Genomic DNA, 57,671 nt, shown 5'->3' on the forward strand with positions numbered 1-57,671 from the left:
GAAACTATTTAGGTGACTTGGCACATCTCGGAAAATGCGGTCGACGATTGGTCCAGATATCGTTCCAAAAAATTGCCTTACGGCAACCGTACCCCGCGATTGCTATTTAAGTAACGTATTCAGAAGACGTTCAGGCGGGATGGCGGTAATATCCGAAGAGTGATTTAAGCATTTGCCATTCGCCATGCATTGATTACAGCGGAAATTTCGCTTGATTTCCTGACGCGCCAGACATGTATATTATCGACAACAGCAAGTTGGCTAGCAATGTTTTCTTGAAACTTGGTTTGATGTCTCAGGCTACGGATTGCAAAACGGTATTGTTCCCATGGCCAATCTATATTGCCTGCAGGAAGCTCTGGACGAGCCCGTCCGAAGTTTAGCAACGGTCTGATGGCCAAACGGCACGCTCGCACCCATCTGGGTGGGTCTAGCCAGACAAGACTGTCAGCATATGGTATTGCGTAAGGCAATAAACTTGGACCACCCTCCAATATCCATGCGTCACTTTGCAATGCCTGAATCAGTTTGACCTCAATTTGTGATTTTGAACGTTGTTCCCAGTTTTTGATGAGCTTAATGTTGTCAAAGGAGATAATTGGCACATCGGGACGAACTGCCGACAATTTTGCCGCGAGGTAACTTTTTCCCGCGCCATTTGGGCCCGTTACGATCAATCTCTGCAATGTCACGATCCCAGCTATGAGAAGAACAATTAAATGGCGATTGACGACAAACACATACAGAATACATGAATTCGAAAACGCTGTAATTGTCGCTAATTGAATTTATCCATTGCGTCAGACAACAGACGCGGTTGAGTTGTGCGTGCTCGACTGTCTGCGTCCACTATAACTTCTTCAGGGAACCACCTCGCAAACGCGCAGATCAGATTACGCAGTGTCAAGAATTGGACGTAGCTTAAACCCAGAGTGGCCGCTTCACCGACAGGGTTTCCAGCCCCTTCTAGTCACTTAAAACTTGCGAGGATCGTTTCCTTTAAATATATCGCGGTTGATTTCGCATATGGTGAAAGTGCTACGGCTAAATCGATCCTACGAGGCTGGAATGAATAATCGTTACGGAAAACTGGCTTCCTGGGTCTATAATCTGGATAAACCGGTCGGGCGTTCATTCGGCGACGTGGAATATTATCAGCGACGGCTCGCTGGGTCCGAAGGTCCGATCCTCGAACCTGCTGTCGGCAACGGTCGTGTTTATGTGCCGCTGCTTGAGTCCGGGTTTTCGATAGAGGGGTTCGATGCGTCTGACGAGATGCTTGGTTACTGCCAGGACGAATGCAGGAAGAGAAACCTTTACGCAAGCGTGACACGACAGACTTTCGAAGAGTTTTCTTATAGCAAAAGCTTTATTGCCGTCATCATTCCGGCGGGGTCGTTTCAGCTGGTCACGGATCTGACATCGGCGACCGGCGTGCTAAGGCGCTTCTATGATTGCCTGGTCCCAGGGGCAAAATTAATCATAGATCTCGATCCCATAGGCGGTTTTCTTGGGCCGACCGGTTCGGTCCGAAGTTGGAAAACCCAGGACGGAGATCTGCTAACACTCACAGATCATCGGGTTGAAACCGACTATATCGCGCAAACCACACTGACCCATCTGCGCTATGAACTCTGGCGAGATGGAAATCTTGTGAAATCCGAACTCGATTTGTTTAAGTTGCGGTGGTGGGGAGTCGAAGAGTTCTTGATGGCGCTGCAGCGCACGGGCTTTGTCGATATAGTGGTGTCAGGCAACTACCAGCATGGAAGAGCACCGCATAGGGACGACGAGATTATCAGTTTTGAGGCGCTGCGTCCCAATTAGATCGAAGTGGGTTTTTCAGCTGCCCTGGAACGTCATTATATGCAATGCGCTTTCAAGTCTGCCGCGGCCACCGACCAGTTAAAGGTCCGCTTACGAAGACTCGAACCCTAAACCCGCTCATCCGCTTCCCACCCCATCATGTTAGTTAGCAGCAAAAAAGCGGAACGACCGGCTCTGGAACGCGTGAGAATGCTACGCTAATGTCTGGAAAAAAGCGCAAAGCGGACGCACAACATATTCTCCACAAACAGGGCGGTGAGTATCAGGGGCGACTTCTATTACTCATTAATATCTGATATAGTGAGCGATAGAAATGGATGTTATCGCTCATGCCCTGGAACTGGACACAGCCTGATTGGCCGCATTTTCGCTATGACGCGTCTGCACTCGCGGCACTGGAACAGCGATTTCTGCTCTCCTCCGGCGAAGTCATCGGCGCTGTGCGTCACATCGATCCCGACGACCGCGACCGGTTGCGCATCGAACTCTTGAGCGACGAAGCGATCAAGACGAGCGCGATCGAAGGCGAAACATTGGACCGCTTGAGCGTCCAGTCATCACTGCGGCGACAACTCGGCCTGGACACGGACCGGCGTTCGGTGCAACCGCGTGAACACGGGATCGCGGAAATGACGGTCGACGTTTATGGCACCTATGCCCTGCCGCTTGATGACGCCACTCTGTTTCGGTGGCATACGATGTTGATGACAGGCAGTCGGCATCTGGAAAGTATAGGTGCTTATCGCAGCCATTCCGACGCTATGCAGATCGTCTCTGGCCAGTTGGACCGTCCGACGATTCATTTCGAGGCGCCGCCATCAGCGCAGGTACCAGAGGAAATGCATCAGTTCATATCGTGGTTCAACGCAAGTGCTCTGACAGGCAGTACGCCCCTCCCCGCGCTTACCCGCGCCGGGCTCAGCCATTTGTGGTTCGAAAGCATTCACCCGTTCGAAGACGGCAATGGACGACTTGGTCGCGCACTGGCCGAGAAAGCGCTCGGCCAATCGCTGGGGCAACCGAGCCTGATCATGCTCAGTTTCACCATCGAACAGCAACGGAAGGCTTATTACGATCAGTTGGAAACCCATCAGCGGACCCTCGACGTCACCGAATGGTTGGTATGGTTTTCCCAAACCGTGCTGACTGCTCAACAAACTACGCTGGATCGCGTCGGCTTTTACATCGCCAAGGCACATTTCTACGACCGGTTCAGGGGAGCGTTCAATCCCCGACAGGAGAAAGTCATTGCGCGTCTGTTCGAAGCGGGACCGGATGGCTTTATCGGTGGCCTCAGTGCCGAGAACTATCTGGCCATAACAAAGACCTCACGCGCTACCGCCACCCGCGATTTGCAGGATCTGGTCGACAAGGGCGCGTTGATACGCAGCGGTCAGCTTCGATTCACCCGATACGCACTGAACTGGCGAGCACCTCATTGACGACAAGATACTGGAAACGGTGTTGCCAAGCTGTTTGTGATTGGTTGCACGGGCGCGCGGCGGTTGCCTTTTCAAGCCGTCATTTCTGCGGCGTAGTCGGACCAAAGGCAGAAGGCATCTGCCCTGGCGTGTCGCCAGGAGTGGGATGGGAGGTGGTAGCTGCGGGGACGAAAGACGGTATTTATCTGATCGTGGGCTGACAGGAAGCGCTGTGCTTGGCGGGGCGATTTGAACCGCCCCATGATCTTCTCTATCTTCCTGGTGGATCAGTTGCAAAAATTTCGGTGAGGCAAAGCGTGGCGAACCGTTGGACGCAACTATGCTGCAAGCGCTGTGAATTGTTGTTTGAGTGAAAGCGGTGCGGTTGATCCGAAATTGCCTTGCAGCTTTCGCATCATATGAACGAGCATGACACCGGCGAGCGTGATGCTGGCAGCGGCTTCAGCCTTGAAGCCGAGCATGGATCGTATCCGTCGTTTGACACGGCGATGATCCTGCTCGATGGTGTTGTTCATGTATTTGCTCGAGCAGATGGTGATGAGCTTGCCACCATGTCGCAACCGGTTCTCTGCATCACATTGCATGATGGCCATCCGATTGGTCTGGCTGCCGTCAATTGTGATCTTCTCTGGCCTGCCATGTTGGGCCAGCCCCTTGCGGATAAAGCGTTTGCCAGCTTTCAGGTCGCGATTTCTGCTGAACATAAACCCGACTGTATCGCCGTTGCTGTCGATGGCTCGGTACGGATAAAGCCCCTCACCTTTGACCTTCACATAGGTCTCATCCAGATTCCATTTGCGTGTGACTGGACGCTTCCTTCGATGGAAACACTCAAGCAGCATGGGGCTGAAATGCAGAACCCAGCGGTGCACCGTGGAATGGTCCACCGCGATGCTGCGCCCGGCCATCATTTCTTTCAGATTGCGAAGGCTCAGATTGTAAGTCAGGTACCATCGAATACACAAAAGGATGACGGACTTATCGAAATGGCGGCCTTTGAACATCGAACAATCCAGCTTTTTAGAAGCTGGAAACCCTATATCAATTCCCATTGACGAAACATTTGCAACAGATTCGCCTATTCGCCAAAGACCGCTCATCTTCCCAGCCCAGATTGCCTCATTGTAAATTTCCCTCTTGGGCTTGTGTTTGACGGTCGATGTCTCGACCAACTGGTCTTGTGAGGGTAGTGGTTTGCTCACGACGTGCCTGCGCAGCGATTTGGCATATGGAGTAAAACTTGATAAGAACCGCCGTTGCCGGTTTTAATCTCCCAGGGCTCCGCCGGCAGATTGCCCGCGAAGGACTCCACGTGGAATCCTTTATCCTTTAAGATGAATTTGATGAGCACACATCGACTTCACGTTCCTGAGGAGCATAACGGCGGTTCCGGCAACGGTATCAAAACCGTTTCCTCGATTAACTGCTCGATGATATAGAGCGCTTCGCCATCGGCAACAATCAATTCGACATTTCGTTGGTTGAGGCTTTTCTCGAGCAAGTTTAGGCTCTGCTCCAATCACCAACGGACAACGCCGCCGGGTGCACGCAATTTTGGATTGGTTTCATGTACGAAAAGGGCCGTGACCGTGCCCCCCCAGCTTCGACGCGGCATGAAGGGCAGGATTGTCAGCACGGCGCAGATCGTTGCGCAACCAGACAAGCGCTTTCGCGGTCATTCAATGATCCTTGGTTTATGTGTTGGAGAACGTATTTTCGGACGCGCAGATGCCACTATATTCATGTCGAGCGCCTTGATCTTCCCTTGCCTTTTCGCGGCCCGAGAAAAAATGCATTGACGCGATGTTGCAGGGCGCGGAATTTTTCACCGCGCGATTTCAGCATGTGCTCTTCAAGCGGGGGAATGCCGGAGACATGCACCAGCAACCAGTACATCTGGATCGGAGCAAGCAGCGACAGCCAGCTCCATGACGATGCGGTGATTGCCATCAGCGGCCACGCACACCAGAACAGCCATTCAAAGAAGTAGTTTGGATGTCTGGAATAGGCCCAAACGCCGGTTTCACAAATTTCAGTTTTGGCTTCCGAGGTTTTGCGAAACTGCGAAAGCTGCGCGTCAGATAGCGCTTCCCCCGTCAGTGCTATGGCGACGATTGCGATCCCGACCATATCCCAGAAATATGGAAAACCGGGGCGACTTACAGCTGCGATGTAGACTACCAGAACGAGTATGAAGGCTGCGAGAGCCTGTATCTGCAAAAACCAGAAGAGGCGAACGGATGCGTTTTCGCCCCATTCTTTTATCAGCCTTGCATAACGGGGGTCTTCACCATGGCCCATGCTGCGCTTGGCGATGTGAAAGCCAAGGCGAAGAGACCACGCCAGAATGAGGATCAGTATCACTGAACGCCGTTGCCAGGTCGCATCTGCAAGCATGACGGCTATGATTGAGCCCGCCCCAACCGAAAACGACCAGATGGCATCGATCCAGCCGTTTTTGCCGGTCTTTCGTTCAAGCGCCCAGGCAAATGCCATGATGGCAGACAGGCTGATGGCAACAATTAAAAGCAGACCGGGTTGCATGGCGGACCTTTAATGGGGAGTTTGCTTTTCCTTATGCAATACGTTCTTTTTGACTGGTTGGTTTCTTAAGCGGCGCAAAAAATTAAAAAAGTTTGGTCGCCGACTGAACCAAACTTCTTCTCAAAACGTAAAACGATGAAAATGCGGCACACACGCAGCTCAACCCGCGGTGAAGAGAGGGACTATGGATATCACGAACAGTCCGGGCAGCCCTAAGCATCTCAGCATCGCGATTATCGGTAGCGGGATTTCCGGATTGTCTGCTGCATGGCTGCTTTCGCAACGCCACGACGTGACTTTATTTGAAGCATCGGACCGCATCGGCGGCCATAGCAACACTGTAGAATTTGAGAGCAGTCACGGTCCTGTGGCCGTCGATACCGGTTTCATTGTCTATAATGAAGTGACCTATCCCAATCTGACCGCCCTGTTTCGCGCGCTTGAAGTTCCAACCGCCGCGTCGAACATGTCGTTTGCCGTTTCAGTCGGAAATGGCGCTTACGAATATTCCGGCGGTACCGGCCTCGGCCTCTTTGCCCAGCGCTCCAATCTGGTCAGCCCGCGCTTCTGGTCGATGATCCGCGATCTCTTGCGATTTTATCGCAATGCACCCAAAGACCTGAGTATCATGGGCGGTATTTCGCTTGATGATTATCTTGCACGCAATGGTTATGGCCGGGCTTTTCGTGAAGATCATCTTTATCCGATGGCGGCAGCGATCTGGTCCACCCCTGCCATGGAAGTGGGGCAATATCCGGCTGCCAGCTTCGTCCGCTTCTGCTGTAATCACGGTCTTCTTGCTCTTCGTGACAGACCAATCTGGCGTACGGTAACCGGCGGCAGCCGAGAATATCTAAGGCGGATCACCAAGCCCTACGCGGACCGGATCAGGCTCTCAACACCGATCAAATCCGTGCGACGTGCCGAGCATTCTGTCGAGTTGATCGACGGAAACAGCGTTTCCCATGTGTTCGACGATGTTGTGATTGCCACGCATGCCGATCAGGCTTTGCGGATGTTGGCCGATCCGAGCGGGGATGAAAGCCGCATTCTTGGCGCGTTTCAATATTCACGAAATGAAGCGGTGCTGCACAACGATATTTCACTGATGCCCAAACGTCGCGCGGCGTGGTCCAGTTGGAATTACCTTACCAACGCAGCCACTGGCCCGACGCAACCATCCATTACTTACTGGATGAACCGCCTGCAACCGCTGGGCAACGCGCCTGAGACTTTTGTTACGCTCAATCCTTGTCGTGCACCGCGCGAGGAACTGGTGATCCGTCGCGAGATCTATGAACATCCGATTTTCGACATGGCAACGGATCGTGCGCAGAAAGAAATCTGGTCCTTGCAAGGGCAGCGCCGGACATGGTTTTGCGGCGCGCATTTCGGCTCCGGCTTTCATGAGGACGGCCTTCAGGCCGGTCTCGCCGTGGCAGAAGATCTGGGCGGTATGCGCCGCCCATGGCTGGTCGAGCAGGAAAGTGGGCGCATCGTTCGCCAGAGTTTGCCTCTCCGGGAAAGGGCACTGGCATGACCGAGAGCTTCCAGTCGGCACTGTTTCCCGGTCATGTGACCCATGCGCGTTTACGACCGAAGGTTCACAAACTGGCCTATAAAATCTACTCGCTCCTGCTCGACCTTGATGAACTGGAAGCCCTCGATCGCAAATTGAAGCTGTTTTCACTTGACCGTTTCAATCTGTTTTCTTTCTACAGGAAAGACAGAGGCGATGGATCGGCTCTGCCGCTGCGTGAGCAGGTGGAACGTGCCATGGAGGCAGCCGGAATACTGCCTGATGGCGGTGCGATCCGCCTGCTCACTATGCCGCGTATTGCGGGCTGGGCATTTAACCCGCTCAGTGTTTTCTTCTGCTATAATTGTGGTGGTGAGCTTGTGGCAATCCTTTGGGAAGTTGATAACACTTTCCGCCAGCGCCACGGCTATATGATCCCGGTCCATAACTGCGTTAACGGACGCATCGTACAAAGCTGCGACAAGGCATTTTACGTCTCGCCCTTCATGGACATGAAGCTGCGATATGAGTTTGAAGTCACGCCTCCCGCAGACTGGCTTTCCATCCGCATCAACAGTTTTGACGATGAAGGCCTGCTTTTGACTGCCCGCCATCTGGCGCGCCGGGTTGAATTGAGCGACGCCGCCTTGCTACGCGCCTTTCTTACAATTCCGTTTCTCACCTTGAAAGTGATTGGCGGCATTCACTGGGAGGCGCTGAAAATATGGTTGAAGGGCATCGGTTTACGCAGAAGACCTGCAGGGCCAGAGATTTCCATCACATCTGTTCGTAACGAGACCGCCCAGCAGAGGAACAAGGCCGCATGAGCCAGCTCGACGAGTATCATCAACTATCGGCATCAAGCCGGACTGAACGACCAGCTTTCAGCCCTTCGACTATCGTGTTGAAACGGCTGCTGAAGCAGGTCCAGCATGGGCGATTGGTGCTTTCACTGCCCGGCGGTGAGGTCATTGCTGTTAATGGTCTATTGCCCGGACCGGAAGCCAAAATTGCAATTGTCAAATGGAACAGCCTGCGTCGCCTGCTGACGGGCGGGGATATTGGCTTTGCGCAATCCTATATCGAAGGCGAATGGACATCACCCCATCTCACATCGGTCATCCGCTTTGCGGCGCGCAATCGCGTTACGCTGACATCCACATTACGCGGATCTGGCTGGATGCGGGTGCTGAACCGTATCAGCCACCTGCTCAATGCAAACACGCGCCGCGGCAGCCGGCGCAACATCGAAGCCCACTACGATCTCGGCAATGATTTCTATGCCCGATGGCTCGACCCTTCGATGCTTTATTCATCTGCGATCTGGAATGAGACGACCCATAGCCTTGAAAGTGCGCAGAAGCAGAAGTTGCAGTGTATTGCTGAAAAACTGGCGCTTGAGGGCGGCGAAAGAATTCTTGAAATCGGTTGTGGCTGGGGTGCCCTGGCGGGCTATCTCGCAAACTGTCACAATGCCAATGTGACGGGAATAACCCTGTCGCCATCGCAGCTCGCTTGGGCAAAAGCCGCAGTTGAAAACGGAGGGCTCAGCGATGCCGTTGACCTTCGCTTGCAAGATTACCGCGATGTTCAGGGCCAGTTTGACCGCATTGTATCAATCGAAATGTTTGAGGCCGTTGGCGAAGCCTATTGGCCGGAATATTTCACAACCCTGAAACGCTGTCTCAAGCCCGGCGGCAGAGCAGTCCTGCAGGTCATTTCAATAGAAGAAGCGCGCTACGAAAATTATCGCCGCAAGGCCGATTTCATCCAGAAATTCATCTTTCCGGGGGGCTTTCTGCCGTCAGATAAAGTGCTTGAGCGCGACCTTACGAAGGCCGGTTTGGTTTTAAAGGAGACCGAGCATTTCGGCCATTCATACGCGCTTACGCTTGCCGAATGGCGTCAGCGCTTTATCGCCAACTGGCCTGAAATCGCGAAGCTTGGCTTTGACGTTAAATTCCGACGGCTTTGGGAATACTACCTTTGCTATTGCGAAGGTGGGTTTGAGGAAGGTGCAATCAATGTTGGGCTCTACACGATTGAACATGCTTAGGCTTCACCCCCCCACTAACGGAGGAAGCGTCGATGAAATGGATACTGACGATTGGCATAATGACAGTGTCGTTTCCCTTCACAGCGCAGGCGGCTGAGATCAACGGCAACTGGGTGCGCGGGGATGGGAATGCGCGAGTGAAAATTGCTGAATGCGGCGAGGATATCTGCGCCACCAATACCTGGATCAAGCCCGGAACACCAAAAGAGAAAACCGGCGACCGGCTGGTGATGAGCATCAACGAAACTGCGAACGGACAATATTCTGGCACAGCTTTCGATCCGCAACGTAACCTCACCTACAAGATCAGCGTGAAAGTTGACGGCGATACCATGACGAGCAATGGCTGCGTTCTGGCTGGCCTCCTGTGTCGCAATGTGGGCTGGACCCGAATCAAGTAAGAGCGAGTTATCGATGAAAGATTATCTCATAGCCTATGTGGTGACAGCGGTTGCATTTCTGGCAATCGACTCCGTGTGGTTATCCAACATGGCGAACGTGTTTTACCGCCCTGTCATGGGCGACATGCTTGCGCCAGGTTTTCGTCTCGCGCCAGCAGTCGTTTTCTATGTGATTTTCGTGTTTGGACTGGTTTTCTTTGCGGTCAAGCCCGGACTTCTGGCCGGTAGTGGTACAGTCACGCTCGTTCACGGTGCGCTTCTCGGATTCGTCGCTTATGCGACTTATGATCTGACCAATCAGGCCACTTTGAAAAACTGGTCTTGGACCCTGACAATCGCAGACGTGGTCTGGGGCACTGTCCTGTCTGCCGCGTCAGCCTATATTGGCTATTGGGTTACGTCGCGGAGCAGCGGCTAGGTTGGAGTAAGCATATGCAAAGATGGGGTCTTTTGGCCGTCTTCGTCTTCGTCATCATTGTTGTAGGAATGGCAATCGGTATCGGTTTCCCGCCGGGCGAATGGTATGCAGCGCTTCAAAAGCCTTGGTTTACCCCGCCTAACGCAGCCTTTGGCCCCATCTGGACGATACTTTATATCTTCATTGCCATTGCAGGCTGGCACACATGGATAAGCGATCGTGGGTGGAAGCGGCGCGGACTGTGGTTTGGCCAGATGGTATTGAACTTCATCTGGACGCCTATTTTCTTCGGCGCTCACATGACCGTGCTGGGGCTTGTCGTAATCATCGGCGTCTGGTTTTGCGTGCTTTTGTTTATCATTCGCGCGTGGCAACCAGATCGCATCTCGGCGCTGCTATTCGTGCCATACCTCATATGGCTATCGCTGGCGACAGCGTTGAATGCGGCAATTGTCGTGTTGAACTAATGAAAAAGGCGGCAAATATGCCGCCTTTTCTTTAGATGCCGATCAATGGCTGCACGAGCCGCATAAGCCAGCTCTGGAATTTGAGCGGTGCGTCAGTCACCGCAAGACAGATGCAATCGCCATCCGGTGAGGCAATCGGCTGATGCACGAGATCAGCATCCGCTTCCTCAATATCACCGCGCGCAAAAAGCCCGGTTCCATCATAGAAACTACCGCTCAACACCAATGTCAGTTCGCGACCGCCATGCCCATGTTCTGGCACCGGCTTCCCCGCTGGAATTCGCAAAAGGCGAACCTGCGTTTCGCTGTCGCCTGTCTCGATTGGCACCTGATAGGCACCCCGGCCAAGCGATTTCCATTTCAGGTCCGGCAAATCGCCACCGACATAGGATCGCAGCGGTTCCGGTATCACGGCAGGCTGCTTTATCTCGAAGCGCGGTGCCGAATGTTCCATTGATTGCTGTGTCTTCTGCAACCTGTCCTTGAAACTATCCCATGTGGATGCTTCGAGTTTCTGTGGCTCAACCGCGTCAAGAAGCTGCCCGCCAATCTGTTCAAACTGCTTGAGCCTTGAACGGCAGGCCGGGCAGAGCGCAATATGAGTGGCGACCGCGATACTCCAACCCTCGGCCAACGTGCCTGCAGCATAGCTTGAAAGGAGTTCGTCGCTCAGATGATGCTTGATATCCATCAGTGCGCTCCCGAATTATCGAGCGCAGCGCGCAATTTGTTGAATGCCAGCCGCAGGCGGGATTTAACCGTGCCAAGCGGGAGGTTCAGCTTCTTTGCGATGGCGCTATGCGTGCTTTCCTCGAAATAAGCGAGTTCAAGCAAGGTGGATTGCTCCTTCGGCAAGTCAGCCATTGCCGCGCGCAACTGGCTGGCGGATTGCCGTTCGGCAATCCTCAAGTCAGCGGGCTGTTCCGCATCGGGCACAAAGGCCGGATCGGTTGGGTCGAACTCCGGGCGCCGGGCGCGTCGCACTGCATCGATGCGCTGGTTTCGTGCGATGGTGAAAATCCAGGTCGACAAGGCTCCTTTGGCAACATCGAACTGATCTGCCTTGTTCCAGACTGCAATCATGGTCTCTTGCATTAATTCTTCCGCTGTTTGCGTATCAGCAGACAGTTTGGCCATATAAGTCTTCACCCGGGGTGCGAAATGCTTGAAAATCACCTCGAAAGCGTCCACGTCGCGTCGGGAACTGACCGCCAGCATCAATTCCTCCATTGAGGGCTGATCTTCAGGTGCGGTCTGTCCATTCATCCGTATTAAACCCCATCCGCTCAGATGTAGCGAAGCCAGAACCTGTAAATTATGCTGAGCTTCCATGTGCCACTGTTGCGAGAGGAACGAAACTTTTGTGTTCATCAGGATTATACGCAAACAGATTTAATCTGGATCACACCAGATTTCAAATGTAGGGCGTCATCGCAAGCAGCACTCTCGAACTCTGACCTTTTAGCAATAAATCACGCATCAGCTCAGTGAATTCATAGCAGCTCAGCAAGCTCCTATTTTGCTCGCGATCTTATGGCTCACCAAACGCTTTCTCGTAATTGATCTCAAACGTGCGAAAGCTGTCAATCGCGGCTTCGAAGCACCGTTCTTCATCTTTTTTGTCGAGCGACATGGTTTGAAGCAAAGCAACCGTCTTCTTCCAACCGGCCAGGTTTCCGACCTGCTTTGCCAGGTGTCGCGCACCGTACCCGGCGCCGAGACCAAGCAATCGCGCCTTGTGGATGAGCACTGTTGCCCCCAAAGCGGAACCTTCAAGCACGTATAGCGTACCAATCGCTGAAGGCAGATCAACAGGCGCCCCTGCGTCGAACTGCAATTCCGACTTCTTCGGTTCTTCCCCGTCCGACAGATCCGCATAATCCATTTGAAGTTCAGATTGAATTTTATGATTGTCCCAATCTGAGAATACTCGTCTCAGGTCACTGACATCCAGCAATGTTTCCAACGCCACTCTGCTACGCCAGGTGGCTTCCAGATATTTCCTGTAGGCGTCCAACGAAATGAACATGCCATAAAACGAAACAAGCCTGTCAATCCGTTCGTGGTAGGGAGCGGTAGCCGCCTTCAAATCCCAACGACGTTGCAGGACGGTGCGTTGATTCATTAGCAAAATTTTCCATAATTTGTTACACGGGCCAAGACTAAATATTATCTTTATGAATAAATTCCATGCATTACTGCATCGTAATGCTCTTCGATTTCCTGTGTGCACTTGCACGATTTGCGCTTCAAAGCGCTCTTGTCCTTAATGATAAATAACCCGCGCCTGGTGACAATGATGCCCTCATTGCGCAATTGACCGACAATGCGCGTTACAAATGTCCTGCCAACTCCAAGCATTTCCGACAACTGATCGTGCGTCATTTCAAACTGATCTGTGCCAGTTCGTTCTGCCGCTGACAGCAGCCATTTGGCGGTTCGCTGTGTTATCGTATGGGTCGCGTTACACGCAGCTGTTTGAAATACCTGTGCCATCAGGCAATCGGAATAGCGCGCAAACCAGTGCCGAAGCGAGATGGAATCCAGCTTCAACTGTTCGAGTGCAGCCGTTTTGATCCTGATAAAACTTCCCGAGTTACGAACGATGGCAGTGGCATAGGCGGGTAAACTGCCGTTCGACACAATACCTCCTACAGCCCCTTCCCTCCCGATCAACGCAATCTCGACAGCGCTGTTGTCTTCGTCGACCCAGCGCTGAAAACTCGCCAACGCGGATCCGCACGGAAACCAAGTGTGAACAACATCGTCTCCGGCCTTCTGCAAAACAGCCTCCGCCTCAAGTTCGTAGAAGACCGTATGGGGCAGCAGCTTTTGTCGGTCTTCCTCATTGAGCATCATCAGAAGCAAATTGCCCGACATCTCGTGGGTCGATGTTAAATTCATACAGTCGAGTTCCTCTTTTCGCGGCCGTTGTGTCCAATAGTGGACGGACGATCCTTTCGGTCTATGTTACTTTTAGACGCAATTAACCTAACCCATTGAAAAGACGGGTTTGTTTTCATGCTCCATCGTTGATAATACCATCTCAACGGATATTTTCGTTTGTCAGCGGTCACAACGTCTAGCCGTTTTCAGCTCTCAGATAGTTTAGCAATCCTGCAAAAGGTGCGCTCACGAACGGTTAAGTCCGGAAAGTTCTGCCGCAATGGATATGTCCGAACCTGTTAATCTCACCAATTGTGATCTCGAACCAATCCACATTCCTGGTTCGATCCAACCGCACGGCGCAATGCTCGTTATGGATCAGTCTGGCCAAAATTTCCTTTTTGCTTCTGCTAATATTCCATGCATAACGGGCTATCGAGGGGATTTGATCCCTGGCACCGACATTTCTTTGATTGTTGGCGAGAAAAATGCGCATGATTTCCGTAACGCCGCGGCCAAAGCGAGAGAGCCGGGCTTATCCTCAGTGGTACTTGGGCTTCGCTTTCCAGGCAAATCCACGCTTTTTGACGCTGTGATCCACACGCATCTGGGAAAGACTTTTGTCGAAATAGAGCCCTGCGCGGATCGAGGGCAAAGTGCCCGGCAGGCACTTGATCTCACGCGTAGCGTCATCCATCGCATTGGTCGCGAGGAAACAGTAGAGAGGGTCGCTGCAACGGGCGCGCGCCTCGTCAAGGCCATGCTGGGTTACGACCGTGTGATGATCTATCAATTTCTCCATAACGGAGCAGGTCGCGTCATTGCGGAGGCAAAATCACCCGCGCTTGGCAGCTTCATGGGACAGCATTTTCCTGCATCGGATATACCCCTCCAGGCTCGACGTCTCTATCTTGTCAATACAATCAGGATGATTTCCGACACATCCTATCAGCCCGTTGCACTTTGTCCCTCACTTGCAGCAGACGAACCTGCTGTCGACATGTCCTTTGCGCAGTTGCGCAGTGTTTCCCCGATCCACTGCCAATACCTGCAGAATATGGGTGTCTCCGCGTCATTGTCGATTTCGATTGTTGTTGATGGTGAACTATGGGGCCTGATTTCCTGTCATCACGACAGTCAGAAAGTCACCCCTCTTCCTCTGCGCATAGGAGCTGAACTGTTCGGGCAGTATTTTTCGCTACATATAGCCGATTGTGACAGACGAAAAACACTGCAGATCACAGCAGACGCACGAACCAAGCTCGACACTATTGTGTCGCAACTGAGTATCGGTGATGAAATTCGCGACAGTCTGGGGGAACAACTCAGCCGGTTTCCCGAATTGGTTGCAGGCAACGGGGCTGCATTGTTGATGAACGGGCAGTGGCTTCAACGTGGCGATACGCTCAACGAACATCAAACGCGCCAACTACTCAAAGTTGCAGGCGATGAATCTCCACGCGAGCTTTGGGCAAGCCAGGAAATCAGAACCCACTTGGCCGACTACGCCGGAAGCGTTGCAGGCATGCTCGCAATTCCACTTTCCATGGCGTTCAGTGATTATCTTGTACTGTTCCGCAATGAGGAGGCCCACGCCATCGAATGGGCGGGAGAGCCGGTGAAGACTACTGTCGAAACACCTTTCGGTACCCGATTAACGCCCAGAGGCAGCTTCTATACCTGGCGGGAAGAAGTTCGTGGGCGTTCAACGCCCTGGACCACTACAGATCTCTCAGTAGCGCAGTCGATTGGCACTTACTTACGCGACGTCATCCTTCGGCAAAATGAACTGTCTGAACAGGAAAGAGCGAAAACTGAACAGCGACGTCGGGTTTTGAACGCCGAACTCAATCATCGCGTTAAGAACATTCTTTCTCTGGTCAAGTCGATTGCGCTTCAGACGGGAGCCAACGCTGCGAATGTTGCTGACTACGCTCAAACGCTTGAAGGGCGATTACGCGCACTCGCATCAGCTCACGACCAGTCTTTGGACGGCGAAAACGGCGGTTCGCTAGCAAGTTTGCTCAAAACCGAAGTCAATCTTTATATTGACACACCCGGTCGCATAACTCTGGAAGGTCCACCGGTCCATCTCGATCAAAGAGCATTTGGCGTTATCGCCATGGTCTTCCACGAAATGATGACAAATGCTGCGAAATATGGCGCGCTTTCGGTTCCGAATGGACGCCTGAAAATCAGGTGGAAACTGGTAGCATCCGGTGATTGCGAAGTATTCTGGAACGAAGCCAATGGGCCATCCGTTACGTGGCCGTCACGAACGGGATTCGGTAGCAAGCTGATAAGAAATTCTTTCGAATACGACCTCCGGGGAAAAGTCAAAATCGAATACCACCGGGATGGGCTTCAGGCGCAGTTTTCTGTTCCATCTGTATATGTGACGCAATTAAACGACGAGTTGATCACGGCAGATATTCCAAAAGACATTGTCGAGAAAACCCACATCAATGGAATGAAGATTCTGGTTGTCGAAGATCAGAGCCTGATTGCCCTTGATATGGAAAACACCTTACGAAAATTGGGCGCCGAGCATATTCATCTTGCCTCGAGTGCGCCTGAGGCATTCGAGATGATTGAACGTTCCAAACCCAATCTTGCAATTCTCGATTTTAATCTGGGAGACCGTACTTCGGAAAATATCGCCGAATTGCTTCTAAAGCTGAAAATCCCTTTTCTTTTTACGACAGGCTATAGCGACAGGGTGCTCATCCCCGAAAAGCTTCGCGACGTAACCATCGTGCGCAAGCCCATAAGCAATTCAGCAGTCGCAGCGGCCATCAACTCCGTTCTTGGATAGAATATCCTAGCGGTTTTGCGGGTTGAAAGCGTCTGAGGGGTTCACGTCTGATTGCCAATTCTTCCATTAGATTGCCAGTCAGAAGTGTGAGAATGCCGAGCCTCCTCATAACAACTTACGATAGCCACGCATGTAAATCAGAGTGACAACCCAAGTGTTGAAATTAGCACCATTTGGTGATAAATTAACTCAACTGCAGGAGGTAGTTTTATGCGTTCAACCATTAATCTTGATGATAATCTCTTGGAAAAAGCCAGATCCCTGACGGGCACAAAGGAGACAGCCGCTTTGGTCCGCCAAGCGTTAGAAGCACTCGTGCGCGTCGAGACTGGTAAACGGCTTATCGCTCTTGGAGGTACCATGCCGGACGCTGAAGCCGCCCCCCGCCGTCGGAGCTCAGTGAATAAGTGATACTAGCAGATACTTCCATTTGGATTGATCATTTCCGCCGAGGTGATAACGATCTTGTAAAAATTATTGGTAACGATCTTCTGCTTTGCCATCCGGCAGTTATTGGCGAGCTTGCTTTGGGCAGCCTACGCGACAGGACCGCTGTGTTAACTTTTCTCCGCGCACAGCGTGAGACTATCGTAGCAACCCACGACGAGGTTATGACTCTCATTGAGAGGCATAGCGTTTTTAGCATGGGTATTGGCTACACGGATGCTCACTTGCTCGCTTCTGTCCTACTTGATCAGCGCACATCCCTTTGGACTCGAGACAAGCGGCTCAAGCTAGCGGCCCTCAAAGCTGGCGCTGCTCTTTATGAGCCCTTTCACAGTTAAAAAGAGTATAACGCCATCCGCATGATCGGCCGTTTTGATGATCTCGAACGGGTGACACGGTCTTGAATGGGCCGGAAGCAGAAAGTCCGGTACGGCCAAAAAATGTGCTGAAGTGGGCATAATGAGCTGTCGGCACAACCACCTGATTGCCAGTCAAGAGCACATCATACGCGCATCGGATAGAAACCCGCGACCATTTACTTTTTGATCAAAGCGACAGCGAAGTTTGGATTGCCGCTACGGGCGGCGAATCTCAGAATTCGCTGATCAGTCCTTCGTATGCTTTGTTAATCTCTCTCACATCCCGTCGATATTCATCGATGATCCAGTCGCAAATGTCGCGAATGAACCATTCATCCGTTTTGATCGAAGTCACTAGATTACAGCTTCGGCCAGTCGAAACCACAACAGGATGCGATGGAACGAGCGAGCCGTTGGCCAGCAAGGTTGACACCACACTTAACCAGCCGATAGCGTTGCCTTGTCCCATCAGCGCGGCCTGTACAACGACATTGTAATCCGAGAATTGAAGTTCCCGGGCTATCTCTGTCAGTGCATCAACGGAATACAAATCTGCCCATCTGAACTGTGACCCGCTAAGAGTAATCACCTGATTCAAACCCGACTGGGACTGTTTCGAATTGAAATCGAAGGCCGGAGATCGCACAGGCAGCAGAATCTCTGGCATAAGTGGAAAAATTCGATACCGGTCATCCACTTTCGGATCGAACCGCATCGCGATATCCGCGTCGTTAACCGGACAATCGAGCGGCCCGATGATCAGTTGCCACTGAATGTCTACATCAGGAAACAGCGCTTGGAATTGGTTCATCCGCGGCATAAACCAATGCGTAGCGAAAGCCCCTGAGACTGATATTCGCAGCGTGCGTCGCTTCGTTTGCGCATTTTGTCTTAGTCCAGCCAAAACACGTTCAATGTTTGAAAAGCTCTTCGAGACTTCCGCAAAAAGATCACCTCCTTGTTCCGTCAGTTCTGCTCCCATCGGCGTTCGTTTGAAAAGCTGCATTCCGAGATGAAGCTCCAGACGCCCGATGGTGCGGCTGACTGCGGGACTTGTAACCCCAAGTTCCCGTGCCGCGTTTGCAAATGTTCCGCATCGGACTGCCGCTTCGAAGGCGACGAGTGCGTTGAGCGAGGGAAGGAGCCGTCGAATATGTGACATTACAAAATGTAACCCCAGAGGTGATTATTTTTGGAATTGATGGATTTGTCTCAAGTATCCCAATGTAGCCAGACAACTGGCTTGTGCCCGGAATAGGAGAAACAATTTTCATGGCCTTCGAAAATTTTAAAGTTCTGACTTTTGATATCGTCGGAACCTGCATCGACTTCGAGAAGGGTATTCTGGATGGTTTTCGCGCCGCAGGCGGAGCGGCCGCGAAGACGCTGAGTGATGATCAGATTTTCCAGCCCTATCTGAAAGCAAGGGAGAAATTTCCGGGCCGCGCAAGCGAGGTCATGCGCGAAGTTTATCTCTACGCTGCGAAAGAACTTGGGCTGTCGGACGACAGCGCCGCGGGTGACAAATTTCATAGCCACTTCTTTGAATTTCCCGCATTCGAGGATTCCGCTGAAGCGCTCAGACGATTGCGTAGGCATTTTAGACTTGTTGCGATGACCAATTATGATCGTGTCGGTTTCAGCGCCAATTCGAACAAGCTCGGCAACCCGTTTCACGACAGCGTCACTGCTGACGATGCAAGGTATCCAAAACCGGATCCACGCTTCTTTTCCTACAATCTTGGGCGCCAATCGGCATTTGGTTTCAAGCAGGATGAAATCCTGCATGTTGCCCAGAGCCAGTACCACGATATAGGCGTCGCTAAAGAGCTTGGATACAAAGTCTGCTGGATCGAGCGCCGAAAGGGTCTCAAGGGTTTCGGTGGAACGCCTGTTCCGGAAGTAGTGACGACGCCGGACTTCCATTTCTCGACCCTGCGAGAACTCGCCGATGCTGTCGAAAGCGAGAGAAAATAACTTGTAAATAAGCCCAGGTATTTTCCAGATGCGAGAACTCGGCCTACCCCGATCTTTGTGGCGTGAGACTGCAACACCACCTCTGAACTGCAAGACATTGCAGGACGACATTGCCGCTGATTTGGTCATCATCGGAGGTGGGTATACAGGCTTGTCGGCCGCCGTAAGAGCAATTGAACTTGGTTTGAAACCTGTTGTTCTCGAAGCAGAAGAAGTCGGCTTCGGCGCATCAGGAAGAAATGGCGGCGTGGTATCAACGAAGTATCGTGTATCACTAAGCGTCATGGCGCAAACTCACGGCAGGCAAGTCGCTCAACGCATGAACGCGCTCGGTCACAAAGCCATGGATTGCGTTGAAAGCTATGTCGAGCGATTTCAGATCCGAGAAGCGAATCTGGCGAAAACCGGGAACATTCGCTGTGCGCATAACGAGGCCGCCTTCGCGGCGCTCGTGGAAGAAGCGAAGACAATCAGGGACATATTCGGCGATACGAGCATCACAGTGCTTGATGCGAATGAGGTTGCGGCAGAGACCGGAAGTACGCGCTTCTATGGAGGAGTTTTGAACTCCCATGCTGGCACTATACATCCTCTTAGTTACTGCCGGGGTTTGGCCAACGCCGTTCTTTTGGCCGGAGGCCTCATTTACGAAAATAGTCCCGCTCTTCGCATCGCGGAAGAAGGCCCGGCAAAACTCGTTTGTACAAAATTCGGATCGATCAGGTGCAAACAGATTCTGATCGCAACGAATGCCTATTCCGACATCACGCCTGTCACCGGCAATGTGCGTAAGACCATCATACCGTTCAGGAGTGCGATCATCTCGACGGAAGCGTTGCCCAGTTCTGTTTTTGATGAAATTCTTTGCAACAATCGGAGCTACAGCGAGACGCGAAGAATGATGCGATGGTTCCGACGTAGCGGAGACTGCTTGCTTTTTGGCGGTAGGGGCGCATTCGGCAGAAATGACTCCATGGCCGCCTATGCGACCCTTGAAAGAGCAATGTCTGATATCTTCCCGCAGTTGAAAGACTACGGGATCGTCAATCGCTGGTCGGGGCTTGTTGCCATGACGATGGACAGTCTTCCACAAATCGGGTTGATCGATAAGAATATTGGCTTTTCGCTCGGCTACAATGGAACGGGAATCGCGATGTCGAGCCTTCTGGGACGCTACGCGATTGATCTTTTGCAAGGCGAAAAGCCTGATCTGGCGCTGATGCGGCGCCAGAAACCGGTAGATATTCCATTTTTCTCGATGAGAGCGCCAGCCGTCCGTACAGTAGCCGCATGGTATCAACTGCTGGATAAATTCGGACGCTGAATACGCTCCCAAAATTCTCAAAGCGAGCTGCATATTCTTATTGCGTCCAACATCGCGGAGTGAATGTTCCGACTGGCAAGAGCATCTCCTATCCGGTGAAGCTCAAATCCAAGTCTTTCGCGGATAGGCTGAGGCGTGGCGTCAACCATAGCGCGCAAGTCGGTAACACCGTCATTTGAAGAACTGGATCGAAGCGCTTCAAAAACTTCGTTGGACGGAACACTTCCTTGCTCCACAACAACATGATCGACCACAATTGTTTCTGTTTCTCGCGTAATATCGTTCACAAGCGTTGCGATCAGTCGGTTGTCCTGGCGGTGGACTTCCGTCAAACGTGTTTCGGTTTTGGGATAAAGGCCAAATTTCAGAAATAGCTTTTTCCAGCGTAAACGTTCGGCATAAGTCAATTCTTCACAGATTTGGGCGTCTATGGTGACGAATTGGACCTTGGCCCCAAAGCCAACGGCCTTCTCGGCCGCCAGCGGAGCCGGATGTCGCCCGGTGCCATCAACGACGAGAACTTCACCCGATAGCTTGGACTGACCAGCCAGGATATCCCACGTCGAAACGCATAGATCACCGCCGTGCAGAAGATCAATTTGCGGCATGCCGCCCGTTGCCAGCAAGACAACATCAGGATTCAGCGCCAGGATTTCATTTTCATCAAGATAAGCATTCGTTTGGAGGGACACGCCGAGACGATTAAGTTCAGCCACGCGCCACTCAACGATGCCGATGAGGTCACCACGCCACGAACCCTTCGCGCCAAGAAGAAGCTGACCGCCGAAATCGGATGCCGCTTCAAACAACGAAACCTCATGACCCCGTTCCGCGCATATTCTGGCGGCCTCAAGGCCTGCGGCCCCCCCGCCAACCACGACGACCTTACGTTTGGCGCTTTCGGTTTTAGTAAAGACCTGAGGCAGGACTGTTTCTCTTCCCGTTGCCGGATTATGAAGACACGCGGGACGATGCGGCGACTGGCAATGTGTAGCGCCCACGCATGGCCGGATTTCGCTTTCTCGTCCCGACGCTATTTTACTTGCAAGGTATGGATCAGCGATCTGCGCTCTGGTCATGCCCGCCATATCCATTTTGCCTTCGCGGATAGCGTATCGGGCGGAAGCAGCATCGGAAATACGTGCGGCATGGAATACCGGAATATCGAGCTCCTGGCGGAAACGTCCGACCGGCTCGACCCAAGGTGCAAGCGGCGATCCCATTCCAGGCATAGCGTCTTCCGCGAGACCACGGGTCGTGTCCATCATGCCATAAATCGCATTGAAAAAATCGATCCCGCCAATATTGCGAAGTGCTTGTGCAACCTTCAGAGATTCCTCGAAACCCATGCCGCCATCGGGTCCTTCATCCACTGCCATGCGGATACCAACGACGAAATCATCACCCACGGCCTTTCTGATAGCTTCATGCACCATCAGCGGAAACCGCATTCTGTTTTCGAGCGATCCGCCAAAGCGATCGGTTCTGCGGTTGGAAATCGGAGACAGGAACTGCCCTATCATGTGACCACCAGCATGCGTTTCGATGCCGTCCAGCCCTCCCTCCTTGCATCGCAGCGCCGCAGCAGCAAATGCCTTCACAACGCGATTAATATCATGGTCGTCCATCTCTCTGGGTATGCTGCGATGAAGCGTCTCACGGAGGGGCGACGGCGCAATCATCGCCAGCCTATCGCCGCCATAACTTTCGCCGCGTCGGCCAAGATGTGTTATCTGACACATGAGCGCTGCACCGTGGCGGTGCATACGCTCGGCAAACTGCTGAAAATGTGGGATGATGTCATCTGTTCCAACATTCAGTTGCCGAAAGACATTCGGAGAATCGATATCGATATTGGAGGATCCACCGAACATCGACAGGGCTATTCCACCCTTGGCCTTTTCTTCATGATACCGTTGATAGGCTTCAAGCGGCAGCCCGCTGACCTCCAGACCACACGCGTGGCTGGTGCTCATGATGCGATTGCGAAGTTCAAGATGCTTGATTTTCAGCGGCTGCAGCAGTGGGTCATTTTTGACACCGTTGGAGGCTTGCTGGTACATCGCTTTTCCCTTTGGTTTATAGAAACCCGTTCACACCTGGCGCTCGGCCTAGCATGTTCCTGATGCTACTGATGATTGTCGTGTCGTACTTCGGCTAGAATATCTGACTTAAGAACTGTTGGGTCCGAGGATCCTTGGCTGAGGTAAAGAACTCTTTCGGTGGAGCATGCTCGACGATCACACCTCGATCCGTGAAGTAGATGTGATCGGCCACTTCGCGTGCGAAGCCCATTTCATGGGTAACCAGAATGCAGGTCATCCCGTCGGACGCGAGTTCCTTTATCGTCGCCAATACTTCCTTGACGGTTTCAGGATCGAGCGCTGCGGTAACTTCATCGAAAAGCATAACGTCAGGACGCATGGCCAGGCTTCGCGCGATGGCGACGCGCTGCTGCTGACCACCTGACAGCTGGCCGGGATACTGATTTTCCTTGCCAGTAAGTTTGACTTTTGCAATCAGAGCATGCGCCCGTTCCTCAACTTCCTGTTTTGGTTCACGCAGGACCTTGATCGGCGCCATCATGACGTTCTGCAAAACCGTCTTATGCGGAAACAGATTGTACTGCTGAAAGACTATTCCGACCTTTCGCCGCAATGCGAGCTTGTCGAGCTTGGGATCATTCACCTCCTGCCCGGCGACGATTATCGAGCCCTTCTGCACTGGGCTTAGACCATTGATACAACGTATGAGAGTCGATTTGCCCGAACCCGACGGACCGATGATGCAGATCACCTCACCTTTGCGAACATCAAGACTGATCCCTTTGATAACTTCCAGATCGCCATACGCCTTGTGCACGTCCTTTAGAGAAACCAGAGGGGGTGCATCGATATTTTCTTTATGCAGCATATCTTTTCTCCAGTTTCCTTGTCAGAAGCGCGATTGGATAGATGTACGCGAAGAACAGACAGAGAAGGAACAGATAGAACGGAAAGAGAAATTCCGGCCGTCCGCCCGACGCTTCCATTGCAGCCTGTGCGTTGGCAACAGACTCTCTGACGCTGAAAATAGAGGCCATCGGAGTGGAGAGCGTAAGTAGCGCGTACCAGTTCATCCATGGAGGTATTGAACGCCGGAAGCTCTGTGGCAATATGATGTTCCAAAGTGTCTGAACACGGGTAAAGCCAAGACTTTCGGCCGATTCCCACTGCCCCGACGGAATGGATCGAACCGCCCCACGGACGATCTCGCTTATGTTGCCCATGACGGGCAGCGCAAAAGCGACGGTTGCTTTCATCCAGCCAGGAAACGGTATCACAATCCCGCCCGGAAGACCAAAATCCTCTGGCATCATATACATGGCGATGAAGAGAATAACGAGCCAAGGCGAGTTTCTCAGGAGATGCGTCACCAGGCGCGCAATGGCTCTTACCGGCCAGAACAAGCTGATCTGCATGAGACCGAGCAGAATTCCGAGAACCGTCGCCAAGGCCATCGCTAAAAAACTCATATAGAGGTTCAGCAAGAAGCCACGCAAGATGAATGGAACCCACCCGAAAAGTGTCTCGACTGCAGTCGGCGTTCCGGCATTCATTGTTTGCGCATAAGCGACACACAATGATCCGAAAAACATTGCAACGAGAACAATTCCGTATCGCAACGACAGAGCGCTAGAGAATGCCGTTACGCCGTAATGCGAAGGAACAATTGTGAAAGCGCGCTTATTCATGTCCATACCCCGGTAGTGCCAAACGGCGTTCGAGAGCGTGGAGGCCCCAGGCGAGGATACTCACAACCGCGACATAGAACACAAAAAGCACGAGGATCATCTCAGGCACGTTGATGTTGTCCGACCAAACCTGATTGAGGACATAGGTCATTTCTGGAACGGCGATAACATAAGCAAGCGAGGTTGTTTTGGCCAAACTCACTAGGTTATTCGTCAAAGCTGGCAGGCTAATGCGAAACGCCAGTGGAAGTGTCACATACATATAGATTTGCCAGTTCGAAAAGCTGAGGCTTTCAGCCGCTTCTTTTGTCGTTTCAGGAACGGCTTCCAGGCCAGCCCGGAATATCTCGACGTTGAACGCCCCACCAAAGATACCAAGCGAGATTACAGCCCACCCAAAAGAAGAGATAATGGGCTCGTAATATCCCCCCATGTCAACGGCTGGCGTGAACGCACCCAGACCGAAGTAGAAAAACAAAAGCTGGATCATCGGAGGTGTATTTCGAAACGCCTGGATATAAGCATCAACCGCCACGCGAATTATCGCGCTTTTTGACGTTTGTGCCCAAGCTCCCAACACGCCGATCACCAGCGACAGCAAGATGGAAAACGCCATAAGCCGCAGTGAAATCAACGCCCCTTCAAGAAAGCGGCTGAACTCGTAGTCGTCATAGAAGACGATAAAGTTCAAGCCCGCAGTCTCGTTCAGATTGCGGAAGAAACTTGATATATGTTCGATCATCATCACTCCGAGCTACTGCTGATCAGAAAGCACCGGCCTTACTCTTTCGGCTCGAGGTAAGCGGTATCCCAATGGAGCTTCTTATTCTGCTCGGTGAACCAATCAGACGGTGCTACACTCCATTTCTTGGCGAGTTCAATCAGCGTACCATCAGCTTGCCAGCGATATGCCATACCCGCCATGAATGCGCCCCAACCCTTATCGCGTTCTTCAAGCGGGACAGCAGCAGCCCACGGATTATTATAGAGGGCCTGAACAGGCATTTCGTAATCTTGCCACTCTGGTGTCTCGAGATCAGCCATGATGCTGACATCATCGTAGACCCAAGCAATGCAACGTCCAGCACGCAGAGCTTCCTTACCTTCGGAATTTCCGGTAAATGCAATCAGCTTTGCTTTCAGTTGCCGTTCGACTTGTTGATTATAGTAGTTTCCCTGCTTTCCGCACACCGGCTTTCCGGCAATGTCGTCCCAGCTTTTGATGACACCCTTCTTGGCAAGCAAGGTCGGCCCCGAGGCCCAGTAAGCGGGTTCAATAATGCCGATCACCTTACGACGTTCCGCAGTATCATACATACCGCCGACAATCAGATCGATCCGGTTCTGCTGGAGGAACTGCATGCGGTTCGCAGATGTAATAATGACGGGCTCTAGTTTGACACCCAGCGCATCCGAGACGCTCTTGGCGAGATCAACTTCGATACCTTGAAGATTGCCGTCCGCACCTGGGAAAGACCAGGGCTTGAAAGCCCCTTGCAAACCAACACGGAGAGTGCCGCGCTCCAGGATTTCCTTCAATCGCTCGCCATCAGCACGAGCCTGGCTCGCAAAAAGCGAAATCGCCATAGTAAGTGTGGAAACTGCCACCAAAGCAAGATTTTGATGTCTGCGCATACCCATTTCTGTTCACTCCTCTTTTTTGTTTCGTTAGGATTTTGCAGGCTCTCCCGAACGGTGAATTTCCCGTTGGTATTGAAGAAACTTATCTACTTCGCGCTCGATCTGCTCTGGCTCCCATCCTAGCAAATCCGCGATTTCACTGGCCGCATCAGTTGCAGTGGCTCGGTCTATGTGCCGCCCCCAACCTATGCCGCTACGGGTATAGAAGATACCTTTCAGATCCTGGGCGTGTTCGTACGAGACATAATGCCGAAACGACAACGCGCCTTCATCGGTCCCCAACGGTGTATTCGTCTGCTGCACTGGCCTTCTTTGCCGATCAAGCCGCATCGGAATGTTTGCATCTACTGTCGCCAGCAGCTCCCTTCCTGCACTCATATGGCTCATAACTGGTCCGGCGGTCATCGCGAAAATTCCCGAATGGCCTTTGCCCTTCAAATCATGAATTTGCCGAACTCTGTCGCCGTCAGGATTTTTGGGATTGAAGGTCAACGGCCGCACACCGGCCCAGGTAAATTCGACGTTGTGTTTCGTCAGTTTGAGGGCTGGGAGAAGAAAATTGATTTCATCGAGTAGAAACTCAATATCGACGTCATCGGCCTTAACGTTACTGGCGTCGCCTTCGAAATAGGTTTCAGTCGGGCCAATATGATACAGGTCCTCATTGAACGGCAGACAATAAATCGGCATTCCCAATCGGTTAAGCGCCGCGACCCCATGACCACGATAATAATCCGGAAGACGAACGACTATATGCGCGCCTTTCGTCCCGTGAATCAGACGATCCTTCCCCTCCCCGGACACTCCCTGTAGAACGTCATCGATCCAAGTTCCGGCAAGATTGAGAATGATAGGTGCGAACACGCTGCTCATTTCACGATCTGCGGTGCTAAGATCGACCCGCCACAGCCCATCAGAGTTTTTTTCTCTGATGCTCGCACTGGTGAACAAACGGACATCAGCGCCTAGCTTCTCTGCTTCGATGGCCGCATCGACGCAAAGCCTATCGGGCCAGTCCATCATGTATTCGCGGTAAGTCGCTATCGACTTCAGTTGTTTCCGATCTCGAAGGTCCTTTGCCAAAGGCACTGAGCTATCAAAGTTGCGCTTGTGCCGTTGGTACTCCAGCGGCAGTCGCCCCGATCCAAGACGCTTCAAGAGCGAAAGCCCAATATCCAGGTGCCATCCACGCAGATCATCCGCTTCGTATAAAGGAAAGCACATTTTGAAAGGCTTGCATCGCATTGGTTGGAGACGCACCAGTTCTTCCCGCGCATTCATAGCGGCACGCGCCATGGAAATCGCGTTCTTCAACTTCAAAGGCGACGATGCGAACGTGCGGACCGGATGTCTCGTCTCAAAATATCTTAGACCGCAGTGGAGTATCCTGGACGATCTGCTCGACGCGCCGTTTGCGAAATCACCCTTTTCAACAAGCAAGACCTTGTACCCAGCGGCGGAGAGTTCGCGGACAGCGCTGGTACCGTTGATACCGCCGCCAATGACGATCACATCATAACTTTCGTCCCGCGCGGCCTCCATCCTCATTTAACTGCTCCCTTCCTAGGCGTCGGGCGAGTACAGCAGCTAATTCGGAATGCTCAAAATAAAAAAATTGGCCTCCTATATGCAGTAAATGCATAATGGATGAGCCCCCGGAAGTCTGATTCCTATCCGTCAAAAGTGCGGCAACTTCGCCAACACTGCGTCTCGCTCGCTGAAAAGAAGGTCCAGAAGCGCTTCCGACACGCGACTTTGCGGACGGGAGTAAGGGCGAAGAAGCGCCACGTTGAACGGTATTTTAGGCAGGAATGGCACCAGCATTACCCGATCATCAAGTTGGTGAATGGCCGTATAAGGGTCTATAAGCGCGACCCCCAGGCCAATTTTGGCGAATTCATATGCCGCAGCGGAAATCGTTGTTTCATAAGCTGGGTCCAGTTTTTCACCCGCCGCGCGGAATGCCTGCGCAATAATCGGGCCAGCTGCGGTGAATGACGCAAATGATACAAATGGTACGTTTCGAAGATCCGGTGGTTCAATTTTGTCGCGGCTCGCGAGATGGTGGTCACGTGGAACCGCAGCAATATAAGAGGCATCGCTGAAAACTTCTGTTTGAAAGCCAGATCTGCGGAATGGGAGTTCAGCAAGACCAAAATCCAGCTGTTGGGACGCCGCCCATTCTTCGATCTTGGCAGAAAGCCGTATATTCAACTGCACACGTGTTTGAGGCCAGCTATCTTTAAACTTCTTTAGCGCCTGGGGCATGAAACTTATCCCAAGGGCGGGCATAACAGCCGCAGTTATACGGCTGGTTTCACCTTCGGCAACAGTTGCCGCAAAATTTCGCAAAGAATCGAGAGATGTATACGCTCTATCGATTTCATCCAGAAGAAGGTGGGCAACCGACGTCGGCGTGATCAAACCTTTTCTGCGCTCAAACAGGGTGACACCCAACTCGGTTTCAAGCTTATTCAGAAGCCGACTGACGGCGGGTTGACTGCGCCCTATAAGTTCAGCAGCGGCGCTTACCGTTCCAGTTAGCATCACCGCCCGGAAGGCTGAAAAGTAGATGAGGTTCATCCCTACTTCCCAGTTTTGTTTCCCTGGCTTTTTCATCAAATCTCATCCCAGCACTTCAGTTGTGGCACACACTCGCCTACAACAGTGCCAAGGGCAAACAAAATAGCAGACAATAGCGATGTTAGATTGCAGTTCACCCGTCAGTATGAGGTAACGGCATTTATCGGATAATAGCCCAAAGATGTTCCTTCATGACAGCCTCATGCAACTCGACTCCAAACCCAATGTGTTCTGAGATCGGAAGGCGTCCGTTCCTGACCGTTTCCTCAAAGGGGACGGTAGCCACTTCAATATATCCGGGTATGTCAGCCCAATATGGGAAATGTTCTTGAATATAAAAATTGGGTAAACAGGCGCTCATGTGGGTCGCGATGTTGGCTGCGATAGAACTTCCGCACACATGCGGCTGCACCTTCAAACCGTAGGCGTCAGCCATCGCTGATATTTTATGGACTTCCGCGAAACCACCCGCATTGCCAATATCGGGCTGCAATATACTGATTGCACGTCTCTCAAGAAGATCGCGAAAACCTTGTCTGAGATAGTGCCGCTCTCCAGTCGCAATCGGAATATCAATCGACGAAGCGACTTGAGACAACGCACCGAGGTCGCCCGGATCGGTGATTTCCTCCACAAACTCGATTTCATATTCTTTGATACGCTCACAGAACCGCATGGTGTCTGCGATAGAAATGCCGCCACCGAAATCAAGCATAAGCCTGACATCGGAACCGATCGCCTTTCGTACGTCGCGCACGCGTTCGATTCCAGCGGTGACCGCGTCACGATTGTCAGAGTATCGACCATTTGGATGCCGCAATGTTCCATTTGGCTGTATCTGCGCCAACGGATACATCTTCAGGGCATAATGTCCGTCGTCAACAGCGTCGGCAGCTTTTCTAATCAGGTCTGAGTTGGATGTCGCTCCGAAATACCAGCCATTCGCATAGTAGTTCAGTTCATCGCGAATTTTTCCGCCAAAGAGTTCATATACAGGCACATCCAACGCTCTGGCGCGAATATCCCACAGCGCCTGCTCTATGGCGCTCATCCCGGCACAAGCAATTCCGCCGGGGTTCTTTAACCAGAACGCCTGGTCGTACATGTCCGAAACGATTCGATTGATGGACAGCGGATTAGCCCCCAACAAAAACCGTTCGCTCAGATCTTTAATCATACCCGCTACAGCTGTGCCGCCGCTTCCATAGGAAATGGCGGCCTCGCCTAATCCGGATATGCCTTCATCCGTCTGAATTTTCACCAGAACGGGCTTCAGGCCCTGTCCGCGCACATAGTAAACGTTGACGGACACTATTTTCATTTTTCAACCCCACGTGCAGGAGAAGCACTCATTCCGCCGCGACCCCCGCCTGACGCAGTTTCAACCTGAAATCCTCAAGCGCTCCCTTATACTCCCACGTCTGAACGGTGTTGTGAGGACACTCAATAAAAATATAATCTTCGGTAACCGACAAAATTCTGGAAACCTTTATAAGTTTTGTTACAAATCCGCCCGCGTCAAGATTATCGATTACAGCTTTCCGATCCTCACCATATCCATGATATACTTTCGAAGCTCGAATTTCTGCAGTTACATACGCCATATATTCGTGTCCTCTTGGCTTTTTTGACATATTGATGAATGATACATCATTATATGAGCCTCACCTCGAAAGCAGAAATCGAAAGTACGCTGATCGATATGCCGATTTTGCATACCTAAAGTCTGACGGAAAGCTGTTGTTGTGTTCTCGTTAAACTAAAATCTTCTGAACTGGGAATACTGGGTAGCCTACTAATCGAAAGCGCGAAGCATCAGGAAAGCTTAAAAATTGTCGGAAGTGCTTCATTCTCAAGGACTGCGGATTCCTGTCAAGGATCGCCTTTATCACTGTGCCGAACACAATTACACGCCTTGAAGGGAATTGAACCCACGACCCTTCAGTAACGTGAACAGAAATACATCATCCTGGATTATCAATGAATACCGTGAACATACGTTAGGGATTAATCAGTCCAGTCTTCTACTCGCAAGCCAGGAACACGATCAAATTCCCTGCGATCGTTTGTAACGATTATCAGGCCACGCGAGCGAGCATGGCCAGCAATCAATTGATCGTATGGACCGATTGGAGTTCCACTGCGGGCCAATTCAGCACGTAATTGGCCCGTATGGTTTGCTGCCGGTTCATCATACGATAACACCTCAAGGCGAGCTGCGAACCCTTCCACGACTGCAAGGTTCTTTTCAGGATGGGCAGACTTCTCCGCCCCGTAAATCAGCTCCATTAAACTGACTGAGCTGATGCACAATTGATCGTGGAAGCGGTTGAACGCCTCGCGCACTTGCTGCGGCCGGTTCTTGATCGTGAAAATGCATATATTTGTATCCAGCATGTACTTCAGCATTAGAACGCCTCGCGTTCCTGTGGAGCAGGCTGATCACGCTCATTCATGAAGTCGGAAGTCGCCTCTAAGCTATCAAACCAGCTATCCCAGACCTCACCAGCGGGTGCTATGATTCGAGTGCGCCCCACAGCAACAATATCAACGCGTTTCACATCAGCAGGCAATGCTACTGCTTTTGGCAAGCGGATAGCTTGGCTCCGGTTGCTCTGGAATACTGCTCCCTGCTCCATCTGCGTCACTCCTAGTTTTATCCATAGTGATATGATGTAGATAGTGAATCAAATGGGATATGTCAATGGGATATACGTATTCGAAGCCGACCAAACGAACCATGATCTGGCTTCAAGAAACCTAAGGCCGCTGGCCACATTGCTGCGCCCTGACCAAGACGCATCAACCGGGCGGCCTCTTCAAAGGATTTATGCAACTCCACTTCCAGATTGCCAATCAAGAAGTGAACTGTCGTTAGAGCATAGACCGCTAATCCTTGAAGGGAAATGAACCGCTGCCCCCTGCCATTGACTACGTACTGATTGCCAGTCAAGAACCCATGCTCTTTCAATTCTGACGACCAAGATAAGGTCCGAGTCGGCCATTCGGCTTTTTGCCGTGAATTGGAATAGCTGCGGCCAAGACATAACGCCGCTAGCTCCCGAATGCGAAAATCTCGCCTGGTTTTTCAGGCGGGCTTATGATTTGCGACTGGAGGATAATGGTCGCCCCGCCCCTCCAGCATGTTTTGCCTGCCACGTGGTACAGGCGAACACGACATCTTGGGCCCCATTTCCTGGGCCTTTATTTGCGGTCAATTCGTTATAAGGTTTTGGCAGTAACTTATAACTACATAGTTCAGCTCGCCTCTGATCGATCAACTCATTCGAAAGGCCCAGGATGAAAGAGATCGACATTAGCTATAGAACGATGTTTGCGGAGTTGGCGCAGCGGACAATAGATGCACAATTCGTAACAGACTTCCCTTTAGAAAGATGGTTTGTGAGGGTGACCGTCAAAGATCGCGAATATTGGTATTTCGATCTCTCCACTCCCGAGGGCAAAGACAAACGAAACTACGTCGGTCCCGCCAGCGACGAAGCGATCACAAAGCGGGTAAGAGCCCACAAAGATCAAGGACAACATCCGCGAGCGTAGACGCATGGTTAGCACGCTGCGACGCGCCGGCCTTCCCAGTCTTGATCCCTTCGCTGGTAACGTCACGAAAGCCTTAGCCGACGTTCGGTTGTTCCGGCTGCGCGCCATCTCGATTGGGTCGGTGGCATTCAGCACCTATGCTGGATTGCTCGGTGTCTGGCTTCCCTCCGCGGCGATGCAGACAGGCGACGCCAACTTCGCCCAGGACTTCGCAATATCGGCTGGCGTCCAAGATAGTCTCCCGCCAATCCTCGAAATCCTCCGGGTAGTCGATCCTGAATTCCGAGCGGTTCCGCACCAGACCGATAAGGCCAAGGTCGTCGCCTTCGTGAACGCCAAAGGCTATCGGATGGAGTTCCTGACCGGGAATCGGGGATCAAAAGAATACACAGGCAAACCGTCGCCCATGCCCGTCCTCAGCGGCGCGTCGGCAGAGAATTTGCGGTTCCTCGACTACCTGATCTATGAGCCTATCCGCACGGTGTTTCTTTTCCGCGAAGGCATAAACGTTCTCGTTCCTGCTCCCGAGAGGTATGCCATCCACAAGCTGATTGTGTCCTCTCGAAGACGCAATGACATGTTGGGGCGCTTGAAGGCCGACAAAGATCTGACGCAGGCTGCTTTGCTCTTCGCAAGCTCTCGTGAAAACGCGCCACGGCAATGAGCTTTGCGATGCTTGGGAGGAAGCATGGGCACGCGGTGATGCGTGGAAAGCGGGCATCATCAGTGACCTATCTAGATTGCCCAAAAACGGAGTTGCAGCGCTAAGAGAGACACTCGGTTCCCACGTTGTAGAAGAATTACTCAAAAAGTGATTGAAACATTTTTGCGACAAGCGAAAGACAGCAACAGACCAGTCTATGATTGCCAGGTTGGGCGTGAAAGTCCGACTTACACGACAGATTGTTGCGGCCCCACTGTCCGCTTCTATCCTCTCTTCCTGCAAGCCGACTGACACCCCCCACTCACTAACGGTCGTTGAAGCATGAAAGTAGAGCTACCGCTTTAAAGCATGTGAGCGCTAAGCCAATGTCTGGAATAAGAGCGCTTTACTGACTGACAATCTTCGACTCTCATTGCTGTCATTCAATGGGTTGATCAAAGTGTCAGAAACCGGACATGGTACAACAGCAAGAACGCGTCACATGTCTCCAGACCCTTGTAAAAGAATACAATCGAAGCAACATTATGAAACACGCAGGCGAAATACTTATCCTCACGGGACCACCCGGTTCAGGGAAGACCACCACGGGACTAGCCCTTGCCAAAGAATCCGGCTCGCCCAAGGTTCATCTACACTCGGACGACTTCTGGCACTTCATCAAAAACGGCGCCATCCCGCCGTATTTGCCCGAGGCAAATGAACAGAACGCCGTGGTCATGGACGTACTCGCAGGTGTTGCCGAAGCCTATGCCAAGGGCGGCTATTTTGTCATCGTCGATGGCATAATCGGCCCTTGGTTTCTGCAGCCGTTCAGGAGACTTGCCACGCCTCTCCATTACGTTGTCTTGCGCCCGCCGTTGGATGTTGCCATCCTCCGCTGCCAGGAGCGTGGAGGTGCCACGTTGAACGACCCGGCGCCGATCACGGCACTCCATCAACAGTTCTCATCGATGGCTCAGCTTGAAAGGCATGTTCTGTCTACCGATGGAAAAGACCGCCATGAAACGCTCGGCATGGTGATTGAGGCTGTAGAGGGCGGCAAGTTTCAATTGGCGACATAGAAGTCCCTCGCTGAGAATTGGGAATCTCCCAAGTTTGGCGATATAATTTCCACTGTTGATTTTTTCGGAGGAATTTCGATTGCAATAGTGTAAAACTCAGGTTCGAACGACAGACTTTTCAGACACAGGAAGACCATTTTCAACATCTGTCGGCTCGAAACCAGCCACTCGCGTTTCTGTCCATCACGGACATTTAAAGCTTGATCAGTGGAACGACTGCTTTGAGAAGTGTGTGAGTGGCACACCAGTTTCAAACATGAAGGCGCATTCCGGTCGGAGAGGACAATATCCCTTTCTGTCCTTCTTCTTCTCTGACGTGTCGACTTCAGGAGACAGACAGAAAACCCACCCGCTTCAATTGGGCAGGCTTTGGAATGTTTTGTGACCGAAGGGTAAAATGGACACCACCCACCCCTTCCAATCGGCCGCTTCGATCATTTGCAGAGACACGCGATCATTTCCATATCAGGCCGTGAAGTAGCTCAATATTTCTGCCGTGCTGTGCACTTCAGCAAAGGTATCTTCCAATGACACGAGTGCAGACTGGTGCAATTGGTCGTGGGGAATAATGACACCCTGATGATTAGACAGGTCTCGCGTGGCGCTGGCGTCGGCTGAGACAATCACCTGGTAACCCAGAGGAGCTGCATCCCTTGCGGCACCCGCTACACAAGCATGTGTCATCAACCCGGTAATGATCAGGGTCGTTGCACCGGCGGCCTTGAGCTGGACGTCGATATCGGTGCCTTGGAATACACTGACCTCAGATTTCCTGATGACTGCATGGTGCTTCTCTGGAGTGATATCGCGATGAAAAGCGACCGTTTCCCCGCCTTCGGCAAAAATGGGAGACCCGGAAGGTGTAATGTGCTGGACGTGGAAAACGGACATTCCAGCCTTGTCGGCTTTTTCAATCAAAAGCTTCGCATTCTCTAGTGCTGCTGCACCATTGGGGATGGGTAGTCGCCCGCTGAAATACTCCTCCTGAAAATCAATCACAAGGAGTGCCGTTACAGAAGGGTCCAGCCTGGAGGTTTCGGGAGCACCGGCGATTGCTCTTATCGTGGGATGTTGCATCATAACGTCCTCTTGTTCAAAAGATGCAATTGCTTCGCCTGGTTTCGATCGACATGAAAGTGGCTCATCGGACAATTTCTGCTAACATTGGGCCAAACGGAAGATGGAACCCTTTAATGCACACTGTAGCTGTCTTGGCCTACGACGGAATAAGCCCCTTTCATCTTTCAGTACCGGGTATCGTGTTTGGCGACGACCTGCTGAAGCTCGGCATTCCGCGATACAATTTGCATGTATGCGCAGAACGCATCGGTCCGATAAGAACGCTTTCCGGGTTTGATATCGACGTAAGACACGATTTATCGGTCGTGGAGCAGGCTGACACTGTGATCATACCTTCCTGGGGCGCTCCCGATGACATTCCCCAGAAAACACTGATTGACGCTCTGGTAAAGGCGAAAGCACGCGGTGCCAGAATTGTGGGGCTTTGCTTGGGGACATTCGTTCTGGCTTATGCAGGTCTTCTCGAAAAAAGAACTGTTTCTACACATTGGGCCTGGGCTGATGACTTCCAAAAGGCCTATCCAGACGTCCACCTCGACAGAGATGCGCTTTACTCCGACGAAGGAGACATCATTACCTCGGCTGGCACGGCGGCGGCCATTGATTGTTGTCTCTATATATTGCGGAAGGATCAGGGTGCGGAAATTGCCAATCGTGTCGCCCGAAGACTGGTCGTCGCGCCTTATCGTCATGGCGGGCAGTCCCAGTATATTGAGATGCCGATACCGGATATAAGCCGCACCAACAGTCTCTCCAAGGCAATGGACTGGGCACTGGCTCATCTGAATGAAACCATCACCGTCGACGTTCTCGCCAACCGGGCCAATATGAGCCGCCGCAGTTTCACGCGCCATTTCCGCCAGAAAACAGGGACAACCCTGGTCCAGTGGTTGCTCAATCAGCGGCTTTCCGTTGCGCAGCGCCTGTTGGAAACTGGCGATTGTTCCGTCGAGAATATCGCCAGTATGGCAGGCTTTGGTTCAACGGTTTCATTCAGGCTTCAGTTTGTTAAAACATTCACTGTGTCTCCTGCAATCTATCGCAGACATTTCAGAAGCAGAAACATCCGGTTATGATTTAACCGCACACCATTTAAAACAACACCCCATTGCATCGCTGGAATTGAAAGTTGATTGGCGGCTTTCGGGAGTTCGCAGAACGCATACTGGCAGTTCCTGACGTCATGACTGTGTTGATGAGGTACAAGCAGGCTGGAACGGTTGATCGGGGTCTCGCCTAGCGGCATCAAACTGGTTCACGTGGTGCGCAAAAGCAAGGCGTCGTTGCAACACAACTCCGGGGCAGATGGCTACGCACGAATGTACGCAGCCACGTTGTTCAGTGCAGTGAGGCGCTTGCCGCAAGCCGCTCATCCTTGTCGTGCAGTGCGAAGCGGTCAATCATATCAGCACTCGCTTCGTTGAAGCCGAGGACTTCGACCTCGTCGCCTGCCTGACGGAACTTCAATACGATCTTGTCCAACGCGCCAATTGCGGTGATGTCCCAGAGATGGGCCTTTGTCAGATCGATGATGATCCGCTTACCCTTATCCGTGAAGTCGAACGCATGGATAAAGGCTTCCGCCGACGCAAAGAAGACCTGCCCCACCACTGCATAGGTGACACTGTTTTGTTCGGCATCCTCCACGCGCGTGACCCTGAACAGACGGGCTACCTTACCAGCAAAAAAGATGCCGGACAGAAGGACGCCAACGATCACGCCTTTCGCCAAATCATGCGTTGCGACGACAGTGATGACCGTCGCCAGCATGACGACGGATGACGGAAGCGGATGGCGTCTCAGGTCGAGGATCGACCGCCAGGAGAAAGTGCCAATGGAAACCATAATCATAACCGCAACAAGCGCAGCCATGGGGATGATCTGGACGAGGTCGTTAAGGACGACGATCAGGAACAACAGGAAAGCACCCGCGACGAACGTTGAAAGCCGTCCTCGACCGCCAGATGTTACGTTGATGACCGACTGTCCGATCATGGCGCATCCGCCCATGCCGCCGATCAGTGCCGAGGCGATGTTCCCCGCGCCCTGTCCAACGCATTCCTGACTCTTGTTGCTCGGCGTGTCCGTCATGTCGTCGACGATCTGCGCGGTAAGCAGCGATTCGAGCAGGCCGACAGCAGCAAGCGTCACCGAGTATGGGAAGATGATCTGCAGCGTCTCCCAGGTCAACGGAACCTGCGGAAGCATCAGGAATGGGATAGAAGACGGTAGCTCACCGAGGTCGCCGACGGTGCGCAGGTCGATGCCAAACCACCACGCCATGGCCGTGAGGACCACGATGGCCACGAGCGGCGATGGAATCGCCTTGGTCACGTATGGAAAGAGATAGATGATGGCGAGGCCGCCTGCGATCATCACGTAGGTAAGCGTCGGGACCCCTATGAGTTCGGGCAACTGGGCCATGAAGATCAGGATCGCAAGTGCGTTGACGAAGCCCGTGATAACCGAGCGGGAGACGAAGCGGATTACGCGGCCGAGCCTCAGCCATCCCGCGACGATCTGGATGACGCCCATCAGAATAGTGGCCGCGAACAGATACTGAAGACCGTGCTCTTTGACCAACGAGATCATGACGACAGCGGTCGCAGCCGTGGCGGCAGAGATCATGCCCGGCCGACCGCCCACAAAGGCGGCCACGCAGGCAATTGCGAAGGAGGCATAGAGCCCCACCTTGGGATCGACACCCGCAATCACCGAGAAGCCTATCGCTTCCGGGATAAGCGCGAGAGCGACGACGATACCCGAAAGCACGTCGCCACGGATGTTGGAGAACCACTCCTGACGGTAGTTTGAAAGAGTTCGCATGGGAGATTTTTCACAGTTGAGGCAACGGGCCGAGGGAAACTCGGTCCTCGAAAATGGAATAGGTTGCGTTGCTGTGTTGTCTGGCGGATCGGCGGCCAGAAGAGCCACCCGGAGTTTCACCGGGTCCTTGTGGATGACGCTAAGTAGCTCACGCAGTCCAGTTTTGCAATTACGTCTCAGTCTGAACCCGCTCGCCACAAAAAATAGGCTGCGGCGTCAAGGTGCGGGTGTGGAGATAAAAAGTTGCGACACCGGTCACGTCGGGTAACGCTGCGTTGTCGTTTGGACAGAAAAACTGAAAAGATACTTCCGATCTTTCTCTACATCTTGATGCATGCAAGATATGAGACGCATAATTGCGGAGCGATTTTAGGGAATTCAATCAAATCGGACGACACATTGCCACAATCAAAGCGTCAAATCGTTGTCGAACGTCCGGGCTAATTTTCGGGCAACTCATTCTCCAGTCCAAGCAACAAATCATCCGAGAGATTACGAATTGCCCGCGTCACTTCGAGAGCCGTCCAACCTGCGTTTGTAGCGATATCAATGAGTTCGACTAATCGGGCAGAAATAGACTCTTGGCAGTCTATCTCTCTGCCTGGGTATCCTCCATCCCTTTTGGGACCGAATATCAATCCTGGCGGTGCACTCACTAGAACCTCCTCAAGAAAGTCGGCTTATCGATGATATATCTCATGACGCTCACAAGCCGAATTTCTCCTCTATGCACGAGTTTAGCACAATTTTTTGTTGCAGCTATCTATACATATCCATTCAAGCCATATTCTGAACCATCATCGCGATGCATCAATATTTATATGAGCATAATCATCCCACGGACGCGTCCAGCAGAATAAGAATCGAACTCGCCATTGCTATTTATTGTGGAGTTTGGGTTGGTGATCAGGCAAACGCTAAATAGTCACTGGGTGTGCATCTAGAATTGTATGTGCGAAACCGTGATCAGCGGGCTCGGTCCGAAGAAAACCAGTTCTCTTAACAGAAGTGGATAAGGCGGCGATGACGCAGCGTGCAGAACGCATTTCGTACGTTCTTCGCACCTATTCGACGGAGATAGTGAGGTTCAGCGTGTGCGCTTTGTGCCCACCGAAAGGGCCTCAAAAACTTCCCTCTCCAATTTCTATAGCAGGCTGACCAAATCTGTTTTCATTGGATCTCCTTTCAGGAGTTCCATCTCAATGATCGTCCATAGTGCGATCATTGCCGGCGAATCCTGCGTACCTCGATTGAAAATAAATGCTCGATATCCAACCACTCAAGCACCCCGCGGTCCAGATTACATACCATATCCCGGACTTCCCACCATCATAACAACGTTTTACACCTGCCGCGAAATACGGCCACGCGCAGACAATCCAACCGAACGAACTCATCCTCTGAATATGTACTGGGCCATATGTATCAGAGCGGGTCGTAGCAAAGAACCACCAAGCAACCCAGTTCAGGAAAACGAAGGCGAGAGGGATTGTAATCGTAAGGAAGCCGCCCAATCCGACCCTTGAATGAAAACAAAGAAATCATAGTGTCTCCGCTTCGCAACGATGTTGGATTTAAAAGACCATCAAGGCATGAACATTGCCACTGCGGCGGCGCCCATTACCAGGGTGGCAATCCAGCCGAGTGTTAAAAGCGGTAATCCAATTCGGTAAGCACCCATCACAGATTTGTTTGAAGCAAGCAGAATCACCACCACCATCAAAGGAACGGCCACGACCCCGTTTATTACCGCACTCCAAAATAAGGCCTTCATGGGACTTATGGGGGAATATTGAATCACAAGCCCGAGCAAAATACTAACTGTGATAATGCCATAAAAGCCCCGTGCGTCAGTTGCTTTGAGTTCAAGACCGGATTTCCAGCCCAGAGCTTCAGATAATGCGTACGCACCGGCCCCGGCCAGAACAGGCACGCCAATGAGACCGACACCAAGAATGCCAAGTGCGAACAAAATATAAGCAAAATTGCCCGCCAGCGGCTTAAGCGCAGAGGCTGCTTGGGCAGCGGTTTCAATATTTGTTATGCCCTGTACGTTCAATGTGACCGCGGTAGCCAGTATAATAAAGAAGGCCGTGACGTTGGAATATAGCATACCACTCCAAGTATCCCAGCGTATGCGCTGAAGCTCCCTAGGGGCGGCGGCCGCATCCCTTGAAAGGGGAGCTTCATTGTTTCTTCCATGCATTTCTTCTACTTCCTCTGAAGCTTGCCAGAAAAAAAGATAAGGACTGATCGTAGTGCCGAAAACACCGATGATCATGGCAGCGGGATTAGAATCCACGGCAAATGTCGGCCACATCGTGCGCCGCGCCACTTCCGCCCACGGAACGTGCACAGCGAATAAAACACCGGCATACGCCAGTAAGGAGAGTGTGAGCCACTTGAGGAAATAGACATAGCGATGATACGGGATGAATACTTGAAGCAAAAGCGTCGCAACTACAAACAAGGCTGTCATCAGATGGCGGTCGACACCACTGACCAGTTCGGCAACTTCACCCATCGCTGCGACATCAGCGGCTATATTAAGTACGTTGGCGATTAACAGCAACAAGACAACGCTTCTGACAACAATTGGCGGATACGTTTGCTTGATATTGGCGGCCAAACCCTTTCCTGTGACGCGACCAATGCGACCGCACATAGATTGCATTGCCGCCATCAGCGGGAAGGCAACAGGCATGGTCCACAGCATATTGAAACCAAACTGAGCACCAGCCTGAGAATAGGTTGCAATTCCACTGGGATCATCGTCCGCCACGCCAGTAATCAGGCCCGGCCCCACACGCGACAGGGGGTGCTGTTTTAGGCGTGACCAAAGAAACTCAAACCGAATCCCTGTTTGAGACTTCTTCATGCTTCCTTTGCCAAGTGCCATGAGCCCGCCCCTAGATCAGTCTAGAACCAATTCGGGTATTTTTCGAATATCAGTTCGACCAGAATACAGACGTCAAAGCCCGCTTCGCTTTAAGAAAAAACTATCGCGAATGCATCCTATTCAAGGTATACCTTTGCGCCTAGTTCCGGCAACAATATTCAAGGGAGATCCGTTTTTCGAAGGATCCGCGGGCCGTTGAGCTCGATCTTAAGCGTGAACGAAGCGATCAACTCACAGAAACACCGCTTTATTGCAGTATATCCGCACAAAAGACGGCAACGCACACACGATTGAAAGCGATGGCACGTGCATGCCTGACTGTGCATATCGCTCCTGAGATCAAAAACTCTGATTTAATTTGATCTCAAACAATGCGACGCAATTTTGCAGCTGTTATTGTCTATGCTGTCGGCAAAAATTTCGGGCTAAAATTCTTTAAACGCAGCGTGAGACCAATAATCTAAATAGCATTGTGCTAGAGCGCATCCCGAAAAGTGTGAAACGGTTTTCGGAAAAGATGCGCGTAAAAACAAATGATTAGAGCGCCGATCTGATCCAATCAGATCGAAACGCGCTCTAGTGTAGTCGATCTGAAGCAAAGGAAATGCGGCTTGGACAAGCAGCTGATTACTTTCAATGCCGGTTCGTCCAGCGTGAAAATCGGTTTTTTCGCGTATGATGGGGAACAGATCGTAAAATTCTCCCGAGGTGGGATCGATCTGAACGGCTCACCCTTAACCTTTCGCTTACGGGGAGAACTTTGCAACCTAGATATCGTATTAGATACATCTGGTGCAGATGAGATCGCTGTGATCGTTGAAGAACTTTTCTCGAGGCTCTCGACGCATACAAATCTCTCCCGTATGCTGGCAGTTGGCCACCGGGTGGTTTTCGGCGGTGACCAATTCATCCAGCCAATCTTGGTCGATGATAAGCACATCAACGCAATTGAAAGATTGTCAAGTTTTGCTCCGTTGCACCAAGCGAAAAGCGTCGCTTTAATCAGAGGCATCCAAAAGCTCTTTCCGCACGTCAAGCAAACCGTATCCTTTGATACTGCGTTTCATCAAACTATCCCGGAAGTCATTCGCCGCTTCGCGCTTCCACGTGAATTCCACGAGCGTGGCTTAAAGCGATATGGCTTTCATGGCCTCTCCTATAAGTCGATAATCGGCAGTTTTTCCCAGAAGCAGCCAAAGCTTGCTGTCGGAAGGATCGTAGTCGCACATTTAGGCAGCGGAGCCAGTCTTTGCGCCATCAAGGGGGGCAAAAGCATCGATACAAGCATGAGCTTCTCGACACTGGACGGTATTCCGATGGCAACCCGCTGCGGAGCACTCGATCCGGGCTTGCTTCTTTATTTTCTGCAACAAGAGAACATGTTTCCAGATGCGCTATCAGATTTGCTCTATCATCGCTCGGGCCTTCTCGGACTCTCCGGAATAAGCGGTGATACGCGCGATCTCCTTGAAAGCAACGCACCCCATGCCCGTGAGGCTCTTGAAGTATTCACTCTGCGTATAGCTGGTGAAATTGCCCGTCTTGTTTCCACTCTTGGCGGTCTCGACGCACTCATTTTCACTGCCGGAATTGGGGAGAACCAGCCAGAGATTCGCGCTGCGGTTTGCCTACGCCTCTCTTGGCTAGGGATAGATCTCAATATTAGTGCCAACAATCGAAATACGTTCCGGATCACCACCAACTCGAGCCGTACGGCTGCATTTGTACTTCCTACCGACGAAGAACGTATCATCGCCTTGGAAACACTTCAGGTTCTTGAGAACAGCGCCGCTTAAACCATAACTGACATGACTGCGTAAATCAGTGAAGGAGACGAAGCATGAGCAGGGCATCACCTCTTGGTCCTCTTAATTCCGAGGAGCTTTCGCTAATTGATCGATATTGGCGCGCGGCCAACTATCTATCGGTAGGGCAGATTTACCTCATGGACAATCCGCTCCTGCGCAAACCGCTTGAACCGGAACATATTAAGCCCAGATTGCTCGGTCATTGGGGTACGACGCCTGGCCTCAATTTCATTTATGCTCATCTTAATCGCATTATCAAGCAACAGGCTGCCAATGTAATCTACATATGCGGCCCCGGTCACGGCGGTCCGGGCATTGTGGCGAACACCTATCTCGAAGGAGTGTACTCGGAGATATACCCCGCAATAAGTCAGGACGAAGCAGGCATGGGCAAGTTATTTCGCCAGTTTTCATTTCCTGGCGGCATACCAAGCCACGTCGCGCCTGAAACACCAGGTTCAATTCATGAAGGCGGAGAACTTGGATACTCCCTCGTGCATGCCTATGGCGCCGCTTTCGACAACCCAAATCTGGTGGTTGCTTGTGTCGTAGGCGATGGCGAAGCAGAAACAGCAACGCTTGCCGCTTCATGGCATTCAAACAAATTTCTCAATCCCTCCCGCGATGGCGCAGTCCTGCCGATCCTGCACCTCAATGGCTACAAAATAGCGAACCCTACTATACTCGCGAGACTAGCAGATAATGACCTAACGAACTTGTTCATCGGTTATGGCTACGAACCGTTCTTCGTCGAGGGCAGCGAGCCGGAAGCAATGCATCAGAAAATGGCGCAAACACTTGACGCGGTCTTCGAACGTATTGCTACAATCAAGAAGAATGCCGATGTTAAATCACCAGAACGTCCGTTCTGGCCCATGATCATCCTGCGAAGCCCGAAAGGCTGGACGGGTCCCAAAACAGTCGACGGTCAAATTGTAGAGAATTACTGGCGTTCGCATCAGGTGCCTGTTGCGAACTGCCGGGAAAACAGCGGACACAGAAAGATCCTCGAAAACTGGCTAAATAGCTACAGTCCGGAGGACTTGTTTGACGAAATGGGTACATTGAAACCCGAATTACGTGAGCTCGCTCCAAAAGGCGAGTTACGCATGGCTGCCAATCCACATGCCAATGGAGGATTGCTGCGCACCGAACTTCACACACCCGATATCCGTAAATATGCTGTGTCTATGGATCAACCTGGCGTGAAAGAGGCACAATCAACAAGAATTTTTGGTGAATATCTCCGTGACGTTCTAATGCTGAACGAACATGAGAAGAACTTTCGCATATTTGGTCCAGACGAGACAGCTTCCAACCGTCTCGGCGCTGTTTTCGACGTTAGCGACCGTGTATGGATGGCTGAAACGCTTGATACAGATGATCATCTGTCGTCAGACGGGCGGGTATTGGAAGTATTAAGCGAGAACTTGTGCCAAGGTTGGCTCGAAGGCTATTTGCTGACCGGAAGGCACGGGTTCTTCTCTTGCTATGAAGCTTTCATCCACATCGTTGATGCGATGTTCAATCAACATGCGAAATGGTTGCAGGTTGCGCAAAAATTGGAATGGCGAAAGCCTGTATCGTCACTCAATTATCTCTTGACGTCTCATGTGTGGCGTCAGGATCACAACGGTTTCTCTCATCAAGACCCAGGCTTTGTTGATCTCGTCGCCAACAAAAGTGCAGACGTGGTTCGAGTTTATTTTCCACCGGACGCCAACACGTTGCTGTGGGTTGGCGATCATTGCCTGAAAACCTGGAACCGAGTGAACGTGATAGTGGCGGGGAAGCAGCCAGAACTACAATGGCTCGCAATGGAGGACGCCATACGCCATTGCGAAGCGGGTCTGGGCATATGGGACTGGGCCGGGACGGAAGACGGTCTGGAACCAGACATACTGATGACTTGCGCGGGCGATGTCCCGACCATGGAAACCCTTGCTGCGGTTGATCTACTGCGTCAGTCTCTACCGCACCTGCGCATCCGCGTTGTCAATGTCGTGGACCTGATGGTTTTACAGTCACCGCAGCATCATTCGCACGGTATTTCTGATGAAGATTTTGACCTGATGTTCACAACCCACCGTCCGGTCATCTTCGCTTATCACGGCTATCCTTATCTCATTCACAGGCTCATTTATAAGCGCGCCAACCACCCTAACTTCCACGTGCGAGGCTTCATCGAAAAGGGGACAACGACAACGCCTTTCGATATGGCGGTTCTCAACGAACTGGACCGCTTTCATCTGGCGATTGAGGCGATAAGGCGTTTGCCATTAAACAACGAGGTAGCGCTACCTCTGATTGCCAACTTCGAGGAAAAACTGACATTGCATAAGAAATACGTTTGCGATCATGGCGAGGACATGCCGGAAATCAGGGATTGGAAATGGCCTTACACCAGATGAACCAGGCGTTCTCAAAACCGCCCACGAAAGCCGTATCGAATGATTAAATCCTCTGGCCCTTGAAGAAGGAAGACAAACTGTGCTGAAGCTGAAGTTTCTGGGGGGAGCCGGAACTGTGACCGGTTCAAAATTCTTGCTCTCATTCAATGCGAATAACATTCTCATTGACTGCGGGCTTTTTCAGGGACTGAAGAACCTACGAGGGTGGCGTCGCCTTAACCGATTGCGGACGTCGTGAGTTCTTGAAGGGCGAATTTCAGAGCGCAGTCGACAATGCGATTTCACGCCAGGTAGTGACGGCGATTGCGCGGAGTTGGCGGTGTTCGTCGGCGGTCAAGCATTTGCGGTGAAGGAGAAACAGATTGGCGGTCTGGCCGTGAGTTGAGACGAAGCGTTGACATTGTCGCGCGGACTTGAAGCGCATCATACGTTGCTCTCGTCGTCGTACTGGTAGATGCGAATTCTCAGCTCGATTGTTCAATCTCTTGTGCGAGCGATGTTCGACGCCAGGCATCAACTCGGCCTTCGCGGCCGAATAGGAACGCAGCTTATCGGTTACCATCACGCGGGGTGGTCCCCCGGGCCCTTGAGCAGTTTTCTCATCAAACGAAGCGCTGCTACCTTGCTCCTTCGGCTTTGCAGCAGGGCATCGAGGACGTAACCGTTGGCATCTACGGCGCGCCACAGCCAGTATTTCTTTCCCTTGATCGTCACCACCATCTCATCGAGCTGCCACTTGTCGGCAAAGTGGCCTCGTGAGCGGCGGCGGAATTGATGAGCGAACTTCAAGCCGAATTTCGCCGCCCACTCGGCGACGGTCTGAAACGTGACGATGATGCCGCGCTCCGCCAACAGATATTCCACGTCGCGCAGGCTCAACGGGAACCGATAATGGAGCCACACCGCATGTGCGATGATCTCGGCAGGAAATCGGTGGCGTTTGAAGTGGGCATGTCGGGCTTCGGTCATGACGCTTGAATAACAAGTCAATTCAAACCAGCCGGTTAAGGCGACGCTATCGTGGAGGCCGTTGTTCGCAGGCTTTCGCGAAAATCATTCCCCCTTCTTGATTGGGAGGAACTTAAATGCCGAATTGGTCAAAGTCCTTGCTCGGACAGGTGTGCATAGCACTTGTTCTCGGTGTCACCGCTGGCTTCTTCATACCTGACATGGCGATGCAAATGAAACCGCTCGGCGATGGTTTTATCAAACTGATCAAGATACTGGTTCCAGCGATTGTCTTTTGTGTGGTTGTACATGGAATTGCTGGCGCTGGCAGCCTCACCAAGGTTGGGCGCGTCGGCGTCCGGGCTCTTATCTATTTCGAGGTCGTCACCACAATCGCGCTCGCGCTCGGCATCGTTGTTGCATATGTCTTTGGTCCGGGCCACGGCATGAACATCGATGTCAGCAAGCTCGATGCGTCCGCCCTTTCCACCTATGTGGAAAAGGCACACGATGTCTCCAGCGGCGGCACGGTAGAGTTCCTGATGAAGCTCATACCCACCACGATTGTGAGTGGTTTCGTCCAGGGTGACATCCTGCAGGTACTTCTGGTTGCTATCCTCTTTGGTTGCGCACTTGCACAAGTTGGCGAGCGCGCCAGGCCGCTTCTCCATATCATCGAGATGGCTGGCGAAGTCGTCTTCAAAATCATGGCATTTATCGTTCGCCTGGCACCGTTTGGCGTATTTGGCGCCATAGCCTACACAGTCGGCAGGTACGGCATCGGATCATTGGCGCAACTGGGCTACCTGGTGGTTTTGTTCTACCTGACAATTGCGCTTTTCGTCGCCATCGTACTCGGTTCCATACTGAGGGCTGCCGGTTTCAGCATCGTGAAGCTGCTGCGCTATTTGCGCACTGAAGTCAGTATTGTTGCGGGTACAGCCTCGAGCGATGCAGTCTTGCCCCAGACCATGCGCAAACTTGAACATCTGGGTATAAAAGACTCCACAGTCGGCCTCGTCATCCCAACCGGGTATTCGTTCAACCTTGACGCATTCTCGATATAATTGACACTTGCCGCCGTATTCATAGCCCAAGCCACGAATACCCCACTTGCGTTCGGCGATCTCCTGGCAATTCTCGGTGTTGCTTTGGTAACGTCCAAAGGTGCTCATGGCGTGCCGGGTTCGGCGATTGTCATTCTTGCCGCGACGCTGGCAGCCATCCCCAGCATCCCTGCCATAGGGCTGGTCCTTGTACTCTCGGTGGATTGGTTCATGGGCATTGCGCGCGCACTCGGCAACTATATCGGCAATTGCGTGGCAACCGTCGTCATCGCATCCTGGGTAGGCGATATTGATAAGGATCGCGCCCGCAGGATACTGGACGGACAAAGCGTGTCGGCACCGGATTTACCGGTTGTCGAAGCAATCACGCAGAACATTGGCAAGCCGGATCCGCTATCCCGACCGCAGATGTGACGCGATGAAAAACCTGCATCAGATGGTTTCCAAATACGGATGGAAGGGAAACCATCTGATATTGCAGCTTTGTACGAATAGTTTTCTACAAGGGTTGCTGAGCTCTATACAGGAAAAGCGATAAAACGGACTTTTAGAACTCCGCGAGCAAACCATTCCCTCATCAATGCGAAGATGTGCACGACGACGTAGAAAAGAACGAAACTCTATCGGTTAGACCGAAGGCAACGGGTGAGGAAACGGGCAATAGACCTACGACCCTTCTGGCATCAGCACGCAACGGTGCCCCGGCCTCAACCGTGTGACGTGCGTAAATCCGGCCTGAGGACAGTCGGAGCGCAAATCGCCCGCCCGCTCGAACTTATCCTTCTTGTGACGGCCGGCACTTCGATTTGAAAAGACATTTTTATTCTGACAAACCAGATACTCAACATACAGGAGAGCAGAATCAAACATTATGCATTGTGAAAGTTTGCGACACGGAAATCGTGGATACGATCTGCGCCAAACAGGAACCAATTTTCAGTTGAACACGGCTTCGCCATAAGTATTGTGTGGATTCACCCCAATCAATCGCACAGTCCAATCCAGGCACGAAAATAAAATGAAACTTTTTTACACCGCCTTCATTATTGCAATTGCCACCACTGCTAGCGCGAACGCGGAAAGAAAGCCCACAATTCTGGATCTCGCTGAGCAGGGTTATGAAATTAAATCGGCGACGGGAAACTATGTATTTTTGCAGAATGAAGAGAAAATTTACATCTGTTCCTTTCTGCAGGTTAGCGAATACAATGTTGCCTCGGGTGACATTGATGCCATCAAGTTCGACTGCGCTGCCGTGGTCAAGTAATTTTGCCACAAGATCCGGCGCGCACCATAGCCGCTCCAGTTTTCATCCAGATTAGTCAGTTCGGACAGATAATGAAAATAGTAGTTTTTGCTCTCGCCGTGATCCAGATCGTGATTGGTCTGTTGTTTATCATTGACGACCCTTCAACGCAGCGATTGATACTGGGGACAATATCATTTGGACTCGGATCAGTTTGTTTTGGACTTGCAGTGATGATCGGGCAGCTGGATTCCATTCGATTCAACCGCAACTAATCTGTTCTCGGGGTCCGCCTTGAAGCAAAAAACTGAATCCGTTCCCCACCGCAGCTCGAGTATCAAAGCCGGCTTTGTTCAGTTACCGGATCAGGTTGATCCCACACCCAAAGTTCATTCGTCAGACTACGGCGCATCGGGAGCTTCGGCACCAGATTGACATTGTTCTCCCGAAACATCCTCTTTAGGTGGCAAAATGATCATTCTGCAGAAACCTGCTCTTTCCTTGAAATGCCGAGTTCAGAAGTGCTTCTTGTTCGAATGTGCCACTGCCCCAACGAGATAGAGAAACGGTAAGAATGGCTGACGATCGTAGCATTACTATCACCTATGCGCCGAACGTGGATCAGATACCGGACTATGTTCTGGGCTTTGAACATCAGGCCTATCAAAATTACCGGATGATGTTCGACCGGTCGTGGGATCGGCATTTCTGGTGGATCAGAACGAACCTTTCCTTTTGGTCCGCCGTTGTTGCCGGCCTCATTTGTTCTGTAACGTTGGCATTTATCCCCGGGGCACGGGCCAGCCTTGATTATTGGATCCTAGCGCCTGCGCCTCTTGTCGCAATTGCTGTATGGCTTGTCCTGTGGATCGGCTCGAAAAAGTCAAATCGCGAATATAGTGAAACCATAGCGCACTGGAATATCGAACAGGAGCTTGCCTTCTCTCCTCACTTCCATGTCAAAATTGGACCAACGGGCTTCAGACAGGCCACACGAATCTATACGATCGAACTGAGTTGGGCGATGTACCATCATGCAATCTTGCAGTCAGACAATCTGATCCTGGTTTTTCAAGGCACTGTCGCAGTAATTCCAAACAAAGCGCTACCGACAGCTCCCCAGGATATTGTCAATCGGATCCATTTATGGTCTGCGGCCCAGCAAAACGAAATAAAGCCTTTGCTCACTCTGTGAGATTTAACCACGGGCTACAATTCGGATGTGCTTCCTTGAGATGGCCAGCAAGGCAATCGACATGCCCGCACTGTTGTCGAATGCGTCAATTCAGCCAAACACGTCAGCCGTCTTCCTGACCATGCCCTCGACGTCAGCCCAGCTACACAGACTACCATCGGGGGATAATCTGTGTGCTCGACATGCTCCTTGAATAACGACCCTTTATAAATGTTCCCCCTCGCGGAACAACTAGGTAGGCATTCAACATCGCGCGCTCGTCGTAGCGCAAGCTCACGCTGTCGTCGTGAAGGCGATAGTTCCTGATTGAGAATTGCTCCCTTCACAAATCGGCAACGAAAGGTGTTGCAGGGTTTGGGAGTTTTGTGACACCAGAGGCGGCAATCTACCAGAATGAGTGGCGATGAAAGCAGATCTGACGTAATACTCCTAAATGCCCGCTGCTGTTTCGCCGAGGATCGCCGATTTTGTGAACGCCCTTCCGTTGAAGGAGGGGCTTCGCATACTCGAAATCGGATGTGGTCCAGGTGTTGCCGCACGAGAGGTCAGTCGAAACATTGGAAGCGGCTTCGTGCTTGCCATAGATCGGTCCGAAAAGGCGATACGCCTGGCGCGCACCGGATCAGAGCAAGAAATTGAATCAGGCCGCCTGGAGTTTAGGCAGGTGGCAATTGAACATCTCAAGCTTTCAGCACGTGATGAACTTTTCGACATGGCGTTCGCAATGCGCGTCGGTGCACTGGATGGCCGTCATCCAGAAGTCACCAGGCTTGCAATCAAGAGCATCAGGGCTGCACTGAAACCAACGGGCAGGCTGTTCATCGATGGCGGCAATCCGTTAAGAGAAGTTTCGCTGCAACCTTGACTGTCGAGCCGAGGAGCGCCACGTCATTGTGAAACGTGGCTCTATCAACAATTTCGAAGCGACGCTCCACCATAGTCATGGCGACCACCTGTTGCTCAGCCAGCACTAGGCCGAAAGCTCTCTTCTGATAATCTCCGCACCTGCACTCAAGGCCCGCAGCTTTCCAGTCGCCACTTGACGAGACAAGGGTGCCATGCCGCAGTTCGTGCAAGGATAGAGCTTGTCGGCATCGACGAACTTAAGGGCTTTCCGCAGAGTGTTGGCAACTTCCTCCGGGGTTTCCACGGCGTTGGTTGCCACGTCGATGGCGCCCACCATCACCTTCTTGCCTCGAACAAGTTCGATAAGTTCGATTGGAACATGCGAGTTATGGCATTCCAGCGAGATTAGATCGACACTCGATTTCTGTAGCTTGGGGAATGTTTCCTCATATTGCCGCCACTCTGTTCCCAGGGTCTTTTTCCAATCTGTATTGGCCTTGATGCCGTAACCATAGCAAATATGCACGGCAGTCTCGCACCGAAGCCCCTCCATTGCCTTCTCGAGGGTTTCGACGCCCCAATCATTCACCTCGTCAAAGAAGACGTTAAACGCCGGTTCGTCGAACTGGATGATATCGACACCGGCAGCCTCCAGTTCCCTCGCTTCGTCATTGAGGGCCTTGGCGAATTCCCAGGCCAGCTTCTCTCGACTTTTATAATATGCATCATAGAGCGTATCGATCATGGTCATTGGCCCCGGCAAGGCCCATTTGATGGGCTGCCGGGTCTGCTGACGTAAGAACTGGGCGTCTTCGACAAAAACCGGCTTTGGACGCGATACAGCACCAACGACTGTCGGCACACTCGCATCATAGCGATTGCGGATCCTGACCGTTTCACGCTTTTCAAAGTCAACTCCGTCAAGGTGCTCGATAAACGTCGTGACAAAATGCTGGCGTGTTTGCTCGCCGTCACTGACGATGTGAATGCCTGCCTGTCGCTGATCGTCCAATGCCAGACGCAGGGCATCCCGTTTACCTTCAATCAACTGCTCATCCTGCAATTTCCAGGGGGACCAGAGTTTCTCAGGTTGTGCAAGCCACGAAGGTTTAGGCAAGCTACCAGCGGTAGATGTGGGCAACAGTTTTTTCATGATGGGCGACCTTATGTATCGACTTACTAAAGGGAGTAATTGGCAGACCATTCTTCAAGAACGGTCTTATATGGCTTCATGAAGTGCTCCTCAGCAAACCTCCCCTGCTCAACAGCAAGCCTGCTACGCTCTTCGCGATCGTAGACAATGCGAGTCAGTGAATAGTCCTGATGGTTCAAATCTGGCTGATAACAGGCCCCGGCCACGGAATTGGCGTTATAAATCTCGGGTCTATAGATCTTCTGAAAGGTTTCCATCGTGCTGATCGTGCTGATGAGTTCAAGATTGGTATAATCGCCGAGGAGATCGCCGACAAAATAGAAGGCAAACGGCGCAACGCTGTTCGGCGGCATGAAGAAGCGTACCTTTAACCCCATTTTCTGGAAATACTGATCCGTCAAAGACAGTTCATTTTGTTGATATTCTGCGCCCAATACAGGATGGCGATTTCCAGTACGATGATATGTTTTACTGCTGGAGACACTCAGGCATATGACTGGCGGCTTACGAAACTGCTCTTTGTAAGTATTCGAGTTGAGGAAGCATTTGAACAGTTTTCCATGGAGGTCCCCGAAGTCATCCGGAATGCTGAACGTGGTGCGACCATTATTGTATTCGGGCAGCACGACGCTGAAGTCATAATCACGCACGTAAGAAGAGAAATTGTTCCCAACGATACCTTCGACGCGTTCATTTGTCTTCCGATCGACGATATTCGCTCTCAATATTTCAATGAGTGGGAAAGTATTCTTGCTGCCTTCCGCATCAATGACCATCTCCACCGAAATAATCTCGAGTTTAACGGAATAGCGATCGCCTGTTGGGTTGTCCCAATGCACCAGCGCGTTGAAACGGTTGTCAATCATCCTCAAGGCGTTGCGCAGGTTCTCCTGGCGATTTTCTCCTCTGGCCAAATTGGCAAAATTCGTCGTGATACGCGTACTGTCCAAGGGGAGATAGTTCTCATCAAAATGATGGCTCTTGACGCGGAATGTAAAGTCGTGACGCATCGTGATCCGCGGGCGATCGACGACCGGCCCGCCCCTGGCGGCGACTGGAATTGCGGTTTGAGACATGGCTTACCCCAATAAGTTGGGGGCATGGGTCAGCGGACACATAGCAAAACAGACCGTTAGACGGTCTTCGCTACGGCACACCGGGACACCCCGCCCGTGGACGTTATTTTGCCAAGGCAGGTCTCCTGGCTCGCGGGTCATTGCTCTCGTCCGTCTTCCCAGGGAGAACCCCAGTGACAATCTGGACGTCAGCTTGCCGCTTACAGTTGCGGGGGCAGCGCCGGCTTTCCCGAATGAGACGGGGCACGGACTTCCCTCTTAGCTCCGGCGTATCGAACACGACAGCCGGAGAACCTAGGCATTACAATCTTCCTGCATCGGCCACATAATGTCAATAGAATATAAAGAGATGTTTATATCTTTAAGTCATTGACCGCGAGATTGAGTTCCGCATCTACCGTTCCAGTTGCACCAACGCAATTGATCGATCATCTCGCTATCAATCTCCAGCTACCCACCTCCCCGACACTGCGCGAAGATTTATACGCAGCGGCAAGGAAATACGGATACGGATTCTCGGGCACTTGCGAACACTCGACTGAAAGCCATTTTGGCTTTCCCGCTATCAAACGCCACGGTTTGCAGCTTGCTTGGCAGAGCCGCCCTTTGGCAGACAGAAGGCGTCCGTTCAATGATCAGGAATTGCTTAACCCCAATGTTAACATTGATCGGCTTATGATGCGCCCCGGCTATCCAGGAGTTCTCGCTTTAGCAAAGTCTCAAGCCACTCGGCAAACACATGCAGCCGGCGTGAGAGATGTTGCTTATGCGAATAGAGCAGCGTCATTGGCATCGGTTCGGCGCGATAGTCAGGCATCAGCTCAACGAGTTCACCGGCATCGAGATGGCTTCGCACATCGTAAGCCGGAATCTGGATCACCCCGAGCCCGGCGAGACAGCAGGCAATGTAGGCCTCAGCGCTGTTGACGGTGACCCTCCCGCGCATCGGCAAGGTGCGCAAGGTTCCGTCTTCCAGCCATTCCCAGTCCTCAACGCGACCGCTCGACGGTGATGCGTAGTTGACAGCCCAATGCTTGTCGAGATCGTTTATTTCCCTTGGGGTTCCATGTCTCGCCAGATAGGCGGGGCTTGCGACATTGATCAGGGCCAATCTGCCGATTGGGCGAGCAATCAGGCCTGAATCGCTCAAGAGACCGACGCGGACAACACAATCCACGCTATCCTCCACCAGATTCACCGCACGATCCGTAACTCCAAGGTCGATGTCAATCTGTGGATAGCGCTCAAGGAACTCCGGAAGCGCTGGCGCTATGATCAGGCGACCAATCCGACCGGGGACATCAATGCGCAGCCTGCCCGATGGTTGAGCTGCACTCTGTCGGAATAGATTTTCCGTTTCCTCAACATCGGCGATAACACGTTGACAACGATCGTAAAAAGCCGTCCCGTCCTGGGTCGGCGAAACCTTGCGGGTGGTGCGATGAAGCAGCCGCGCCCCAACCCGTCCTTCAAGCTCCTGAACCGCGGCGGAAACGGAGGAGCGCGGCACGCCAAGCGTGTCGGCGGCACGGGTGAAGCTCGCACATTCAACGACACGGGTGAAAATACGGAACAGATCAATGCGGTCCAAGGTACACGGGAATCCTTATTGTACTGCTTTTCTGACAAGTGAAGTCAGAATGATAATCTTTATACCGAAATTATAGACGATATCTTTTCCCGACGAAAGCGGCCGTTGGTGTGGTCGCACGTTGGCTAAGGAGGCCACCTCATGACCGATCACAGCATCAAGGGCAAAACTGTTATCATCGCCGGTGGGGCAAAAAATCTCGGCGGACTGATCGCCCGCGATCTTGCAGCACAGGGCGCGAAAGCGATCGCTATCCACTACAACAGTCCGGCGACCAAAGCCGATGCTGAAGCAACGGTGGCGGCGCTCAAGACAGCCGGCGCCGATTGTGTCGCCATCAAGGCCGACATGACGACGGCAGGCGCTGTCGAAAAGCTTTTCGCAGATGCTGTCGCCGCTATCGGCAGACCGGATATTGCAATCAACACGGTCGGCAAGGTACTCAAAAAGCCGATTGTTGAGATTTCCGAAGCCGAATATGACGAGATGAGCGCCGTCAACGCCAAGAGTGCTTTCTTCTTTATCAAGGAAGCCGGCAAGCATCTCAACGACAACGGCAAGCTGGTGACACTCGTTACCTCCCTGCTCGGTGCGTTCACGCCCTTCTACTCGAGCTATGCCGGCACCAAGGCGCCTGTCGAGCACTTCACGCGTGCGGCCTCGAAAGAGTTCGGTGAGCGCGGGATTTCGGTGACGGCCATCGGGCCCGGACCGATGGACACACCGTTCTTTTACGGCCAGGAAAGCGCCGAGGCCCAAGCCTATCATAAAACGGCGGCGGCGCTCTCCACCTTCTCAAAGACCGGACTTACCGACATTGAGGACATCGTTCCTTATATCCGTTTTCTTGTCTCCGATGGCTGGTGGATGACGGGCCAGACAATCCTCGTGAACGGCGGTTACACCACCAAGTAACAAGACCAGCAACCTGTCGGCCAAGCCCGGGTCCCAGGAGTTCCGATCCGCCTCCTTGAGACCGGCTTCGCTCGGAAGAGGCGGCAGCAAGATTTGTAATCGGTCCATGATTGCAACACCTTGCTGCCATTCCTCCAGTTATGCTTCTGGCGAGTAACCGAACGTTACCGTTGGGTTTTCGGCTGTCTCCACCCAGATACTCTTTGCTTGCGTATAAGCCATCAGCGCATCCTTGCCGCTCGAGCGACCGTAACCGCTGCGGCCGAAACCGCCAAACGGCGACATGACCGAGATTGTTTTATAACCATTGATCCAGAAGGTTCCGGCCCGCACGCTGGCTGCAACACGATGAGCCCGCGCGACATTCTCGGTCCAAACGGCACCTGCGAGACCGTAGGGATTGTCGTTGGCGAGCGCAATTGCTTCCGCCTCGTCGTCAAAAGGCATGACAGAGACAACCGGACCGAACACCTCTTCCCTGGCAATCGTCATTGCCGGTTCAACTCGATCAAGGATTGTCGGCGCATAGTAGTAGCCCCCGGTTTCCTCCAGTGCGTCAGGTTTCTTTCCACCTGCCACAAGTATCGCACCTTCGGCCACACCATCCCGAACCATCTGATCAATCTTCATCCATTGACGCGCGTTGTTGATCGGACCGACATGCGAGTTATTGTTAAACGGGTCTCCGACAACAATACGATTGGCAGCATCAACGTAGCGCTCCACAAACGCCTTGTGGATGGACCGGTGAACTAGCAAGCGTGACCCGGAAACGCAGCTTTGCCCCGCTCCGCTGAAGATAGCCGACTGCGCACCAACAATCGCGCGATCCAGATTGGCATCGGGGAAAACAATATTGCCGGATTTTCCGCCCAGTTCCAAAATACACGGAACCACATTTTTTGCAGCAGTCGACGCAATCGCTGATCCGGCCTGTGCTGACCCGACAAAAACCACCAAACCCGTACGTGGATGGGATACGGCTGCCTGTCCGGCAGTTGGACCTTGGCCTGCAATCACGTTTACCAATCCGCGCGGAGCACCACCCTGCTCGCACATCAGCCCCAGGATGAGTGTGGAAAGTGGGGTTAGCTCGGAAGGTTTGATGACAACGCCATTTCCGGCACAGATTGCGGGTGCGATCTGCCATCCACCAGTAAAAAGGGGGGCATTCCACGGCGTAATCTGCGTGACCACACCAATTGGTTCATGCCGGGTATAGTTGAGATGGCTGCTTGGTACTGGAATAACATCACCATAGAGCTTGTCGCACCAGCCGGCATAATATTCAAACATCTCTGCCACACGGACCGCCTCGCCGCGAATGTCGCGGATGGGGCGACCGGCGGAACGGCTCTCGATTTCGGCGATCAACGGTGCATGTTCGCGGATACAGCGGGCGATTTGGTTCATTACGCGACCGCGGGCTGATGCCGTCAGTGCCATCCATTCCCTTTGAGCACGAGCCGCACTGTCCATCGCCGCATCGATAATCGACTGGTCTGCATCCTTGAATGAGGCAAAAACTATACCGGTCGCCGGGTCCGTCAGATTTTGCTCGTTGCCACTTCCGGCAACTATCTCACCGTTCACAAAACTGCCAATCTCTCTCTTCGGAAAGAAACTCTCGAAAATTTGAGCAATACGTGCGGCTTGTTCTTTGGGATCATGTAGTCGCGTCATAATTCTGGTCCTTACCTTGATGAATTAGGCTGAAAAGCGCCCATTCGGGTGAAGTCATCACTGTCCTTGAGATGCTCCGAACCAGCCCAGAGTTTTGCCACAACCGATGTCAGCGGATTGTCCACGCCTGCGCGTTCAGCCATCTCTTGTGCCAGCCGTACATCCTTGCGCATTAACCCCATCGAAAAGCCGCTGTCGAAACGGTCGTTCATTATCCAGGTTGGAAAGTGAACTTCGCTGATCATGGATTTACCGGAAGCGGCGTTCAGAACACGGAGGGCCGATTCAGGGCTTATTCCAGCGGCAAGTGCAAGTTTCAGGCCTTCGCTGGTTGCCACCATATGAGCCGCAGCCAGCAGGTTGTTGACAAGTTTTGCAACATTACCTGCTCCGCTAGGCCCCACATGCAGGGCCTTGGCAGCCATTGCCTCGATAACCGATTGCGCCAGCGCCAGATCAGTATCGCTGCCCCCGATCATCATCGTCAGTTTGCCGGATGCGGCTCCGGCCGGGCCTCCGCTCACAGGAGCATCAAGAAAGCCATGTCCGAGTGAAGCAAGCCTCTGTGCCAGCGCGCGGCTGACATCCGGCTCGGAGGTCGACGTGTCGATAATGACTACGCGTCTGCGCCCGCCCGTCAACTGATGGATATGCGCGTTGACCACATTCTCGACATCCTGAGCCGTCGGAAGAGAGAAAACCAGAAACTCAGATTCTTCGAAAAGCATCTCGAGTGTGTCTGCAGGCATCACTTTTGATGCTCGGGCAAGTGTCTTGCGCTCAGCTGATAGATCGAACCCCAGCGTAACGAACCCTTTTGCCACAAGGGTCTGAGCCATGCCGAGCCCCATACTGCCAAGACCAACAACACCGACTACCGGCTTTTCAGGTTGCGCCATTCCATGTCTCCATTGTTCATCGACCAACCCTCAGATTGGTCGCATCATTAATGGTGAAAGGCTCGCACCAAAGGGGGCAGAGGCATAGCCGGTTTACAGGCAACGCTGCGTCTCATCCGACGCAACAGTCCGTTGAAGGATCTATCGAAACGCTGCCATGTTGTTGGAGAGAAACCCGCTCAGTCGCTCGACTGAAAGCGGTAAACGGCGCCGGGCCCGCACCATCAGGTGTGCACTAGCTTCGGCCAGTAGCGGATCTGACAATTCGCGTATCGCTACGGCTCCGCGTTCCAATTCGGTAGAGAC

At 52.2% G+C, this 57,671-nt stretch carries 51 protein-coding genes, 4 pseudogenes, 1 riboswitch and 1 other annotated feature (1 of these 57 running past the window's edge); of the genes and pseudogenes, 23 read left to right on the top strand and 32 right to left on the bottom strand.

Annotated features, from left to right (window positions below):
- Positions 1 to 164 precede the first annotated feature (164 nt).
- On the bottom strand, positions 165 to 686 hold the full coding sequence (locus ABDF71_RS18940; RefSeq protein WP_081861802.1) for a P-loop NTPase family protein: 522 nt from the start codon (positions 684 to 686) through the stop codon (positions 165 to 167).
- A 382-nt stretch (positions 687 to 1,068) separates the two neighbouring features.
- Here ABDF71_RS18940 and ABDF71_RS18945 point away from each other — a divergent pair, with 382 nt between their 5' ends.
- Both ABDF71_RS18945 and ABDF71_RS18950 read left to right on the top strand, forming a co-directional pair.
- Positions 1,069 to 1,827: a methyltransferase domain-containing protein gene (locus tag ABDF71_RS18945; RefSeq protein WP_029928454.1), complete on the top strand. Its 759-nt coding sequence runs from the start codon at positions 1,069 to 1,071 to the stop codon at positions 1,825 to 1,827.
- A 329-nt stretch (positions 1,828 to 2,156) separates the two neighbouring features.
- Positions 2,157 to 3,269, top strand: a complete 1,113-nt coding sequence (locus ABDF71_RS18950) for a Fic family protein (RefSeq protein ID WP_029928456.1) — start codon at positions 2,157 to 2,159, stop codon at positions 3,267 to 3,269.
- A gap of 71 nt (positions 3,270 to 3,340) precedes the next feature.
- Here the strand turns inward: ABDF71_RS18950 and ABDF71_RS18955 are convergent.
- From ABDF71_RS18955 to ABDF71_RS18970, 4 genes and pseudogenes are all read right to left on the bottom strand, one after another.
- Positions 3,341 to 3,532: pseudogene (locus ABDF71_RS18955) on the bottom strand (IS6 family transposase); the annotation flags it as partial.
- A 54-nt stretch (positions 3,533 to 3,586) separates the two neighbouring features.
- A complete protein-coding gene (locus tag ABDF71_RS18960) occupies positions 3,587 to 4,273 on the bottom strand; it encodes an IS6 family transposase (RefSeq protein WP_094515271.1) in 687 nt (228 codons plus the stop codon).
- Between the two features lie 561 nt (positions 4,274 to 4,834).
- On the bottom strand, positions 4,835 to 4,948 hold the full coding sequence (locus ABDF71_RS18965; RefSeq protein ID WP_235819964.1) for a deoxyribodipyrimidine photo-lyase: 114 nt from the start codon (positions 4,946 to 4,948) through the stop codon (positions 4,835 to 4,837).
- 61 nt (positions 4,949 to 5,009) lie between these two features.
- On the bottom strand, positions 5,010 to 5,813 hold the full coding sequence (locus tag ABDF71_RS18970; RefSeq protein ID WP_029928457.1) for a DUF1295 domain-containing protein: 804 nt from the start codon (positions 5,811 to 5,813) through the stop codon (positions 5,010 to 5,012).
- Positions 5,814 to 5,997: 184 nt separating this feature from the next.
- Between ABDF71_RS18970 and ABDF71_RS18975 the strand changes: the two genes are divergently transcribed.
- The 6 genes from ABDF71_RS18975 to ABDF71_RS19000 are packed head-to-tail and all read left to right on the top strand — an operon-like array spanning position 5,998 to position 10,674.
- On the top strand, positions 5,998 to 7,353 hold the full coding sequence (locus ABDF71_RS18975; protein ID WP_029928458.1) for an NAD(P)/FAD-dependent oxidoreductase: 1,356 nt from the start codon (positions 5,998 to 6,000) through the stop codon (positions 7,351 to 7,353).
- Entirely contained in the window at positions 7,350 to 8,159 is an 810-nt protein-coding gene (locus ABDF71_RS18980; protein WP_029928460.1) for a DUF1365 domain-containing protein, read from the top strand. Before ABDF71_RS18975 ends, ABDF71_RS18980 begins: the two co-directional genes overlap by 4 nt.
- Complete coding sequence (locus ABDF71_RS18985; protein WP_258125149.1) at positions 8,156 to 9,388, top strand: SAM-dependent methyltransferase; 1,233 nt, start codon at positions 8,156 to 8,158, stop codon at positions 9,386 to 9,388. The genes ABDF71_RS18980 and ABDF71_RS18985 overlap by 4 nt, the downstream gene beginning before the upstream one ends.
- 32 nt (positions 9,389 to 9,420) lie before the next feature.
- On the top strand, positions 9,421 to 9,789 hold the full coding sequence (locus ABDF71_RS18990; protein WP_029928465.1) for a DUF2147 domain-containing protein: 369 nt from the start codon (positions 9,421 to 9,423) through the stop codon (positions 9,787 to 9,789).
- Positions 9,790 to 9,802: 13 nt separating this feature from the next.
- A complete protein-coding gene (locus tag ABDF71_RS18995; protein WP_010660335.1) occupies positions 9,803 to 10,207 on the top strand; it encodes a DUF2177 family protein in 405 nt (134 codons plus the stop codon).
- Positions 10,208 to 10,221: 14 nt separating this feature from the next.
- The gene (locus tag ABDF71_RS19000; RefSeq protein WP_010660336.1) at positions 10,222 to 10,674 is read left to right on the top strand and encodes a TspO/MBR family protein; all 453 of its coding nucleotides are present in this window, start codon (positions 10,222 to 10,224) and stop codon (positions 10,672 to 10,674) included.
- 31 nt (positions 10,675 to 10,705) lie between these two features.
- Here the strand turns inward: ABDF71_RS19000 and ABDF71_RS19005 are convergent, their stop codons facing one another.
- From ABDF71_RS19005 to ABDF71_RS19020, 4 genes are all read right to left on the bottom strand, one after another.
- Entirely contained in the window at positions 10,706 to 11,365 is a 660-nt protein-coding gene (locus ABDF71_RS19005; protein WP_010660337.1) for a ChrR family anti-sigma-E factor, read from the bottom strand.
- Positions 11,365 to 11,940, bottom strand: a complete 576-nt coding sequence (locus tag ABDF71_RS19010) for a sigma-70 family RNA polymerase sigma factor (protein ID WP_226622780.1) — start codon at positions 11,938 to 11,940, stop codon at positions 11,365 to 11,367. Before ABDF71_RS19010 ends, ABDF71_RS19005 begins: the two co-directional genes overlap by 1 nt.
- A gap of 265 nt (positions 11,941 to 12,205) precedes the next feature.
- A complete protein-coding gene (locus ABDF71_RS19015; protein ID WP_051686662.1) occupies positions 12,206 to 12,799 on the bottom strand; it encodes a biliverdin-producing heme oxygenase in 594 nt (197 codons plus the stop codon).
- Positions 12,800 to 12,849: 50 nt separating this feature from the next.
- Entirely contained in the window at positions 12,850 to 13,533 is a 684-nt protein-coding gene (locus tag ABDF71_RS19020; RefSeq protein WP_235693250.1) for a Crp/Fnr family transcriptional regulator, read from the bottom strand.
- 307 nt (positions 13,534 to 13,840) lie between these two features.
- Between ABDF71_RS19020 and ABDF71_RS19025 the strand changes: the two genes are divergently transcribed.
- The 3 genes from ABDF71_RS19025 to ABDF71_RS19035 all read left to right on the top strand — a co-directional run bounded on the left by ABDF71_RS19025 (position 13,841) and on the right by ABDF71_RS19035 (position 17,160).
- Positions 13,841 to 16,375 (top strand): HWE histidine kinase domain-containing protein, encoded by a 2,535-nt coding sequence (locus ABDF71_RS19025; RefSeq protein WP_010660341.1) that lies wholly within the window; start codon positions 13,841 to 13,843, stop codon positions 16,373 to 16,375.
- 210 nt (positions 16,376 to 16,585) lie between these two features.
- Positions 16,586 to 16,786 carry a type II toxin-antitoxin system VapB family antitoxin gene (locus tag ABDF71_RS19030; RefSeq protein ID WP_010660355.1) on the top strand — a complete coding sequence of 67 codons (201 nt, stop codon included), beginning with the start codon at positions 16,586 to 16,588 and terminating at the stop codon, positions 16,784 to 16,786.
- On the top strand, positions 16,783 to 17,160 hold the full coding sequence (locus tag ABDF71_RS19035; protein WP_010660356.1) for a type II toxin-antitoxin system VapC family toxin: 378 nt from the start codon (positions 16,783 to 16,785) through the stop codon (positions 17,158 to 17,160). The genes ABDF71_RS19030 and ABDF71_RS19035 overlap by 4 nt, the downstream gene beginning before the upstream one ends.
- Before the next feature lie 253 nt (positions 17,161 to 17,413).
- Here ABDF71_RS19035 and ABDF71_RS19040 read toward each other — a convergent pair whose 3' ends face one another.
- Complete coding sequence (locus ABDF71_RS19040; RefSeq protein ID WP_258125148.1) at positions 17,414 to 18,343, bottom strand: LysR family transcriptional regulator; 930 nt, start codon at positions 18,341 to 18,343, stop codon at positions 17,414 to 17,416.
- A gap of 110 nt (positions 18,344 to 18,453) precedes the next feature.
- Between ABDF71_RS19040 and ABDF71_RS19045 the strand changes: the two genes are divergently transcribed.
- Positions 18,454 to 19,158, top strand: coding sequence for an HAD-IA family hydrolase (locus ABDF71_RS19045; protein WP_094515227.1), 705 nt, complete (start codon positions 18,454 to 18,456; stop codon positions 19,156 to 19,158).
- 28 nt (positions 19,159 to 19,186) lie between these two features.
- Positions 19,187 to 20,482 carry an NAD(P)/FAD-dependent oxidoreductase gene (locus tag ABDF71_RS19050; protein ID WP_029928505.1) on the top strand — a complete coding sequence of 432 codons (1,296 nt, stop codon included), beginning with the start codon at positions 19,187 to 19,189 and terminating at the stop codon, positions 20,480 to 20,482.
- 17 nt (positions 20,483 to 20,499) lie between these two features.
- Here the strand turns inward: ABDF71_RS19050 and ABDF71_RS19055 are convergent, their stop codons facing one another.
- The 11 genes from ABDF71_RS19055 to vapB all read right to left on the bottom strand — a co-directional run bounded on the left by ABDF71_RS19055 (position 20,500) and on the right by vapB (position 31,078).
- A complete protein-coding gene (locus tag ABDF71_RS19055; RefSeq protein WP_114048301.1) occupies positions 20,500 to 22,545 on the bottom strand; it encodes an oxidoreductase in 2,046 nt (681 codons plus the stop codon).
- Between the two features lie 94 nt (positions 22,546 to 22,639).
- Complete coding sequence (locus ABDF71_RS19060; RefSeq protein ID WP_029928509.1) at positions 22,640 to 23,395, bottom strand: amino acid ABC transporter ATP-binding protein; 756 nt, start codon at positions 23,393 to 23,395, stop codon at positions 22,640 to 22,642.
- Complete coding sequence (locus ABDF71_RS19065; protein WP_029928511.1) at positions 23,385 to 24,215, bottom strand: amino acid ABC transporter permease; 831 nt, start codon at positions 24,213 to 24,215, stop codon at positions 23,385 to 23,387. The genes ABDF71_RS19060 and ABDF71_RS19065 overlap by 11 nt, the downstream gene beginning before the upstream one ends.
- On the bottom strand, positions 24,208 to 24,957 hold the full coding sequence (locus ABDF71_RS19070) for an amino acid ABC transporter permease (RefSeq protein WP_029928513.1): 750 nt from the start codon (positions 24,955 to 24,957) through the stop codon (positions 24,208 to 24,210). Before ABDF71_RS19070 ends, ABDF71_RS19065 begins: the two co-directional genes overlap by 8 nt.
- Positions 24,958 to 24,995: 38 nt before the next feature.
- Positions 24,996 to 25,856 carry a transporter substrate-binding domain-containing protein gene (locus ABDF71_RS19075; RefSeq protein WP_308669823.1) on the bottom strand — a complete coding sequence of 287 codons (861 nt, stop codon included), beginning with the start codon at positions 25,854 to 25,856 and terminating at the stop codon, positions 24,996 to 24,998.
- Between the two features lie 27 nt (positions 25,857 to 25,883).
- Positions 25,884 to 27,404 carry an FAD-dependent oxidoreductase gene (locus ABDF71_RS19080; protein ID WP_094515225.1) on the bottom strand — a complete coding sequence of 507 codons (1,521 nt, stop codon included), beginning with the start codon at positions 27,402 to 27,404 and terminating at the stop codon, positions 25,884 to 25,886.
- 129 nt (positions 27,405 to 27,533) lie between these two features.
- Positions 27,534 to 28,475, bottom strand: a complete 942-nt coding sequence (locus ABDF71_RS19085) for a LysR substrate-binding domain-containing protein (RefSeq protein ID WP_226622753.1) — start codon at positions 28,473 to 28,475, stop codon at positions 27,534 to 27,536.
- A gap of 124 nt (positions 28,476 to 28,599) precedes the next feature.
- Positions 28,600 to 29,760 carry a mandelate racemase/muconate lactonizing enzyme family protein gene (locus tag ABDF71_RS19090; protein ID WP_029928521.1) on the bottom strand — a complete coding sequence of 387 codons (1,161 nt, stop codon included), beginning with the start codon at positions 29,758 to 29,760 and terminating at the stop codon, positions 28,600 to 28,602.
- A gap of 28 nt (positions 29,761 to 29,788) precedes the next feature.
- Positions 29,789 to 30,043 (bottom strand): hypothetical protein, encoded by a 255-nt coding sequence (locus ABDF71_RS19095; protein WP_029928523.1) that lies wholly within the window; start codon positions 30,041 to 30,043, stop codon positions 29,789 to 29,791.
- A gap of 403 nt (positions 30,044 to 30,446) precedes the next feature.
- A complete protein-coding gene (gene vapC / locus ABDF71_RS19100) occupies positions 30,447 to 30,848 on the bottom strand; it encodes a type II toxin-antitoxin system tRNA(fMet)-specific endonuclease VapC (RefSeq protein ID WP_258125147.1) in 402 nt (133 codons plus the stop codon).
- A complete protein-coding gene (gene vapB, locus ABDF71_RS19105) occupies positions 30,848 to 31,078 on the bottom strand; it encodes a type II toxin-antitoxin system VapB family antitoxin (RefSeq protein ID WP_010660354.1) in 231 nt (76 codons plus the stop codon). The genes vapC and vapB overlap by 1 nt, the downstream gene beginning before the upstream one ends.
- A gap of 661 nt (positions 31,079 to 31,739) precedes the next feature.
- Between vapB and ABDF71_RS19110 the strand changes: the two are divergent.
- Positions 31,740 to 32,812: pseudogene (locus ABDF71_RS19110) on the top strand (nucleotidyltransferase family protein).
- A gap of 373 nt (positions 32,813 to 33,185) precedes the next feature.
- Positions 33,186 to 33,722: an ATP-binding protein gene (locus ABDF71_RS19115; RefSeq protein ID WP_010660385.1), complete on the top strand. Its 537-nt coding sequence runs from the start codon at positions 33,186 to 33,188 to the stop codon at positions 33,720 to 33,722.
- Between the two features lie 465 nt (positions 33,723 to 34,187).
- On the opposite strand, the gene ABDF71_RS19120 is transcribed toward ABDF71_RS19115, so the two are convergent.
- Positions 34,188 to 34,802, bottom strand: a complete 615-nt coding sequence (locus ABDF71_RS19120) for an isochorismatase family protein (RefSeq protein WP_500061701.1) — start codon at positions 34,800 to 34,802, stop codon at positions 34,188 to 34,190.
- A gap of 26 nt (positions 34,803 to 34,828) precedes the next feature.
- Here ABDF71_RS19120 and ABDF71_RS19125 point away from each other — a divergent pair, with 26 nt between their 5' ends.
- A complete protein-coding gene (locus ABDF71_RS19125) occupies positions 34,829 to 35,878 on the top strand; it encodes a GlxA family transcriptional regulator (RefSeq protein WP_235907984.1) in 1,050 nt (349 codons plus the stop codon).
- A 262-nt stretch (positions 35,879 to 36,140) separates the two neighbouring features.
- Here ABDF71_RS19125 and ABDF71_RS19130 read toward each other — a convergent pair whose 3' ends face one another.
- From ABDF71_RS19130 to ABDF71_RS19140, 3 genes are all read right to left on the bottom strand, one after another.
- On the bottom strand, positions 36,141 to 37,628 hold the full coding sequence (locus ABDF71_RS19130) for a SulP family inorganic anion transporter (RefSeq protein WP_094515222.1): 1,488 nt from the start codon (positions 37,626 to 37,628) through the stop codon (positions 36,141 to 36,143).
- A gap of 74 nt (positions 37,629 to 37,702) precedes the next feature.
- Positions 37,703 to 37,758, bottom strand: a sequence feature (sul1 is cis-regulatory element that is thought to sense ions involved in sulfur or methionine metabolism; They are found in Alphaproteobacteria).
- 1,069 nt (positions 37,759 to 38,827) lie between these two features.
- A complete protein-coding gene (locus ABDF71_RS19135; protein WP_432475235.1) occupies positions 38,828 to 39,142 on the bottom strand; it encodes a DUF805 domain-containing protein in 315 nt (104 codons plus the stop codon).
- Positions 39,143 to 39,213: 71 nt separating this feature from the next.
- A complete protein-coding gene (locus ABDF71_RS19140) occupies positions 39,214 to 40,527 on the bottom strand; it encodes an NRAMP family divalent metal transporter (protein WP_208617829.1) in 1,314 nt (437 codons plus the stop codon).
- A 611-nt stretch (positions 40,528 to 41,138) separates the two neighbouring features.
- Between ABDF71_RS19140 and ABDF71_RS19145 the strand changes: the two genes are divergently transcribed.
- A complete protein-coding gene (locus ABDF71_RS19145; RefSeq protein ID WP_094515220.1) occupies positions 41,139 to 42,323 on the top strand; it encodes an acetate/propionate family kinase in 1,185 nt (394 codons plus the stop codon).
- 44 nt (positions 42,324 to 42,367) lie between these two features.
- A complete protein-coding gene (locus ABDF71_RS19150) occupies positions 42,368 to 44,746 on the top strand; it encodes a phosphoketolase family protein (RefSeq protein WP_094515219.1) in 2,379 nt (792 codons plus the stop codon).
- 256 nt (positions 44,747 to 45,002) lie between these two features.
- Here ABDF71_RS19150 and ABDF71_RS19155 read toward each other — a convergent pair.
- Positions 45,003 to 45,715 (bottom strand): annotated as a pseudogene (locus ABDF71_RS19155) (IS6 family transposase).
- Positions 45,716 to 45,831: 116 nt separating this feature from the next.
- Here ABDF71_RS19155 and ABDF71_RS19160 point away from each other — a divergent pair.
- The 4 genes and pseudogenes from ABDF71_RS19160 (at position 45,832) to ABDF71_RS19175 (ending at position 50,067) form a co-directional block, all read left to right on the top strand.
- Positions 45,832 to 47,175 (top strand): annotated as a pseudogene (locus ABDF71_RS19160) (C4-dicarboxylate transporter DctA).
- 604 nt (positions 47,176 to 47,779) lie between these two features.
- Positions 47,780 to 48,028, top strand: coding sequence for a hypothetical protein (locus tag ABDF71_RS19165; RefSeq protein WP_010660401.1), 249 nt, complete (start codon positions 47,780 to 47,782; stop codon positions 48,026 to 48,028).
- Positions 48,029 to 48,581: 553 nt separating this feature from the next.
- Positions 48,582 to 49,202 (top strand): hypothetical protein, encoded by a 621-nt coding sequence (locus tag ABDF71_RS19170; RefSeq protein ID WP_029928543.1) that lies wholly within the window; start codon positions 48,582 to 48,584, stop codon positions 49,200 to 49,202.
- A 433-nt stretch (positions 49,203 to 49,635) separates the two neighbouring features.
- The gene (locus ABDF71_RS19175; protein WP_010660404.1) at positions 49,636 to 50,067 is read left to right on the top strand and encodes a class I SAM-dependent methyltransferase; all 432 of its coding nucleotides are present in this window, start codon (positions 49,636 to 49,638) and stop codon (positions 50,065 to 50,067) included.
- A gap of 105 nt (positions 50,068 to 50,172) precedes the next feature.
- Here ABDF71_RS19175 and ABDF71_RS19180 read toward each other — a convergent pair whose 3' ends face one another.
- The 3 genes from ABDF71_RS19180 to ABDF71_RS19190 form a co-directional block, all read right to left on the bottom strand.
- The gene (locus ABDF71_RS19180; protein ID WP_094515268.1) at positions 50,173 to 51,201 is read right to left on the bottom strand and encodes a methionine synthase; all 1,029 of its coding nucleotides are present in this window, start codon (positions 51,199 to 51,201) and stop codon (positions 50,173 to 50,175) included.
- Between the two features lie 26 nt (positions 51,202 to 51,227).
- Complete coding sequence (locus ABDF71_RS19185) at positions 51,228 to 52,211, bottom strand: DUF1852 domain-containing protein (protein ID WP_094515267.1); 984 nt, start codon at positions 52,209 to 52,211, stop codon at positions 51,228 to 51,230.
- A 164-nt stretch (positions 52,212 to 52,375) separates the two neighbouring features.
- Positions 52,376 to 52,590: riboswitch (cobalamin riboswitch) on the bottom strand.
- A 360-nt stretch (positions 52,591 to 52,950) separates the two neighbouring features.
- Positions 52,951 to 53,868, bottom strand: a complete 918-nt coding sequence (locus ABDF71_RS19190; protein ID WP_010660407.1) for a LysR family transcriptional regulator — start codon at positions 53,866 to 53,868, stop codon at positions 52,951 to 52,953.
- Between the two features lie 141 nt (positions 53,869 to 54,009).
- Here ABDF71_RS19190 and ABDF71_RS19195 point away from each other — a divergent pair, with 141 nt between their 5' ends.
- Positions 54,010 to 54,783: an SDR family oxidoreductase gene (locus ABDF71_RS19195; protein WP_094515218.1), complete on the top strand. Its 774-nt coding sequence runs from the start codon at positions 54,010 to 54,012 to the stop codon at positions 54,781 to 54,783.
- Positions 54,784 to 54,921: 138 nt separating this feature from the next.
- On the opposite strand, the gene ABDF71_RS19200 is transcribed toward ABDF71_RS19195, so the two are convergent.
- From ABDF71_RS19200 to ABDF71_RS19210, 3 genes are all read right to left on the bottom strand, one after another.
- The gene (locus tag ABDF71_RS19200; RefSeq protein WP_094515217.1) at positions 54,922 to 56,466 is read right to left on the bottom strand and encodes an aldehyde dehydrogenase family protein; all 1,545 of its coding nucleotides are present in this window, start codon (positions 56,464 to 56,466) and stop codon (positions 54,922 to 54,924) included.
- A gap of 11 nt (positions 56,467 to 56,477) precedes the next feature.
- Positions 56,478 to 57,365: an NAD(P)-dependent oxidoreductase gene (locus ABDF71_RS19205; RefSeq protein ID WP_010660410.1), complete on the bottom strand. Its 888-nt coding sequence runs from the start codon at positions 57,363 to 57,365 to the stop codon at positions 56,478 to 56,480.
- Between the two features lie 141 nt (positions 57,366 to 57,506).
- Positions 57,507 to 57,671, bottom strand: the final stretch of a protein-coding gene (locus ABDF71_RS19210) for a LysR family transcriptional regulator (protein ID WP_010660411.1). 741 nt of this gene lie beyond the right edge of the window; 165 of the gene's 906 nt are visible here — the last part of the coding sequence; its start codon lies beyond the right edge, outside the window; it ends in the stop codon at positions 57,507 to 57,509.

The organism is Ochrobactrum sp. WV_118_8 (genome assembly GCF_039631535.1).
Classification (GTDB): Bacteria; Pseudomonadota; Alphaproteobacteria; order Rhizobiales; family Rhizobiaceae; genus Brucella; species Brucella anthropi.

Coding starts and splice junctions, on each gene's coding strand:
- ABDF71_RS18945 (WP_029928454.1), top strand. CDS start 1,069: ATGAATAATCGTTACGGAAAACTGGCTTCCTGGGTCTATAATCTGGAT.
- ABDF71_RS18950 (WP_029928456.1), top strand. CDS start 2,157: ATGCCCTGGAACTGGACACAGCCTGATTGGCCGCATTTTCGCTATGAC.
- ABDF71_RS18960 (WP_094515271.1), bottom strand. CDS start 4,273: ATGTTCAAAGGCCGCCATTTCGATAAGTCCGTCATCCTTTTGTGTATT.
- ABDF71_RS18965 (WP_235819964.1), bottom strand. CDS start 4,948: ATGACCGCGAAAGCGCTTGTCTGGTTGCGCAACGATCTGCGCCGTGCT.
- ABDF71_RS18970 (WP_029928457.1), bottom strand. CDS start 5,813: ATGCAACCCGGTCTGCTTTTAATTGTTGCCATCAGCCTGTCTGCCATC.
- ABDF71_RS18975 (WP_029928458.1), top strand. CDS start 5,998: ATGGATATCACGAACAGTCCGGGCAGCCCTAAGCATCTCAGCATCGCG.
- ABDF71_RS18980 (WP_029928460.1), top strand. CDS start 7,350: ATGACCGAGAGCTTCCAGTCGGCACTGTTTCCCGGTCATGTGACCCAT.
- ABDF71_RS18985 (WP_258125149.1), top strand. CDS start 8,156: ATGAGCCAGCTCGACGAGTATCATCAACTATCGGCATCAAGCCGGACT.
- ABDF71_RS18990 (WP_029928465.1), top strand. CDS start 9,421: ATGAAATGGATACTGACGATTGGCATAATGACAGTGTCGTTTCCCTTC.
- ABDF71_RS18995 (WP_010660335.1), top strand. CDS start 9,803: ATGAAAGATTATCTCATAGCCTATGTGGTGACAGCGGTTGCATTTCTG.
- ABDF71_RS19000 (WP_010660336.1), top strand. CDS start 10,222: ATGCAAAGATGGGGTCTTTTGGCCGTCTTCGTCTTCGTCATCATTGTT.
- ABDF71_RS19005 (WP_010660337.1), bottom strand. CDS start 11,365: ATGGATATCAAGCATCATCTGAGCGACGAACTCCTTTCAAGCTATGCT.
- ABDF71_RS19010 (WP_226622780.1), bottom strand. CDS start 11,940: ATGAATGGACAGACCGCACCTGAAGATCAGCCCTCAATGGAGGAATTG.
- ABDF71_RS19015 (WP_051686662.1), bottom strand. CDS start 12,799: ATGAATCAACGCACCGTCCTGCAACGTCGTTGGGATTTGAAGGCGGCT.
- ABDF71_RS19020 (WP_235693250.1), bottom strand. CDS start 13,533: ATGATGCTCAATGAGGAAGACCGACAAAAGCTGCTGCCCCATACGGTC.
- ABDF71_RS19025 (WP_010660341.1), top strand. CDS start 13,841: ATGGATATGTCCGAACCTGTTAATCTCACCAATTGTGATCTCGAACCA.
- ABDF71_RS19030 (WP_010660355.1), top strand. CDS start 16,586: ATGCGTTCAACCATTAATCTTGATGATAATCTCTTGGAAAAAGCCAGA.
- ABDF71_RS19040 (WP_258125148.1), bottom strand. CDS start 18,343: ATGTCACATATTCGACGGCTCCTTCCCTCGCTCAACGCACTCGTCGCC.
- ABDF71_RS19045 (WP_094515227.1), top strand. CDS start 18,454: ATGGCCTTCGAAAATTTTAAAGTTCTGACTTTTGATATCGTCGGAACC.
- ABDF71_RS19050 (WP_029928505.1), top strand. CDS start 19,187: ATGCGAGAACTCGGCCTACCCCGATCTTTGTGGCGTGAGACTGCAACA.
- ABDF71_RS19055 (WP_114048301.1), bottom strand. CDS start 22,545: ATGTACCAGCAAGCCTCCAACGGTGTCAAAAATGACCCACTGCTGCAG.
- ABDF71_RS19060 (WP_029928509.1), bottom strand. CDS start 23,395: ATGCTGCATAAAGAAAATATCGATGCACCCCCTCTGGTTTCTCTAAAG.
- ABDF71_RS19065 (WP_029928511.1), bottom strand. CDS start 24,215: ATGAATAAGCGCGCTTTCACAATTGTTCCTTCGCATTACGGCGTAACG.
- ABDF71_RS19070 (WP_029928513.1), bottom strand. CDS start 24,957: ATGATCGAACATATATCAAGTTTCTTCCGCAATCTGAACGAGACTGCG.
- ABDF71_RS19075 (WP_308669823.1), bottom strand. CDS start 25,856: ATGGGTATGCGCAGACATCAAAATCTTGCTTTGGTGGCAGTTTCCACA.
- ABDF71_RS19080 (WP_094515225.1), bottom strand. CDS start 27,404: ATGAGGATGGAGGCCGCGCGGGACGAAAGTTATGATGTGATCGTCATT.
- ABDF71_RS19085 (WP_226622753.1), bottom strand. CDS start 28,475: ATGAAAAAGCCAGGGAAACAAAACTGGGAAGTAGGGATGAACCTCATC.
- ABDF71_RS19090 (WP_029928521.1), bottom strand. CDS start 29,760: ATGAAAATAGTGTCCGTCAACGTTTACTATGTGCGCGGACAGGGCCTG.
- ABDF71_RS19095 (WP_029928523.1), bottom strand. CDS start 30,043: ATGGCGTATGTAACTGCAGAAATTCGAGCTTCGAAAGTATATCATGGA.
- vapC (WP_258125147.1), bottom strand. CDS start 30,848: ATGCTGAAGTACATGCTGGATACAAATATATGCATTTTCACGATCAAG.
- vapB (WP_010660354.1), bottom strand. CDS start 31,078: ATGGAGCAGGGAGCAGTATTCCAGAGCAACCGGAGCCAAGCTATCCGC.
- ABDF71_RS19115 (WP_010660385.1), top strand. CDS start 33,186: ATGAAACACGCAGGCGAAATACTTATCCTCACGGGACCACCCGGTTCA.
- ABDF71_RS19120 (WP_500061701.1), bottom strand. CDS start 34,802: ATGATGCAACATCCCACGATAAGAGCAATCGCCGGTGCTCCCGAAACC.
- ABDF71_RS19130 (WP_094515222.1), bottom strand. CDS start 37,628: ATGCGAACTCTTTCAAACTACCGTCAGGAGTGGTTCTCCAACATCCGT.
- ABDF71_RS19140 (WP_208617829.1), bottom strand. CDS start 40,527: ATGGCACTTGGCAAAGGAAGCATGAAGAAGTCTCAAACAGGGATTCGG.
- ABDF71_RS19150 (WP_094515219.1), top strand. CDS start 42,368: ATGAGCAGGGCATCACCTCTTGGTCCTCTTAATTCCGAGGAGCTTTCG.
- ABDF71_RS19165 (WP_010660401.1), top strand. CDS start 47,780: ATGAAACTTTTTTACACCGCCTTCATTATTGCAATTGCCACCACTGCT.
- ABDF71_RS19170 (WP_029928543.1), top strand. CDS start 48,582: ATGGCTGACGATCGTAGCATTACTATCACCTATGCGCCGAACGTGGAT.
- ABDF71_RS19175 (WP_010660404.1), top strand. CDS start 49,636: ATGCCCGCTGCTGTTTCGCCGAGGATCGCCGATTTTGTGAACGCCCTT.
- ABDF71_RS19180 (WP_094515268.1), bottom strand. CDS start 51,201: ATGAAAAAACTGTTGCCCACATCTACCGCTGGTAGCTTGCCTAAACCT.
- ABDF71_RS19185 (WP_094515267.1), bottom strand. CDS start 52,211: ATGCGTCACGACTTTACATTCCGCGTCAAGAGCCATCATTTTGATGAG.
- ABDF71_RS19195 (WP_094515218.1), top strand. CDS start 54,010: ATGACCGATCACAGCATCAAGGGCAAAACTGTTATCATCGCCGGTGGG.
- ABDF71_RS19200 (WP_094515217.1), bottom strand. CDS start 56,466: ATGACGCGACTACATGATCCCAAAGAACAAGCCGCACGTATTGCTCAA.
- ABDF71_RS19205 (WP_010660410.1), bottom strand. CDS start 57,365: ATGGCGCAACCTGAAAAGCCGGTAGTCGGTGTTGTTGGTCTTGGCAGT.